This window comes from Lysinibacillus sp. FN11 (genome assembly GCF_024628845.1).
Lineage (GTDB): Bacteria > Bacillota > Bacilli > Bacillales_A > Planococcaceae > Lysinibacillus > Lysinibacillus capsici.
The window spans coordinates 1,211,100-1,268,770 of sequence record NZ_CP102383.1 but is presented as its reverse complement, the minus strand read 5'-3'; the positions used below and the strand labels follow the sequence as shown (position 1 = coordinate 1,268,770).

56 protein-coding genes and 6 pseudogenes (2 of these 62 cut by a window edge) are annotated in these 57,671 nt (G+C 38.6%); 23 read left to right on the top strand and 39 right to left on the bottom strand.

Translation table 11 applies throughout. From position 1 onward, the window contains the following. Window positions 1–562, top strand: partial view of an SEC-C domain-containing protein gene (locus tag NP781_RS06540; protein WP_221680734.1) — the 3' portion only. It extends 422 nt beyond the left edge of the window; only the last 562 of its 984 coding nucleotides appear in the window; its start codon lies off the left edge, out of view; it ends in the stop codon at window positions 560–562. Window positions 563–621: 59 nt separating this feature from the next. On the opposite strand, the gene NP781_RS06535 is transcribed toward NP781_RS06540, so the two are convergent. Continuing rightward, window positions 622–813, bottom strand: a complete 192-nt coding sequence (locus NP781_RS06535) for a zinc-finger domain-containing protein (protein ID WP_004269383.1) — start codon at window positions 811–813, stop codon at window positions 622–624. Between the two features lie 186 nt (window positions 814–999). On the opposite strand from NP781_RS06535, the gene NP781_RS06530 reads away from it, so the two are divergent. From NP781_RS06530 to NP781_RS06515, 4 genes are all read left to right on the top strand, one after another. After that, window positions 1,000–1,392: a ribonuclease HI family protein gene (locus tag NP781_RS06530; RefSeq protein ID WP_004269382.1), complete on the top strand. Its 393-nt coding sequence runs from the start codon at window positions 1,000–1,002 to the stop codon at window positions 1,390–1,392. Between the two features lie 232 nt (window positions 1,393–1,624). Further along, window positions 1,625–2,422, top strand: a complete 798-nt coding sequence (locus NP781_RS06525; RefSeq protein ID WP_257521788.1) for an amino acid ABC transporter substrate-binding protein — start codon at window positions 1,625–1,627, stop codon at window positions 2,420–2,422. A gap of 66 nt (window positions 2,423–2,488) precedes the next feature. Continuing rightward, window positions 2,489–3,145 carry an amino acid ABC transporter permease gene (locus NP781_RS06520; protein ID WP_004269380.1) on the top strand — a complete coding sequence of 219 codons (657 nt, stop codon included), beginning with the start codon at window positions 2,489–2,491 and terminating at the stop codon, window positions 3,143–3,145. An 11-nt stretch (window positions 3,146–3,156) separates the two neighbouring features. Then, window positions 3,157–3,900: an amino acid ABC transporter ATP-binding protein gene (locus NP781_RS06515; protein ID WP_257521787.1), complete on the top strand. Its 744-nt coding sequence runs from the start codon at window positions 3,157–3,159 to the stop codon at window positions 3,898–3,900. A 184-nt stretch (window positions 3,901–4,084) separates the two neighbouring features. Here NP781_RS06515 and NP781_RS06510 read toward each other — a convergent pair whose 3' ends face one another. The 3 genes from NP781_RS06510 to NP781_RS06500 all read right to left on the bottom strand — a co-directional run bounded on the left by NP781_RS06510 (window position 4,085) and on the right by NP781_RS06500 (window position 7,868). Beyond that, window positions 4,085–5,338 carry an S-layer homology domain-containing protein gene (locus tag NP781_RS06510; protein WP_257521786.1) on the bottom strand — a complete coding sequence of 418 codons (1,254 nt, stop codon included), beginning with the start codon at window positions 5,336–5,338 and terminating at the stop codon, window positions 4,085–4,087. A gap of 935 nt (window positions 5,339–6,273) precedes the next feature. Continuing rightward, window positions 6,274–7,464, bottom strand: a complete 1,191-nt coding sequence (locus tag NP781_RS06505; RefSeq protein WP_373275171.1) for an MFS transporter — start codon at window positions 7,462–7,464, stop codon at window positions 6,274–6,276. Between the two features lie 5 nt (window positions 7,465–7,469). Further along, window positions 7,470–7,868, bottom strand: a complete 399-nt coding sequence (locus NP781_RS06500) for a MarR family winged helix-turn-helix transcriptional regulator (RefSeq protein ID WP_004269373.1) — start codon at window positions 7,866–7,868, stop codon at window positions 7,470–7,472. Window positions 7,869–8,035: 167 nt separating this feature from the next. Here NP781_RS06500 and NP781_RS06495 point away from each other — a divergent pair, with 167 nt between their 5' ends. Continuing rightward, window positions 8,036–8,590 (top strand): DJ-1/PfpI family protein, encoded by a 555-nt coding sequence (locus tag NP781_RS06495; RefSeq protein WP_221680728.1) that lies wholly within the window; start codon window positions 8,036–8,038, stop codon window positions 8,588–8,590. Window positions 8,591–8,625: 35 nt separating this feature from the next. Here the strand turns inward: NP781_RS06495 and NP781_RS06490 are convergent, their stop codons facing one another. The 5 genes and pseudogenes from NP781_RS06490 to NP781_RS06470 form a co-directional block, all read right to left on the bottom strand. Further along, a complete protein-coding gene (locus tag NP781_RS06490) occupies window positions 8,626–8,952 on the bottom strand; it encodes a YqzG/YhdC family protein (RefSeq protein WP_257521785.1) in 327 nt (108 codons plus the stop codon). A gap of 55 nt (window positions 8,953–9,007) precedes the next feature. Further along, window positions 9,008–9,139, bottom strand: coding sequence for a hypothetical protein (locus NP781_RS06485; protein WP_004269370.1), 132 nt, complete (start codon window positions 9,137–9,139; stop codon window positions 9,008–9,010). A 14-nt stretch (window positions 9,140–9,153) separates the two neighbouring features. Then, the gene (locus NP781_RS06480) at window positions 9,154–9,378 is read right to left on the bottom strand and encodes a hypothetical protein (protein ID WP_004269369.1); all 225 of its coding nucleotides are present in this window, start codon (window positions 9,376–9,378) and stop codon (window positions 9,154–9,156) included. Between the two features lie 124 nt (window positions 9,379–9,502). Then, window positions 9,503–10,338 (bottom strand): annotated as a pseudogene (gene coaW, locus NP781_RS06475) (type II pantothenate kinase). 627 nt (window positions 10,339–10,965) lie between these two features. After that, window positions 10,966–11,700: an SDR family NAD(P)-dependent oxidoreductase gene (locus NP781_RS06470; RefSeq protein WP_004269367.1), complete on the bottom strand. Its 735-nt coding sequence runs from the start codon at window positions 11,698–11,700 to the stop codon at window positions 10,966–10,968. A 214-nt stretch (window positions 11,701–11,914) separates the two neighbouring features. On the opposite strand from NP781_RS06470, the gene NP781_RS06465 reads away from it, so the two are divergent. Continuing rightward, entirely contained in the window at window positions 11,915–12,736 is an 822-nt protein-coding gene (locus NP781_RS06465; protein ID WP_221680726.1) for a squalene/phytoene synthase family protein, read from the top strand. A 41-nt stretch (window positions 12,737–12,777) separates the two neighbouring features. Here the strand turns inward: NP781_RS06465 and NP781_RS06460 are convergent, their stop codons facing one another. Further along, entirely contained in the window at window positions 12,778–13,266 is a 489-nt protein-coding gene (locus tag NP781_RS06460) for a metal-dependent hydrolase (RefSeq protein WP_257521784.1), read from the bottom strand. 157 nt (window positions 13,267–13,423) lie between these two features. On the opposite strand from NP781_RS06460, the gene NP781_RS06455 reads away from it, so the two are divergent. Beyond that, window positions 13,424–14,215, top strand: coding sequence for a ferric reductase-like transmembrane domain-containing protein (locus tag NP781_RS06455; protein WP_257521783.1), 792 nt, complete (start codon window positions 13,424–13,426; stop codon window positions 14,213–14,215). After that, window positions 14,212–14,655: a ferredoxin reductase domain-containing protein gene (locus tag NP781_RS06450; protein ID WP_257521782.1), complete on the top strand. Its 444-nt coding sequence runs from the start codon at window positions 14,212–14,214 to the stop codon at window positions 14,653–14,655. Before NP781_RS06455 ends, NP781_RS06450 begins: the two co-directional genes overlap by 4 nt. Before the next feature lie 37 nt (window positions 14,656–14,692). On the opposite strand, the gene NP781_RS06445 is transcribed toward NP781_RS06450, so the two are convergent. Then, window positions 14,693–16,723 (bottom strand): methyl-accepting chemotaxis protein, encoded by a 2,031-nt coding sequence (locus NP781_RS06445; RefSeq protein ID WP_257521781.1) that lies wholly within the window; start codon window positions 16,721–16,723, stop codon window positions 14,693–14,695. Between the two features lie 194 nt (window positions 16,724–16,917). Here NP781_RS06445 and NP781_RS06440 point away from each other — a divergent pair, with 194 nt between their 5' ends. Further along, the gene (locus NP781_RS06440) at window positions 16,918–17,544 is read left to right on the top strand and encodes a nitroreductase family protein (protein ID WP_221680723.1); all 627 of its coding nucleotides are present in this window, start codon (window positions 16,918–16,920) and stop codon (window positions 17,542–17,544) included. A gap of 350 nt (window positions 17,545–17,894) precedes the next feature. After that, window positions 17,895–18,392: a hypothetical protein gene (locus NP781_RS06435; protein ID WP_221680722.1), complete on the top strand. Its 498-nt coding sequence runs from the start codon at window positions 17,895–17,897 to the stop codon at window positions 18,390–18,392. A gap of 28 nt (window positions 18,393–18,420) precedes the next feature. On the opposite strand, the gene NP781_RS06430 is transcribed toward NP781_RS06435, so the two are convergent. Next, complete coding sequence (locus NP781_RS06430; RefSeq protein ID WP_257521780.1) at window positions 18,421–19,470, bottom strand: DUF1835 domain-containing protein; 1,050 nt, start codon at window positions 19,468–19,470, stop codon at window positions 18,421–18,423. A gap of 141 nt (window positions 19,471–19,611) precedes the next feature. On the opposite strand from NP781_RS06430, the gene NP781_RS06425 reads away from it, so the two are divergent. After that, window positions 19,612–20,781, top strand: coding sequence for a pyridoxal-phosphate-dependent aminotransferase family protein (locus tag NP781_RS06425; RefSeq protein WP_257521779.1), 1,170 nt, complete (start codon window positions 19,612–19,614; stop codon window positions 20,779–20,781). Window positions 20,782–21,776: 995 nt separating this feature from the next. On the opposite strand, the gene NP781_RS06420 is transcribed toward NP781_RS06425, so the two are convergent. Together NP781_RS06420 and NP781_RS06415 are read right to left on the bottom strand one after the other, a co-directional pair. Continuing rightward, window positions 21,777–23,105, bottom strand: coding sequence for a D-serine ammonia-lyase (locus NP781_RS06420; RefSeq protein ID WP_257521778.1), 1,329 nt, complete (start codon window positions 23,103–23,105; stop codon window positions 21,777–21,779). Beyond that, window positions 23,095–23,567 (bottom strand): annotated as a pseudogene (locus NP781_RS06415) (YaiI/YqxD family protein). Before NP781_RS06415 ends, NP781_RS06420 begins: the two are co-directional and overlap by 11 nt. Window positions 23,568–23,742: 175 nt before the next feature. Here NP781_RS06415 and gdhA point away from each other — a divergent pair. The 3 genes from gdhA to NP781_RS06400 all read left to right on the top strand — a co-directional run bounded on the left by gdhA (window position 23,743) and on the right by NP781_RS06400 (window position 26,820). Beyond that, on the top strand, window positions 23,743–25,116 hold the full coding sequence (gene gdhA / locus NP781_RS06410; RefSeq protein ID WP_004269356.1) for an NADP-specific glutamate dehydrogenase: 1,374 nt from the start codon (window positions 23,743–23,745) through the stop codon (window positions 25,114–25,116). 217 nt (window positions 25,117–25,333) lie between these two features. After that, on the top strand, window positions 25,334–26,020 hold the full coding sequence (locus NP781_RS06405; RefSeq protein ID WP_257521777.1) for a phosphoribosylaminoimidazolesuccinocarboxamide synthase: 687 nt from the start codon (window positions 25,334–25,336) through the stop codon (window positions 26,018–26,020). Window positions 26,021–26,166: 146 nt separating this feature from the next. After that, window positions 26,167–26,820 (top strand): Yip1 family protein, encoded by a 654-nt coding sequence (locus NP781_RS06400; protein WP_016995151.1) that lies wholly within the window; start codon window positions 26,167–26,169, stop codon window positions 26,818–26,820. A 99-nt stretch (window positions 26,821–26,919) separates the two neighbouring features. On the opposite strand, the pseudogene NP781_RS06395 reads toward NP781_RS06400, so the two are convergent. The 6 genes and pseudogenes from NP781_RS06395 to NP781_RS06370 all read right to left on the bottom strand — a co-directional run bounded on the left by NP781_RS06395 (window position 26,920) and on the right by NP781_RS06370 (window position 35,900). Beyond that, window positions 26,920–28,121 (bottom strand): annotated as a pseudogene (locus NP781_RS06395) (NADP-dependent malic enzyme). Between the two features lie 407 nt (window positions 28,122–28,528). Beyond that, a complete protein-coding gene (locus NP781_RS06390) occupies window positions 28,529–29,266 on the bottom strand; it encodes an MBL fold metallo-hydrolase (RefSeq protein ID WP_257521776.1) in 738 nt (245 codons plus the stop codon). A 146-nt stretch (window positions 29,267–29,412) separates the two neighbouring features. Beyond that, a complete protein-coding gene (locus tag NP781_RS06385; protein WP_221680715.1) occupies window positions 29,413–29,967 on the bottom strand; it encodes a hypothetical protein in 555 nt (184 codons plus the stop codon). Then, the gene (locus tag NP781_RS06380; protein WP_257521775.1) at window positions 29,960–31,057 is read right to left on the bottom strand and encodes a hypothetical protein; all 1,098 of its coding nucleotides are present in this window, start codon (window positions 31,055–31,057) and stop codon (window positions 29,960–29,962) included. The genes NP781_RS06385 and NP781_RS06380 overlap by 8 nt, the downstream gene beginning before the upstream one ends. Before the next feature lie 412 nt (window positions 31,058–31,469). Then, a complete protein-coding gene (locus tag NP781_RS06375; RefSeq protein ID WP_009370478.1) occupies window positions 31,470–32,279 on the bottom strand; it encodes a sulfurtransferase in 810 nt (269 codons plus the stop codon). Window positions 32,280–32,289: 10 nt separating this feature from the next. Continuing rightward, window positions 32,290–35,900 (bottom strand): annotated as a pseudogene (locus NP781_RS06370) (dynamin family protein). A 243-nt stretch (window positions 35,901–36,143) separates the two neighbouring features. On the opposite strand from NP781_RS06370, the gene NP781_RS06365 reads away from it, so the two are divergent. Together NP781_RS06365 and NP781_RS06360 are read left to right on the top strand one after the other, a co-directional pair. Continuing rightward, window positions 36,144–36,566: a DUF4183 domain-containing protein gene (locus NP781_RS06365; protein WP_257521774.1), complete on the top strand. Its 423-nt coding sequence runs from the start codon at window positions 36,144–36,146 to the stop codon at window positions 36,564–36,566. A gap of 24 nt (window positions 36,567–36,590) precedes the next feature. After that, the gene (locus NP781_RS06360; protein ID WP_221680711.1) at window positions 36,591–36,911 is read left to right on the top strand and encodes a DUF4183 domain-containing protein; all 321 of its coding nucleotides are present in this window, start codon (window positions 36,591–36,593) and stop codon (window positions 36,909–36,911) included. 49 nt (window positions 36,912–36,960) lie between these two features. Here NP781_RS06360 and NP781_RS06355 read toward each other — a convergent pair whose 3' ends face one another. Genes NP781_RS06355 through pcp form a run of 4 tightly spaced genes read right to left on the bottom strand, consistent with a single transcriptional unit; the run spans window position 36,961 to window position 39,846 of the window. Beyond that, window positions 36,961–37,689, bottom strand: a complete 729-nt coding sequence (locus NP781_RS06355) for a 5-oxoprolinase subunit PxpA (RefSeq protein WP_257521773.1) — start codon at window positions 37,687–37,689, stop codon at window positions 36,961–36,963. Beyond that, window positions 37,686–38,549: a 5-oxoprolinase subunit C family protein gene (locus NP781_RS06350; protein WP_205442542.1), complete on the bottom strand. Its 864-nt coding sequence runs from the start codon at window positions 38,547–38,549 to the stop codon at window positions 37,686–37,688. Before NP781_RS06350 ends, NP781_RS06355 begins: the two co-directional genes overlap by 4 nt. Window positions 38,550–38,552: 3 nt before the next feature. Then, the gene (gene pxpB, locus NP781_RS06345) at window positions 38,553–39,248 is read right to left on the bottom strand and encodes a 5-oxoprolinase subunit PxpB (RefSeq protein WP_221680709.1); all 696 of its coding nucleotides are present in this window, start codon (window positions 39,246–39,248) and stop codon (window positions 38,553–38,555) included. Then, window positions 39,232–39,846, bottom strand: coding sequence for a pyroglutamyl-peptidase I (gene pcp, locus NP781_RS06340; RefSeq protein ID WP_257521772.1), 615 nt, complete (start codon window positions 39,844–39,846; stop codon window positions 39,232–39,234). The genes pxpB and pcp overlap by 17 nt, the downstream gene beginning before the upstream one ends. A gap of 592 nt (window positions 39,847–40,438) precedes the next feature. Between pcp and NP781_RS06335 the strand changes: the two genes are divergently transcribed. From NP781_RS06335 to NP781_RS06320, 4 genes are all read left to right on the top strand, one after another. After that, window positions 40,439–40,900 (top strand): chemotaxis protein CheX, encoded by a 462-nt coding sequence (locus NP781_RS06335; RefSeq protein ID WP_004269332.1) that lies wholly within the window; start codon window positions 40,439–40,441, stop codon window positions 40,898–40,900. Between the two features lie 282 nt (window positions 40,901–41,182). Continuing rightward, the gene (locus NP781_RS06330; protein ID WP_175400755.1) at window positions 41,183–41,353 is read left to right on the top strand and encodes a hypothetical protein; all 171 of its coding nucleotides are present in this window, start codon (window positions 41,183–41,185) and stop codon (window positions 41,351–41,353) included. 24 nt (window positions 41,354–41,377) lie between these two features. After that, on the top strand, window positions 41,378–41,869 hold the full coding sequence (locus tag NP781_RS06325; RefSeq protein ID WP_004269330.1) for a cupredoxin domain-containing protein: 492 nt from the start codon (window positions 41,378–41,380) through the stop codon (window positions 41,867–41,869). Next, window positions 41,856–43,517, top strand: coding sequence for a b(o/a)3-type cytochrome-c oxidase subunit 1 (locus NP781_RS06320; protein WP_221680707.1), 1,662 nt, complete (start codon window positions 41,856–41,858; stop codon window positions 43,515–43,517). The genes NP781_RS06325 and NP781_RS06320 overlap by 14 nt, the downstream gene beginning before the upstream one ends. A 63-nt stretch (window positions 43,518–43,580) precedes the next feature. Here NP781_RS06320 and NP781_RS06315 read toward each other — a convergent pair. Next, a pseudogene (locus NP781_RS06315) lies at window positions 43,581–43,980 on the bottom strand (carboxypeptidase M32); the annotation flags it as partial. A gap of 390 nt (window positions 43,981–44,370) precedes the next feature. Between NP781_RS06315 and NP781_RS06310 the strand changes: the two are divergent. After that, window positions 44,371–44,769, top strand: a complete 399-nt coding sequence (locus NP781_RS06310) for a multidrug DMT transporter permease (RefSeq protein ID WP_257521771.1) — start codon at window positions 44,371–44,373, stop codon at window positions 44,767–44,769. A gap of 263 nt (window positions 44,770–45,032) precedes the next feature. Further along, window positions 45,033–45,161 (top strand): annotated as a pseudogene (locus tag NP781_RS25495) (IS1595 family transposase); the annotation flags it as partial. A 268-nt stretch (window positions 45,162–45,429) separates the two neighbouring features. On the opposite strand, the gene NP781_RS06305 reads toward NP781_RS25495, so the two are convergent. The 14 genes from NP781_RS06305 to NP781_RS06240 all read right to left on the bottom strand — a co-directional run. Continuing rightward, on the bottom strand, window positions 45,430–45,696 hold the full coding sequence (locus NP781_RS06305; protein ID WP_054550783.1) for a hypothetical protein: 267 nt from the start codon (window positions 45,694–45,696) through the stop codon (window positions 45,430–45,432). 362 nt (window positions 45,697–46,058) lie between these two features. Beyond that, window positions 46,059–47,555, bottom strand: a complete 1,497-nt coding sequence (locus NP781_RS06300; RefSeq protein WP_257521770.1) for a carboxypeptidase M32 — start codon at window positions 47,553–47,555, stop codon at window positions 46,059–46,061. Between the two features lie 76 nt (window positions 47,556–47,631). Continuing rightward, entirely contained in the window at window positions 47,632–48,705 is a 1,074-nt protein-coding gene (locus tag NP781_RS06295) for a helix-turn-helix transcriptional regulator (RefSeq protein WP_257522504.1), read from the bottom strand. A gap of 288 nt (window positions 48,706–48,993) precedes the next feature. Then, window positions 48,994–49,941: a malate dehydrogenase gene (gene mdh / locus NP781_RS06290; protein ID WP_004269326.1), complete on the bottom strand. Its 948-nt coding sequence runs from the start codon at window positions 49,939–49,941 to the stop codon at window positions 48,994–48,996. After that, on the bottom strand, window positions 49,941–50,309 hold the full coding sequence (locus NP781_RS06285; RefSeq protein ID WP_257521769.1) for a BMC domain-containing protein: 369 nt from the start codon (window positions 50,307–50,309) through the stop codon (window positions 49,941–49,943). The genes mdh and NP781_RS06285 overlap by 1 nt, the downstream gene beginning before the upstream one ends. Next, window positions 50,302–50,586 carry a EutN/CcmL family microcompartment protein gene (locus tag NP781_RS06280; protein WP_004269324.1) on the bottom strand — a complete coding sequence of 95 codons (285 nt, stop codon included), beginning with the start codon at window positions 50,584–50,586 and terminating at the stop codon, window positions 50,302–50,304. The genes NP781_RS06285 and NP781_RS06280 overlap by 8 nt, the downstream gene beginning before the upstream one ends. A 36-nt stretch (window positions 50,587–50,622) precedes the next feature. After that, window positions 50,623–51,492: a phosphate propanoyltransferase gene (locus NP781_RS06275; RefSeq protein ID WP_009370493.1), complete on the bottom strand. Its 870-nt coding sequence runs from the start codon at window positions 51,490–51,492 to the stop codon at window positions 50,623–50,625. 12 nt (window positions 51,493–51,504) lie between these two features. Further along, on the bottom strand, window positions 51,505–52,092 hold the full coding sequence (locus NP781_RS06270; RefSeq protein ID WP_257521768.1) for a phosphate propanoyltransferase: 588 nt from the start codon (window positions 52,090–52,092) through the stop codon (window positions 51,505–51,507). Between the two features lie 128 nt (window positions 52,093–52,220). Then, entirely contained in the window at window positions 52,221–52,499 is a 279-nt protein-coding gene (locus tag NP781_RS06265) for a BMC domain-containing protein (RefSeq protein WP_004269321.1), read from the bottom strand. Between the two features lie 20 nt (window positions 52,500–52,519). Continuing rightward, window positions 52,520–54,010 (bottom strand): aldehyde dehydrogenase family protein, encoded by a 1,491-nt coding sequence (locus tag NP781_RS06260; RefSeq protein ID WP_202341743.1) that lies wholly within the window; start codon window positions 54,008–54,010, stop codon window positions 52,520–52,522. Window positions 54,011–54,025: 15 nt separating this feature from the next. Beyond that, complete coding sequence (eutL, locus tag NP781_RS06255) at window positions 54,026–54,676, bottom strand: ethanolamine utilization microcompartment protein EutL (protein WP_221680702.1); 651 nt, start codon at window positions 54,674–54,676, stop codon at window positions 54,026–54,028. 11 nt (window positions 54,677–54,687) lie between these two features. Beyond that, a complete protein-coding gene (eutC, locus tag NP781_RS06250; protein WP_221680701.1) occupies window positions 54,688–55,698 on the bottom strand; it encodes an ethanolamine ammonia-lyase subunit EutC in 1,011 nt (336 codons plus the stop codon). A 9-nt stretch (window positions 55,699–55,707) separates the two neighbouring features. Then, on the bottom strand, window positions 55,708–57,078 hold the full coding sequence (locus NP781_RS06245) for an ethanolamine ammonia-lyase subunit EutB (RefSeq protein WP_008176446.1): 1,371 nt from the start codon (window positions 57,076–57,078) through the stop codon (window positions 55,708–55,710). 5 nt (window positions 57,079–57,083) lie between these two features. Next, a protein-coding gene (locus tag NP781_RS06240) for an ethanolamine ammonia-lyase reactivating factor EutA (RefSeq protein ID WP_221680700.1) crosses the window boundary here: on the bottom strand, window positions 57,084–57,671 show its 3' end. The gene runs 834 nt beyond the window's last position; only the last 588 of its 1,422 coding nucleotides appear in the window; the start codon falls outside the window, past its right edge; its stop codon occupies window positions 57,084–57,086.

The window sequence follows — 57,671 nt, the reverse complement described above, 5'->3', positions numbered from 1 at the left end:
AAATGATGAGCTTTATATTCGACGTGAAAATAACAAACCGATTCCTGAAGGTATGCATGTATTTGCCTTCATTTTACCAGATGGAACGAAGAAATCGGCTCATTATTTAGCTGTGTCTACACTGATTTTCTTCCCAGAGGATCATGCGAAGGTCTTTGAAGAATTCAAGAAGCGCTTTGAGGCTTCAGAGAAGAAGGCTGGCTCCTTCTTAAAAGAAGAGCACCTAGCATTTTGGGAGTTATTAGTATCAAATGGCTATAAAGGTGAGGAATTTTCAAACTTTGAGAGCAATGTCCTGACACAAGTAAAAGACTTCCTAGAGCAAAATGAGCGTGAAACAGCACCGATGCTTGAGCTTTTAGAGGACTATTTAATTGAAGGTCAACCGACTGCCCGTAAAGAAGCGGCCATTGCAGCTGGTGCAATTCGTTATGGCCAGGAAAAGGAGCTGTTTGAGTCCCTTTCTATGACCGTAAAAGAAATCGCTGCGACATTTGATATTTCGGCTTCCTCTCTTACAAAGTATTACCAAGATCTAAGCAGCTATGCTGAAACGAAATAATCATGACAATTAAAGAAGCTACATGTATTTGCTAATACATGTAGCTTTTTCTCATATGTTTATTTACTATAAACTTTTAAAAGTTCTTCCCCTAGGAACTGTAGCTTTTCTCCAACTGAACAGGCTTCAATGCAGAAACGATGAGCCCCTGGTTTACCACGCTCTTTACGTAATTGCTTAATCACTAAGCAATCCGAACAATACGTATCATGCAGTTCATCAATATCCTTCATAACCGTCACTTTATCCATGTAGAACTCTCGCTCCTTTCACGTCCAAAATTCACTTCCTACTATTATGAAGCGTTCAATTTCAACAAGCAACTATTTTGTTTACTTCCTACGTATTTTTTTCAACACGAATTGCTCACAAGGATGCTTTAAACCATAGCCTTGTTGTACAATTATAATGAAGTCAAAACGCAAAGTAGGGATAATATGTTAGAAGTTTATATAGATGCTGCCAGTGCAGGAAATCCTGGGCCAAGTGGGATAGGAGTATTTATTAAAGGTGAAGGTCACCATATCCAAATCAGCGAGTATATTGGTGAGACAAACAACCATATTGCTGAATTTTCAGCATTGGTTCGTGGTCTTGAAGAAGCACAAAAGCTAGGCTCCCCTCTTGTCTCGGTGCGTTCAGATTCCAAAATCGTTGTGGCTTCTATGGAAAAAGAATATGTGAAAAATGAGGAATTTAAACCTTATTTAGAAAAAGCTTTAGCGCTTGCCACTAGCTTTGATTTATTCTTTATCAAATGGGTGCCCGACTCACAAAACAAAGCGGCTGATGCCTTGGCACGAAAAGCAATCCAAAGCAAAAATGCCTAGCCTCATTTCCCAGGACTGTTCTATTGGAGCAGTCCTTTTTTCTTTTCCCTATTCTTCAGTTATTTACTATCCCCCAATTTCATTATTTTATGATATTCAAAAAAATGCTAGAAAACGCCACGCATTTTCTGATTAATCCAAAACGATATTGACATTGTTAGAGGACGATGTTATCCTTTAACACATTAGTAGTTTAGCAAGTAAAAGTGATAGATTATAGGGGGAAACAAAAATGAAACGTGTAGTGACTTTATTTATGATGCTGACAGCTGTCATCGTTTTAGCAGCGTGCGGCTCTTCAAAAGAAAAGACAGCAGAAAAAGACGAAACAGCAGCAGATCAAGAAAAAATTATTATTGGAATCGACGATAAATTTGCACCAATGGGCTTCCGCGATGATAAAAATGACATCGTTGGATTCGATATTGATTTAGCTCGAGCTGCAGCAGAGCATATGGGCGTTGAAGCAGAATTCCAGCCAATCGATTGGAAAACAAAAGAGGCTGAATTATTAAGTGGACGTATTGATTTAATTTGGAACGGTTATACCATTACAGATGAACGTAAGGAAAAGGTTTTATTTACAAAGCCTTATCTTGAAAACTCTCAAGTTGTGATAACAAAGGCAGATTCAAAGATTACGAAGCTAAGTGATTTAGCTGGACAAGAAGTAGGTATTCAATCCCTTTCTTCTGCGGCCGATGCATTAAACGGTAACCCAATTCATAAAGAAGTGAAAAAAATTACAGAATTTGCGGATAATGTTTTAGCATTATCAGACTTAAAAACAGGCCGTGTTGATGCTGTGGTAATTGATGCTGTAGTTGCAGAATATTACATGACGCAAGAGCCTGACACATTCAAATTATTAGAGGAATCACTCGCACCTGAGCAATACGGTATTGGTGTGAAACCAGGAAATGAAGCCTTATTAGAAAAACTACAAGCCGCGTTAGACAAAATGAATGAAGATGGTACTGCGGCTGACATTTCAACAAAATGGTTTGGTGAAGACAAAGTATTAAAATAATGACAGGATACATCAACTGTAAGAGTTTCCTTAGTGGAACTCTTACTCTTTTGGAGGGACATCGTTATGGCGGATTACTGGCAAACTATGATATTACCGATGCTAGAAGGGGCAAAAATGACAGTTTTACTGTTTTTCATCGCCATTCTGGTATCGATTCCATTCGGCTTTTTACTAACACTCGCCGTAAAAAGTCGGATAAAACCACTCGCTTGGCTTGCACATACGTATATTTATATCATGCGTGGTACACCACTATTACTACAATTATTATTGATTTGCTTCGGTTTACCTATGCTGCCAGTAATCGGTGAATATTTAGTATTGGATCGTTTTGTGGCCGCTTGTCTTGGCTTTATTTTAAATTATGCTGCCTACTTTGCAGAAATATTCCGTGGTGGTCTTCTTGCCATCGATAAAGGACAATATGAGGCAGCCCAGGTACTCGGCTTATCCAAATGGCAAACGACGACACGTGTTATTTTGCCACAAATGTTTCGTGTCGCCTTACCCGCATTATCAAATGAATCCGTTACACTAATTAAGGATACAGCCCTACTTTATGCAGTTGCTGTTCCCGAATTACTACATTTTGCGCAAACGGCTGTCAATCGGGACTTCACAATTACACCGTTCTTTATTGCTGGTGCAATTTACTTAGTCATGACCCTTGTCTTGACGGTGTTCTTTAAATGGCTAGAAAAACGCTTTAAATTCGAATAGAGGTGACACATATGGCATTAATGGAAGTAACAAATTTGAAGAAATCTTTCGATCAGGTGGAGGTTCTGAAACAAATTACATTTTCAGTAGAGAAGAATGATGTCATTGCAGTTATCGGTCCCTCTGGATCTGGGAAAAGTACAATGCTTCGAAGCTTAATACATTTAGAAGAAATCGATGGTGGCAGTATTGTAGTAGATGGCGATTATTTAGTGCAAGATGGTCGATATACAAAGCCACAAGACATCAAAGCAATCACAGCTAAAATGGGGATGGTCTTTCAACACTTTAACCTGTTCCCCCATTTAACCGTTCAGCAAAACCTTGAAATGGCACCGAGCTTATTAAAAACAGAATCGACAGAAGCCATTACAAAACGCTGTCAAGATTTACTACAAAAAATTGGTCTTGCCGACAAGGCCAAGGCTTATCCAGCCAATCTTTCTGGTGGTCAAAAACAGCGGGTAGCAATTGCACGTGCCCTTATGATGAATCCTCAAATTTTATTATTTGATGAGCCTACCTCTGCCTTAGATCCTGAGCTGACAGGCGAAGTATTAAAGGTTATGAAAAGCCTAGCAGAGGATCAGATGACGATGATTGTGGTAACACACGAAATGGGCTTTGCACGAGAGGTAGCAAATAAAGTCGTCTTTATGGATGGTGGTCAAATTATCGAATCTGATCATCCAGACAACTTCTTTACAAACCCTCAAAACGACCGTACAAAGGCGTTTTTACAAAAGAATCTTTAGTAGAGCGGCTTTTTGTTGCTCTACTTTTTATTTTTCTTACTTGTGTGTGCTTCGAAATAAAATTTTTTATAGACTCGTTAAGTTTTTTTAATCTCTATATTTCCCCACTGCTATGTATAGACCTATAAAAAGATACGATTGCAATCGTACCTTTTTTTATTAGTTTCAATGGAATTATCAACTCCTATTTCGGTACTTCATAAATGAACATACTTCCATCATCTGTTCTTCCTCTTAGTTTTTCATCAGATTTAACCTTTACTCCATTTAAAGCCCAAAAGCGATAGGTTTCACCCTTCATAAATTCATTTTTTGATGAACCTGTTGGGGATGTTATATGAAACTGTGCAACTTTACTTTTATCTACAACTAAGTTTGAAGCAAAGTGCATGTCAGAACCATTGCTAACACTTAGAAGACTTACGTCTCTACTTGGCTTGAATGTGTATTCATAGTAGATAGCGTAAACTCCTTTATTCAGAAAAGCTATATTGTTGCTTTCATTAAAAAACATATCTTTAAAAATACCTTTTGGTTTAGAGCCAGTTGTATCCACAAAAACAGCATGTTCAATTGTCGCAATACCAGTGTTATTTAAATACGTATGTGGTTTACCCAGAACATCTTCATATCCACCGTATTCTGATTTCTTAAAGTTGGAAATAGTTAAGATGTTCGTTCCTGTGCTAGCAACTTCACGAAGTTCTTTTAGCCCTGTGAAATCAGATGGCGCTTTTTTCATAGCATCCATGAAGCGGATAAGGATAGTTGCTACCTCGGCACGTGTTGTATTGCCATTTGGCTTGAATGTGAAATCTTCATAGCCTGATAGCAAGCCAGTACCAAGTGCCACCCCGATATACGGTAAATCCTTCTTGTTTACACCGCCACCATAAAACTCTGGAATCGGAATAATTGTAAGGCTTGAATTCGCCATTTCCTCGATTGCTTTTCCATAATCATCATTCGCATGGGCTAAACCATTTGCTAACCAACGAGACATTTCGCCACGAGTCATTGCTTTGTTTGGTTCAAATCTGTTATTCGAGAAATCACTAGCTTTAATGAATCCAACAGCTAGTCCCTCTTGAATAGCGTCATTTGCCCAATGCGATGCACCAACATCTGAAAATTTAGATGGTGTACGGTCGTTGCCATCGAATACGCGTGATAGGAACGTCGCAAACTCTGCACGAGTTACTTGAGCAGATGGTTTATATGTGCCATCGCTGTAACCTGCAACAAGACCTTTCTCTGCTACTTGCTTAATAGATTCATATGCCCAATGCGATTTAGGGACATCTTTAAATGTCGTTTTCGTTGCCGCTTCTGCAACCGAATAAGTAGCAGGAATAGCGTAAACAGGCGTCGCCACAGCTAGAGCTAAAGTCGCAAGTAATAATTTGTTTGAATTCTTTCTAAAAGTACCACGTTTCATATTTTTTACCTCCAAATGAATTAGATTCTTTTATACTCTAATTTTACCATTTTTAGAGGATCTATCAAATTCCCGAAGGTCATTAGTTAGTCCCCCCATTCCTGAAAAAGATTTTAATAAAATGAAAAACCCGCTTCAAAAAACCATCAATGAGCCATAACACAAAAGTTACGACAAATAGTGATTTTTGAAGCGGGTTCTTCCCATTAGTTAAATTACTATTATGTTTCATAGTTTTTTAAAATTGAACAATCTTGATTAGAAAAATCATAATAATTTTGGAGTTATAGATGAGTGTAAGTAACGTAATCCGAGAGGATATTGAAAGCTTTGAAATTAAGCTATTAAAAGAGAATTGTTATATTGACTATGTTATTAGATTTCAATGAGGGTTCCTATTTCATTTAACTAATAAGCATTTTTGAATACACATCTTAAATAACTGAACTTTATTACTTGTGGTTTCTATCCATGACAATTAAATTTACATTATTTGAAAAAAACCGATTATCCATGTTATAATTCTTAGTGAAGATGTATATAAGTAAATAAGACCATTGGTGCTGGAACACCAATGGTCCTAGTAACAAGATGAATCGCTTCAAAGGCGATTTGCAAAGTGATGAAAGTAAACCATCTCACATGCTGGCGAGGCAGGGGCGGTTTACTTTTTTTGTGTAAAAGTAAATGACAATGCAAGTACAGAAACAATAAGTGTTGAAAGACTTATCGCAACCATTATTGCTTCAAAAATAGTCAAAGGCATCAACTCCTTTCTCTTCCATAAGTTGAATGAGATAGGTTAATATTGTGCCAACCGCCCATGAAACCTCTATCTAGTTACTCTCTTATTATACCATATTTTGGTCTAAAACGGCCACGCTACATGATTGCCTATAATCATAAAAACAGTTGGGACAGGCCCAACTGTTTTACTATATATTCACTATTTTTTTCGGTTTCATCTTTGCAAGTCGTAATAGATAAATAATAAAGACAACCCCTAGTAAGCCTGCACCTGACAAGTAGACTGAAGCATAGCCTGCCTGCACGGCTACCATTCCTAAAATATAGGAACCTAGTGCGATTCCAAGGTCAAACATCGTAAAATAGGTTGCTGTAGCATAGCCACTTCGCTGGATGGCTGTGGATTGAACGGCTAATGCTTGCAAGCTTGTCGTCACAGCACCATAGCCGAAGCCTACAAAAATAGCAGCACTCAAAAATAATACGGGCCCCTCTACAAAAGCGAGCATAACGAGCCCGATGGCGAAGGAGATAATGCCGGGAATAATAACAAATTGTGGTCCCTTCGTATCATAAAGTTTACCTGTGTACGGACGCGTAATTAACATGGATGCAGCAAACACCGCATAAAAAAGACTGGCCACAGCCATTAAATCCTTTTGCTGTGCATAGACCGATAAAAAGGATAAAACACTGGCATACGAAAAGGCTACTAAACTAGCAATCGCAGCAACAGGTAACGCTTTTCGCTCAAACAAATCATCAAATTTAAAGGTTAGTTTTCCTTCATGTGCAGGTTTCGGTAGATCATCAGTATTGACCGTTAACGCTAGAATTCCTCCTGCTAGAATACAGATACTCATAACGATGAATAATACGTTAAAGGTACTATATTGTATTAATAATAGTCCGATAAATGGACCAATAACGACAGCTAGATTTGTAGACATCGTGAAATAGCCAAGGCCTGCTCCTTTTCGTTTAGCTGGAACGATATCAGCCGCTAAAGATCCTGCAGCTGTTGTAATAATACTAAAGAAAATCCCTTGTATAAAACGTAGACCAAGTAAAAGGCCGAATGGATGTATAAATAAATATAAGACGGTACATATAAAATAGCCCCCGATTGAGAGGACTAACAGTTTTTTCTTACCAAATACATCCAACAGTTTTCCTGAAAACGGGCGTACAATGATAGCTGACAATAAAAAGCCAGACAATAGAAGCCCTGCCTCCTTATCTGTCTGATGTAGCTCCCCTATTGCATAAAGCGGCAAAGTCGTTACAAGTCCATAAAATACAAAAAAAACTGAGATATTCGTTAAAAATAGACTAATGAAACGCTTCGTCCATATTTGTGTATTCTCTTCTTGCTGCATGTCCATCAACCTTTCATTTTTTCCAATAGCTTTAGAAATTGCTCTTGTTCCTCAGCAGTTAAAGATCCTACCATTTCCTCCTCAAACGCTCGAATAGTTGCTGTAATGGCTGGTAGGCGCTCCTCTGCTTGTGTGGATAAAGTCACTATCTTTTCTCGTTTATCCTCACCATCTAATCGTTGTACCCAGCCCAATGCCTCAAGCCTTGTAATCGCTCTTGTGATACTTGGCGCTTCCACATTTAAATATTTCCAAATTTGCGTCAATGTCATCGGTCCATTTTTATGTAAGCAATATAAAATGGTCCACTGAGAACTATATAAATGATGCTGCTTCAGCACTTCATTTAAGCAATTAGTTAAATAGCGATTTTTTTGGAATAAAGCATGGAAAATTGGATTCATCACTATCTACCTCCTAAAATTATTTACCTAGCTAAATAAATACTATACGCTTCATTTTTTTCTTTGTAAAGGAAGTAATTTGGAAAGATGGCTCGATCAGCAGCAGGAAATTTTTTGCATGTGTCGAATAAAAGTTAATAAACTTTCAATGTAAAGGAGAGGGAATCATGGGGAAAAAGGTTTTAATACTTGCAGGAGATGCCGTAGAGGCTTTAGAGATTTTTTATCCTTATTATCGTTGTCTTGAGGCAGGCTATGATGTCACAATTGCAGCACCATCAGCTAAGAAATTACAAACTGTACTACACGATTTTGTAGATGGCGTCGATACATACATCGAGCGACCTGCCTATGGCTTAGAGGCACATGCTTCTTTTGCTGATGTTGATCCAACCCATTTTGATGGATTGATTATTCCTGGTGGTCGTGCGCCAGAATATATTCGTTTAAATGAGCATGTGCCACCACTCGTGTCCCATTTTTTCGAAATGAATAAACCGATTGCAGCCGTTTGCCACGCAGCACAAATTTTCGCAACGATTCCTGAAGTGCTAAAAGGACGTGAGCTGACAGCCTATATTGCTTGCAAGCCAGAGGTGCAAGTGGCTGGCGCTACTTATATTGATGCCAATCTTCATACAGATGGCAATTTAGTAAGTGGACATGCATGGCCTGATTTACCAGGCTTGATGCGTGCGTTTATTCAAAAGCTTGAAGGTTAAATGAATGAGGATGCCTTTTCTGGGCATCCTTTTTTTCATGATGTGCTTTCTTGTAATTCAATTTTTTCTACCTTTTGTGTTGAACTTTGATAACTAATTCTTACATAGACACCAAATTCCTTATCAGGTTGCTTGAGCCAAAGCTTAAACTTTTCAATTGTTGACGCCCCATGTACTTCTTTACCCTCATGCAAATAATCGATAATTTTGGCTGATGGATATTTTGCCTTTACCTCTTTGATGGCCAGTTGTCCCCATTTGGCATAGGCTGGTGTTTCTTGTTGTGCATTTGCGACCATTGCTGTTTGTATGAACACAGTAAGACAAGCAAAAACAATCCCAAGTAAATATAACTTCCTCACTTGAATCACTCCTTTAAAAAAATAAGCGCTCCAAAAATTTTGGAGCAGCTTGTCTTTATTGCTTTGGCTGTTGAGGGTTATTATGAATGACTTGGTTAAACTCTGCTGAGTACTCCTCACGATCATTCTTTTTATGAGTATCTTCCTTCTTTTTCTTTTTAAAGCTTGTTTTTCTCTTTTTTGCCATGATTTGTACCTCCGTTATTTCGTTTTATTGGACTGCTGGTTTTTATCATGATTCGTTTTATTGTTTTTATTTTTAGCTTTCGCATCAAATTCTGCTGCGAATTCTTCGTTTAGGTTGTCATTCGGATTATTATTATTGCTATTACTTCGATCAAGATCTTTGCTTTTGTAGGTACCAAAAGGATTATGCGTTCGCATATTCATGGTTTTACTGTTATTCCGATTATTACGTTTGCCCACGTAACATCACCTCCTGCACATAATTTGTTCAAATAGAGGCGTTACTATGTAGATCAGTTTCTTCGCTAATTGTAAAAAATGAACATGACTAATGTACATTAGTCATGTTCATTCTTATTCGTCCCTAGACAATTGTATATTCTGTAATGTTTAGCAATGCTCCAACAGCACCTGAAAAACCATGATCGTTAATAAAAACAGGTGTATGCTTCTTAGTGCGTGTATAATTTGCAATCACACGGGCAAGATGAGCATTATTGCTGAGAGTTGATCCAATATAGACAATATGCTGAGCCTTTTTTCTTCCGCATATTGAATGCTAAGTGTTGTAATAACTTCGCCTACTAGACCCTGAACCGTCGCTATAATATCCTCTGCTGGATGTTTCATGGACCGTGTAATGCCTACTTTTCCAAAATTACTTGCAGTTAAATGACCATCAATAGGTGTATCCATTCCCTGATAAATGTCCTTAACTAATAAATCAATACTCTCACGATGGCCATTGTCAGCCATTTCTCGTATTTCATTGTAATCTGTAATCCCTGTTGTAAGCGCTGACAATCCAATTAACGTCCCACCACCAACGCCTGTCCCGCCAACGCGAATATGGGTATTGCCCTCCATGTAATGAATGGAAGTACCTGTCCCAATATTGGTAATCATGCTGCGCTCAAAAAAGTAGCCTTCTTTATTTAATAAAAATCGGACACCCTTTAATGTTGCTTCAAATTCCACTATATAATGAATCGATTTCATTGTTTTAATGACATCAAGTAATTGCTCTGTACGTCCCCCCGTAACACCAATATCCTCAATATCTGGATGATCAATAATCCATTTTTTTACAGACTGTAAATCATTAGACGGAAAGGTTGTTAAAACAAGTTCATTGTGTTGATCTAAATAAGCAACCTTTGTCAATGTGCCGCCTGCATCAATACCTATAGCCTTTGGCATACAATTCTCCTTTGTTTTTATTACGCAACTTTGTCATGTAATGATTGCAGTTTACGCGATGATTAAGGCAACTATTAAAGTACATGCCCTCTTTGGTTCGAAGGATTTTGCAAGGAGTTTTTTTGTGTGCCAAAATCCTGACCAATTAATTTGTTCGTACAAAAGCAAAACGCTTAGTACAATCCCCCAAATTGTGTAATGACATTTTCGCCCTTTCTAAACTTTAACGCTGTTGAAATGATTGTGCAATAACTTCGTAAACTTTCATGAAAAAATCATGGAAAATATCAAATTTTTTCTAATGGATAGCTGAATTTTATATTGCAATTCGAAAGCTTTATCATCATTCTACTAAAAAATAAAGCTTTGTTAAAGCATAATGCTGTTTTTGAAATTTAACGAATATTCAAAAGCGGAACACGAAGATTTATATAGACAGATTCCAGAAGAACGCTCATTAGTGCTTAAATGAGGAGTATAACCATGCAAGGCGTTTAGGTAGAAAAACGTGGCTTTTAAAAAATGGAAGCATCCGAATCTCAGGTTCCACTATTTAGCCTTGAAAAATGCAAAAAAAGTGAAAATGCACTGCTTGAACAGGCACTTTCACTTTCCTAAAACGATTAATTAGCGTGCTGAATAGCCACCATCAATGACAAGCTCAGCACCTGTAATGTAAGAAGCTTCATCAGATGCTAAAAATAAAATAGCATTCGCTACTTCTTCTGGTTGACCAAGGCGTCCCATTGGTGTCGCTCTTACTAACATATCCATTGCTTCTTTTGCTTCTGATAATTTAGCAGTCATTGGTGTTTCAATGACACCAGGGAATACTGTATTAACACGAACATTGAAAGCACCAAGCTCTGATGCCGCTGCACGAGCAATCGCTCGTAATGATCCCTTAGAAGCTGTATATGCATTAAAGCCTGCACCAATAATCGCTGTGTAAGAGGATGTATTAACGATAGAGCCTTTTCCAGCTTCTTTCATATAGTTAGAGGCATGTTTAATGCCCAAGAAAGGTCCAAAAGCATTGATATTATGCATGATTGACCAATCCGCTTGTGTAATTTGATCTGGTCCCTTTTCTGATGAAATACCAGCATTGTTAATTAAAATATCAATGCGACCATATTTCTCCACAATGGCTTTCGTCACTTCTGCCCAGTTTTCGTCAGATGAAACATCCAATTTCATCCCCTCTACATGGTCAAGCTCAGAAATTTTTGCTAGGTTATCTTCATTAATATCAGCTGCAATTACCGTAGCACCCTCTTGGGCAAACAATTTCGCCATTGCTGCACCCATACCAGATGCGCCACCAGTAATCATCGCAATTTTGTTATCTAAACGTCCCATTTTTCTAAACTTCCTCTCTTTTGTAATGTGGTTTAACTTATACTTTCGTCCACAATGAAAGTATAGGTTTAAATAGTTTACTATTAAACTATATCACTTTTAGGAAACGTTTTCAAAGAATATCTCTCTAAATATGAACAATCTGTTTTATCTTTCCCTATTTTTACGATACGATATACTATAGATGTGGAACCATTTGAACGGAGGAATACAAGTGAACGAGCAAAAAAGACTTTACAAAGAAGCGATGCAGGTTTTGAAAGATACAAGCCGCACGTTTTATATACCTATTACATTTTTAAAAAATGATTTAAAGATATCAGTGGCTGCAGCCTATTTAGCAATGCGTGCCATTGATGAAATTGAAGACCATGAAGAACTTTCTAATGATGTCAAATTTGATTTACTGTCAGCAATGAGTGAATTACTTAAGGACAATTTCAATAACGAAGCCTATCAGTCATTACTCGCACCTTATGCAGAGCAATTACCTGAAGTCTCCCTTCGTTTAGCAGATTGGCTGACATTTTGTCCTGAGGAATCCAGAAAAATTGTACAGGCTTCCACAAGTGAAATGGCTTTTGGGATGGCAAAATGGGCAAAGGCGAATTGGCAGGTCCGCACACGTGAGGATTTAGACGATTATACATACTACGTGGCTGGGCTTGTAGGGACGATGCTGTCTGAGCTTTGGGCATGGGGTGCAGGCGTTCAAACAGATCGCGAGCTAGCAATAGGCTACGGCCGTGGATTGCAGGCTGTCAACATCTTACGTAATCAGCATGAGGATTTAGATGAACGTGGTGTAAGTTTCGTACCAGAGGGATGGACACGTGAGGATTTATTTGCGTATGCAGAGGAAAATTTAACCAAAGCAGATTTATATATGAAGGATATCAATAAACGTACTATTCTGCTGTTCTGTCGCCTACCACTTGCCTTAGCTCACAAAACACTAAAGGCAATGCAAGAAGGACGAGAAAAAATGACTCGTGCCGAGGTAGAGCAAACTGTTGAAGAGGTACAGGCAGACTAACATGAAAAGCCCCAGTAAACGATTACTGGGGCTTTTCTTATTTATATCGCATCAATAAATCTTACAATTAATTCATAGCTGAAATAGATAGATAGCATCGATAACAACATCAGTACGACACCTTCTATCTTGCTACCCGTTTTCGTTGTAAGTGGAAAACGAATTGAGACAGTCGCAGGGAAAAATAGTTTAACCCCTTTTTTTGTACACATATCAAGTATGATATGACTAGCCATTCCGATAATTATTCCAATAGATATCGCTCGATAAGGAATCAACATATGTAATAACACCATCATACTTATTAAAAATAACAAACTATGTGTAAAGGAACGATGTCCAAATACTGTATTCACTAGCTTCGCGATGAGGGGAAATGTTCGACCTATTTTACTACCTCTATGACAAATATCTGGAAGTAACGCACCAATAACCCCCGCACCAACTAAGACAAGTGGGTTATCATTTGAAAACTGTGCAAAGGCAAGACTTGCTGTAATGCCCCCAACGATATGGGTATTCCCTTGCATAAATTACTTCCACTCCTTTTCTCTTATTTTCCCTTCTTAATGTAACATAATTCGACGCAAAAGGGAACATACATTCCGAACGTACGCTCGAAACTTTTTTCCTCTCTGATTGTATAGCTAGTTAAATTATGGATAAACATAGTGATGGAGGTTAAATATGAGAGCATATAAAGGGATACTTTTTATTTTCAGTATTTTGTGTGGTAGTGCTTTGCTTTGGTATTTTAGCAAACCTATGGCACCTATCCATCCGTTGAACACACTAAGTCATGTCATTGGAGGCTTAGCCATAACTTGTTTATTTCTTGTATTCTTATTAGCTACAAGAATAAAAATGTTGGAGCGTTGGTTTAGTGGTCTTGAGCATGTCTATTTTTATCATAAATTACTAGCAATCCTTTCACTTGTATTGATTCTTATTCACGGGCAATTACAAAAAATGATTCCTGATGAAGAGCTAACACAACAAACGCCACTCAACGAATTCGCAAAAGATCTTGGCGAGCTGGCTCAATACGGCTTTATCTTTCTAATCATTCTTGCCTTTATTGCAAAATTTCTGAAGTACGAGCATTGGCGCTGGCTTCATCGATTATTACTTGTGCCCTATACATTGGGTATTTACCATGCTTATTTTTCTAGCCACTATGATTTATTACAGCCCTCAGCTTTAGGGGTTTTTACAGCATTAACAACTACGATTGGATTTATGTCAGCTCTTTATATGCTGACAATGTATCAGGATATGTTCTTTCCCTATAAAGGTCAGATTTCATCCATTCAAAGGCTGACCCCTGAGATATTGGAAATTAAGTTGAAGCTTACAAAACAGCTGGATTATCGACCAGGACAATTTCTTTTTCTGAAAGTCTTTCAAGAGGGTATTGAAAAAGCACCACATCCCTTCTCTATTTCTGGGGGTGTGGACAACAAATCAATCTTACGATGAAAGCTATTGGAGACTATACTAAAGAGGTCTACAACCTTATTCAAGTCCATACAGAGGTTGCTGTAGATGGCCCCTATGGTCATTTTGACTTCGGCAACGGGAATGCACAGCAGCTATGGATTGCAGGTGGTATGGGCATCACCCCATTTCTTGCCTATTTACACACGAAGCCTGATAAGAAAATTGACTTATATTATTCTTTTCACGGGCAAGACAATGTCATCTACAAAGATTTTTTAGAGGATTATGCACAAGCAAACGACCATTTTACTGTCACGTTTATAGATACAACACAGCGAAATAGACTCTCTGTTGATGAGTTATCCATCTCTCCACAAACTAGTATTTATATATGTGGACCAGAAAAAATGATCAAGCATTTCAAATCGGCTGCACCTAAGAAAAATGTACAGTGGGAAGCTTTTTCATTTAGATCTTAAAAAGGTGTACACCTAAATCTAGATGTACACCTTACCATTAAATCGTGAATTTAGTTGCTTCTTCTTGCAAATTTTGAGCAAGTTGTGCTAACTGCTCAGAGGCTATGGACATCTCATTCATCGTTGATGCCTGCTCCTCCGTGATGGCTGATACATTTAATGTATGATCATTTGTTGCAAGTGCCTGTTTGCTAATTGCCTGTACTTTTTTGGTTACTGCCTGCAACTTTTCAAAAGCATCAGATGTCGTTTTGCTTGTCTTTTGCATGGTGTTTTGGAGACCTTCAATTGCACTGGCAATTGTATCGAAGGTCATGCCTGCTTGTTGAACAGAACCAATGCCTTGATGGGCTATTTTTCGACTTTGCTCCATCATCTCTACCGCGTCATTCATTTGTTCCTGAATCGTCTGCACAACCTTTGCAATATCTAACGAAGCACGGCTAGTTTGTTCGGCAAGTGCTTTGACCTCTCCTGCAACTACCGCAAAGCCTTTCCCTGCTTCCCCTGCTCGTGCTGCCTCAATGGCAGCATTAAGTGATAGTAAATTGGTTTGGTCGGTAATAGCTGAAATGAGCTGACTCATCTGCTCTATTTGAAGCGAATGCTCCTTCAAGCCATTCACCAGATTGGCACTACTGTCAACCTGTGCATGTAGGTGGACAATATCATTCACGAAACCATGTATTTTTTGTGATCCGCCAGTAGCAAGTTCAGAGGTTTTTTGCGATTGTTGGACTGCTTCATGTAAATCGTCCATGGCGGTCTTCATATCCCCACCTAGTTGTGTTGTTACACCCTCTAACTCCCCACTCACCTGTTGTTGCGAACTCGTATTTTCTGCCACCTCTTGCATAGAAATCGCAACTTCTGTAACAGTTTTATTGACCTCCTGCACACTTGCCGTTAATTCCTCTGCAGTAGAAGCAACTGTCTCGGTTTCAGCTACAATGCGCTGCATCATTGAACCTAATGCTTCCACAGAGTCATTATAATACTGCGCCATTTCACCAAATTCGTCCTTCGTATGAACGGCCATTTGTTGCGTTAAATCACCCGTAGCAAGATAGCCTAAATGCGTATTCATCGTTTTCACTTCCCCACGGATGTAACGAGCAAGGAAATAAATACTAATTGCGATAAGTAAAATTAGAACGACACTGATCACGATTTGCTGTTGGAGCATGGCCTGTATTTCGCCGTAAAGCTCAGTTGTCGGAACCAGTAAAACTAATTTCCACGGCATATCTTGTATTTGCATAAATTGTAAGGTAAAATCACTACCCTCACTGCTTGTATGTATTAACTTTTTTTGATCAGAAATCTGCTCCACAGGCATGTTCAACAACTGCTGGATCGTTTCTTTATTCACTTTATTTACATCAGGGTGCGTTAAAATTTTTCCACTATCATCAATTAAAAATGCATAACCACTCTCACGAATTTTCACGTCAGAAACAATGGATTGAATTGAATCTAATACATAATCTCCTGTAATAACGCCAATGGGCGTAGAATCTTTGACAATTTGTGTACCAAATGAGATAAACATTTCCCCCAGAGCTTCATCAAAATAAGGTGCTGTATGAACTACCTTATTAGATTGGATACTATTGCGATACCATTCTTGCTCGTGAAAATGATAGGCAGGATCTTCATAAGCATCCGTGGAGACAATTTTTTCTTCTTCCTTATAGACATACGGCCCAAAAATTTGTCCATTTGCCATATCCTTCTCTAGCCATAATCCCATACCATACGTTTCCTTATTGAAAGGCAATAGCTGCTGTACGTAGCGAATAAATTGCTCTCTGGTCATCATACTGTCAGCCGATTCTATTGTTGTCTTTGCACTATTTATGAGCTGAATGTGTGCATGCAATTTTCCCTCAACGGAACCTGCAACATCATCCGCTAGTATAGACATTTCATTTTCAATAGAGCTTTCAAGTTCATTGGATACGTTCAAATAGTTAAGGAAGGTCATACCACCTAAAAAAACAGTGATGACAGGAATAAGCATTGCAATTTTTGCCATAATATTCAAATTTCCTAACAGCTTTTTCATTCACCTTCACTCCATATCTATTATTATTGCTCTATTCCATCTCTAGTATAAATGGATTATGCCTACAAAAATATGTTTTTTTTGTAACTTTTAAATCCTAGATTCAAGACTCTTTAATTCGAGCAATTTACTTGGAAAATGAATTCATTTATCGTATAGTAAAAAACGCATCATACCATGAAGGAGACAAAATAATGACAGTGACAAAAAGTTCTTTAACTAAAGTTATGCACGAGCGTAAATCTGTTCGTAAATACGATGAAAACTTTAAAATCCCGCAACAACAATTAGAAGAATTACTTGTAGAAGCAACGTCTGCTCCATCGTCTAGTAACCTACAGCCTTGGCGCTTTTTAGTAATTCAGGATGAAGCGGTCAAAAAAGAGCTACGTGCTATTGCCAATAACCAAGAACAAGTAGAAACTTCCTCAGCAATTATTGCCGTTTTAGGTGATACAAAAATGTACGAAAATGCCGAGGCTGTCTATACAAAGAACTTCGATCTTGGCTATATCAATGAGGCAACAAAAGAGTTAATGATTAACAACTCGATCAATCTATATTCTCAACTTCCCCAAGAAGTGTTAAAAAATATCGTTACATTTGATGCTGGTCTAATTTCCATGCAAATCATGCTACTAGCTAAAGACATGGGCTATGATACAGTGCCAATGGGTGGATTTAATAAAGAAGCCTTTGCTCAACGCTTTGAATTAGCTGACCATATCGTCCCAGTTATTTTAATTGCGATTGGTAAGGCAGCCGCACCTGCTTACAATTCTTCCCGCATTGAACTTGAGCACATCGCCAAATTCATTTAATACACGTGAAAATAGTCATCTTACAATGTAGTTAAGATGGCTATTTTTATTTTTTGTGGCATTTCTTGTGCATCTACCATCATAGGATAGTAATGTTTTTCTATGTACTTTTTGAAATGAATAAAACGGAAAATGATTCTCAAAAACTAGCATAATAATGTTTCCAAGGATATTTTTTGCATTTTTATCATAAGGCACTCAAAAAATCATCATTAAAGTCTTAAATAACCAACTACATTCTAGTACATTTGTGCGATTTCTACTAAATATTACATCTAAATTGTTGTAGCTTAAACACTTGAGGATTGTTATGATTAGGAGGTATTTTCATATGAAGGGAGGTTTTTCTGATGAATTATGACTATAATGATTCTTATTATTACTCAGATTTAGATGCAGCCATGGGTGGTTTATTTTTTATCTTTATACTAGCCGGCCTTGCTATTGGTTTAATTGCCTACATTATTAGTGCACTTATTTATTTTATGACATCTAAAACAAATGGTTTTGGAGATGTAGCCTATATTGCTTGGATTCCCATTATTAATGTATATAGTCTCTTCCTGCTGACAGCTGGTGGGGATACTCGAGAAACAATACGTGCAACAGCTTTAAAAAATACGCTTATTTATGCGGGCTTGATCATTGTTTCGTTTATTCCATTTATCGGTATTCTGACTTCTTTAGGAGCGGCAGGCTTTACACTCTATTTCACGTATCGCCTATTCTACCGCTGGTGTGGTGAAACAGGTAAGGCTGTATTATACACAATCTTAATGGTAATAACAGGTGGATTGTTCTTTGCCATCTACGGCTTAATGCGCATGAACAGACCTTTCGTTGCTTAATTGTTTTAAAACCTCTTTATGCCACAGGCTAAAGAGGTTTTTTCCGTAATTTCACAGAGTAATGGTGCATTGATTTAGGAATTCCCTTTAACTCAAAGACCCCACTATATACTAAATAGCGAATTCTATATTCTAAAAAGAAGATATTTGGGGGAGCATCCATGCTTGTTAATAGCTCAGAGATAAATACACCTGTTTGTATAAAATCAGTATCCCCCTGCTCCTTATGACGTTGTCCAATCGTTGACATAATCAAATTATCATAATAACTCTCTTGGACTGCTTGAATTTGTTGATGTAGCCATAGACGACAAACATCCTTTGTCTGTGCTAAACTTTCCCACTGCTGCTGAAAAAATAGACGCTCCTTCGCGGACAATCGCTTTACATCATACATTTCCATGTTCCATTGGTGGTTTATAGCCCGTTGTTCACCTGTGTTGATAAAAACAACTTCATTGGTTTTATCACGTAATAAATAAAGAAGAAATCTAAGGCCACACTGTTCTTCTGCATTGGACCCACACCAAATGTAAATCGGCAGGTTGCTTGGAATATCCTGTATCTCTCTGATTGTGTTCATTAATTTATTCTGATTTACAAAATCATCCATTCCATCATTAATATTTTCTCTTAGCCACTCATCACGGAATGCCTGTCCTCTTTTTTCATCGAGTTTCCACAATGGTCCAATCGACAAATCCTCTGGAAACCCGATCACATATTTCGGTGGAACAAGTGCCGCTCGTAATGAGCCTGCTGCAGATTCCGAGCAAACAATATGTACCACTTGTGCTGAAGTAGTAGTTATGACCTGTTGAATATAATCATTAATAATTTCTACCAAATGATAGAGCTCTTCCTGCCCCATAAAGAGAGACCACCCCTGCTGAGGTATGCTTTGTTCATGATGAAATGCTGTAACAGATTCAGATGGCTCAAGCTCATACCCCTGCCATTCCCCCTTCTTCATCACATCTGCTACTGTGATATACTCTAACGCTTGAATTCTATACACTAGCACCTGGTTTGTGTCGTAGAAGAAATAGATAAATGGATAATGCATGGATGTTTCCATTAGCACTGCCTCCTTTTTAAAAATTGTACCACAATGACAATCTCTTCCATCATTTTTCAAAAAAGTAGTTAGCTAGCACCATAAATATGCTATTATTATAGTTAGAAAATTTTGAATTTATAGCAAAGGGGATTGATGAATATGCATGAAAATATTTTAAGACATCCGGGGCCAACACCCATTCCAAAAAAGGTACAGCTTGCGATGAATCAGAATATTTTTAGTCATCGTAGTCAGGAATTTGTAGAATTATACCGAGAAACAATTGAATTAGTAAAGCCTGTTTTCGGTACGACACAGGACATCTTACTATTACCTTCAGGTGGGACAGCTGCGCTTGAGGCTGCGGCTGTTAATACGGTATCTGCTGGTGAAGAGGTTGTTGTCATCACAGTTGGAGCTTTTGGCGACTATTTCGTTTCGATCTGTGAGCAATATGGCTTCCATGTACATAAGCTTGAAAAAGAATGGGGACAAGCTTGCACAGCCGAAGAACTACGAGCATTTTTACAGCCATTACAAAGTATTAAAGCCGTTTTTGTTACGTACAATGAAACATCCACAGGTATTTTAAACCCAGTTGCCGAACTAGCAAAAGTCATCCATGAAGAAACAAATGCCCTTGTGATCGTTGATGGTGTAAGCTGTATTGGTGGCGCTCCTGCTGAAATGGATGCTTGGGGCATTGATATTCTCGTGACAGGCTCTCAAAAAGCGATGATGCTCCCACCTGGACTCTCTCTTGTTAGCGTAAGCGAAAGAGCTTGGGGAGTCATTGAAGAAAATCAAACACCTGCTTATTATTTAAATCTTCAAAGCTATCGTAGCTGGGCGGAAAAGGGCATGACACCTAATACCCCTGCTATCACACTGATTTACGGACTGCATGAGGTGTGTAAGTTAATTGAACAGGAAGGTGGCTTTACGCAAACAGTTGCCCGCCATAACCTTATGAAAAACATGGTGCGAAATGCAATGCAAGCATTACACATTGAGCTATTAACTGAAGATCAATACGCTTCTCCAACTATTACAGCAATTAAAACACCTCTAGGAATTGATCTTGGTGAATTTTTGGCGCACCTTAAGCAACACTATCATTTAGATTTCGCAGGCGGACTAGGTCATCTGCAGGGTAAAATTTTTAGATTCGGCCATATGGGCTATTGTTTCCCAAGTGACATTTTACAAGCCGTTTCCCTACTTGAGGCTGCCTTACAAGACTTCTCCTATGATTTCGATCCAGGAGCAGGCGTACTTGCAGCACAAGAAGTATACTTAGCCGCACAACGTAAAGCACTACAACGTTAAACAGCAAAAACAGGTGGAGAAAAATGATCCCCACCTGTTTTTTAATTTGATTTTGTTTCTACTAAACTTGAAGTTGCGTTGCGCGTTTGTGGACGCTAATCTGAGCGGGATGCCTCACTTTTTGAGCGCTTAAGACCCCTGTTTGAGCGGGTCCTTACATTTTGTGAGCGCTTTGGACTCCTATTTGAGCGGGTCTACACATTTTGTGAGCGCTTTGGACTCCTACTTGAGCGGGTCCACATATTTTGCGAGCGCTTTGGGCTCCTACTTGAGCGGATCCACACATTTTGTGAGCACTTCGGACTCCTACTTGAGCAGGTCTACACATTTTGTGAGCACTTCGGACTCCTACTTGAGCAGGTCTACACATTTTGTGAGCGCTTTGGACTCCTATTTAAGCGGGTCCTTACATTTTGTGAGCGCTTTGGACTCCTATTTAAGCGGGTCCTTACATTTTGTGAGCGCTTTAGACCTTATTGGAGCGGGTCCACATATTTTGCGAGCGCTTTGGGCTCCTACTTGAGCGGATCCACACATTTTGTGAGCACTTCGGACCTTATTGGAGCGGGTCTACACATTTTGTGAGCACTTCTGACCCCTACTTGAGCGGGTCCATACATTTTGCGAGCGCTTTGGACTCCTATTTAAGCAGGTCCTTACATTTTGTGAGCGCTTTGGACTCCTATTTAAGCAGGTCCTTACATTTTGTGAGCGCTTTAGACTCCTATTGGAGCGGGTCCATACATTTTGTGAGCGCTTTGGACTCCTATTTGAGCGGGTCTACACATTTTGCGAGCACTTTGGACCTAGTTGAGCGGGTCTACACATTTTGTGAGCACTTTGGACCCCTACTTGAGCGGGTCTACACATTTTGTGAGCGCTTTGGACTCCTATTTAAGCGGGGCATCTCACTATTCGAATGCTTTACTGCATGCTCGAGCGGGATATAACTAATAGAGGTCGAGCTTCCACCCAAACATAGCTTCACATCGTCTTTAATTAAATTCCTTGGCCTTTGCTAAATAAGCAGCTCGCATTGTAGGTGGGACCATACTACCGCCAGTTGCCCATACGAGATGTGTGGCTTGTGGTAGCTGGTTTACTAATGCATTCTTTTCTAGATAGGATTGACCTTGTTGCAATAAACGAATGGCTCCATACATTCCTGCGTGTGCAGATGGCTCTAAAAATAAACCTTCACTTTCCATCGCTAATCCTAGAGATGTAAACAGCTCTTCATCTGATACAGTATAGCAACCACTTATATACGTCTCCATCACTTTTCCTACAAATTTGGAGGCGCGACCAACGGCTAACCCATCCGCTTCTGTTCGATTGTCAAGGCCAATATCTTCTACACTAATTGCGTCATGTAAGCCTGTCATCAGTCCGATCGTCATACAAGGAGAAGCGACAGGTTCTGCAAAGAAAATATGCACATGCTCTCCGTAAATTTCTTTTAATCCATAGGCAACACCACCTGGTCCTCCACCTACGCCACATGGTAAATAGACGAACAATGGATGTGCTTCATCCACTGTAATATTCGTCCTTTCGAGCTGTTCCTTTAAACGCTTGGCAGCTACGGCATAGCCAGCAAATAAATCCTTTGAATTTTCATCATCAATAAAATGACACTTTGGATCTTGCTCAGCTTCCTGTCGCCCCTGCTCAACAGCTACACTGTAATCAGCTTCATATTCAATGACTGTAGCACCCTTTTCCCGCAGTAAGGCTTTTTTCCATTCCTTGGCATCACTCGACATATGTACAACGACATTAAAGCCGAGCTTCTTGCCCATAATGCCGATACTTAATCCTAAATTCCCCGTAGAGCCTACTGCAATCGTATATTGTTGGAAGAACGACTGAAATTCCTCTGTTGCTAAAATCGCATAATCATCCACTTCTTTAAGTCTTCCACTTGCCAAAGCTAGCCTTTCCGCATGTTTTAATACCTCATAAATTCCTCCACGTGCTTTGATCGAGCCAGAGATCGGTAATGCATGATCACATTTTAAAAGCAATTGGCCGGGAATCGCCACACCATATGCTTGTTCAATAGCACTTTTCATTGAAGGAATTTCCTTGATCGTTGATTCAATTAAACCATCACTTTCTAGAAGCTCTGGAAATGCTACTTTTAAATAAGAAGAAAAACGTTGTAATGTTGCTTCCGCATCATCCACTTCAGCCATAGTAAAGAGCATTGTTCCAGGATTTGTCATCCAATTTGTATTTTCCCACAATACAGTAGCCTTTTTTGCTAGTTCGTTTAACTGCGGATATTGTTCGAATAGTTCGTGTTTATGTTCATTTTTCACCTGTAGATTCCTCCAGTTTATAGGCTAAAATTGCTCGTTCACAAATTTGTCGAAATTTCATTTCAAACGAAATATTGTTTTCTTGTGTTCTTTTTTTAGGTCCCTTTGTTCGTCCACCTGCCCTTCTAATTTTTTGACCAACATGACGCATATCGAGCAAACGTTCGATGTTTTCATTAGACATTTCTCGTCCATTTTGATCAATCGGATACCCCCTCGTGCTAAAACCATGGCTGCTAATCCGTAATCCTGTGTAATAACAATATCGTGTTTTGAAAGCGCGTTCACTAGCGTAAAATCAACCGAATCTGGACCTTTGGGTACAATAATTGTTATTACATTATCACGTTCAACACGATGTGATGTATCGCAAAACAAGATAGTTTCTATCTCAAACTCAGATGATATAGATAGCGCCAAATCCACTACTGGACAGGCATCAGCGTCTATAAGAACCTTCACAATAAGGCATCATTCCTTTCTCATAATCAGATGAATCACTTAGAACTAAATTATTTCAATATAATTTTAAAACAACCTCTCTTGCTCAATTTTTCACAAACTTTAAAAGTATTTTATTGAATAGTTTGAAAAATAGATATACGATACACCTATCAACTAAATGGGGGTTTTATTTATGACAATTACAACTGTTAGCAATGAACAATTAGCAAAAGAATACGTAGATGGCGTATTTGAGCAACTTAAACAACAGAATAGTCATCAAGCGGAATTTTTACAAGCAGCTGAAGAAATTTTCATCTCATTAGTACCTGTATTCGCGCAACATCCTGAATATATTAAGGCCAATATTTTATCTCGTATTGTGGAGCCAGATCGTATTATTTCTTTCCGTGTAGCATGGCAAGATGATAACAATCAAGTACAAGTGAATCGTGGCTATCGTGTACAATACAGCAATGTCATGGGCCCATATAAAGGCGGTCTTCGCTTCCACCCTTCTGTCAACGAATCCATCATTAAGTTCCTAGGCTTTGAGCAAATCTTTAAAAATGCTTTAACAGGGCAACCTATTGGTGGTGGTAAAGGTGGTTCAAACTTTGATCCGAAAGGAAAATCAGATTCAGAAATTATGCGTTTCTGCCAAGCATTCATGACTGAATTATACCGTCATATTGGTCCAGATGTCGATGTTCCTGCTGGTGATATTGGCGTAGGTGCTCGTGAAGTAGGTTATTTATGGGGCCAATATAAGCGTTTAACAAAAGCAAATGAATCAGGTGTATTAACTGGTAAGACTCCTGGCTACGGTGGCTCTTTAGCACGTAAGGAAGCAACTGGTTACGGTACTGTTTACTTTGTGAACGAAATGCTAAAGGATGCAAATGACTCATTCGAAGGAAAAACAGTGGTTGTTTCTGGATCTGGTAATGTATCTACGTATGCCATTGAAAAAGCGCAACAGTATGGTGCCAAAGTGGTTGCTTGCTCAGACTCTTCAGGCTATATCTATGACCCAGAGGGCTTAGATTTAGATGCCATCAAAGAAATTAAAGAAGTAAAAGGTGACCGTATCTCAACTTACGTTAATTACCGACCAAATGCTACTTTTACAGAAGGTTGTACAGGAATTTGGACGATTCCTTGTGATATTGCCCTACCGTGTGCTACGCAAAATGAAATTAACGGTGAATCAGCTCGTACATTAATTTCGAATGGCGTGAAAGCAATCGGTGAAGGTGCTAATATGCCATCAGACCTTGAAGCAATCAATGAATTCCTAGAGGCAGGCGTATTATTTGGTCCAGCAAAAGCAGCGAATGCTGGGGGAGTTGCGGTATCTGCTCTTGAAATGGCACAAGATTCTAGCCGCGTATTTTGGTCATTTGAAGAAGTAGATGCGAAACTTCATCAAATTATGAAAAATATTTATACAGACAGCAAAGCAGCAGCAGAAAAATATGGCTTCCCAGGTAACCTAGTAGTTGGTGCAAACATTGCTGGCTTTATCAAAGTAGCAGATGGAATGCTTACTGAAGGTGTCTATTAATAACATTCTATTTTCAATGTTTCCTAGGATTTGATTTCGGAATATTCTTAATTTCAACCAAGGTGATAACGAACATTCGTTATCACCTTATTTTTTATTTATAATCCAGTTATAAAACATTAAAATAAACGTTTTAAACGAACATTTTTATCATTAAACATTTAAAACATTCGTGTTATAATTTTAGAGTACTATGAAAAATATTGGAGGGTTTTTTGTGGAATTATTGTATACAGGTAAAACAAAAAATGTGTTTAAATTAGAAGATGGTCATTATTTATTAAAATTTAAAGACGATGTTACAGGAGAAAACGGTGTGTTTGATCCAGGTGCAAATACTGTCGGTTTAACCATTGATGGGGCTGGCTTGGCTGGTTTACGTTTAACTTCTTATTTTTATTCAAAATTAAACGAACAAGGTGTTCCTACGCATTTCGTTGATGCAAACTTTGAAGATGCAACAATGACTGTAAAACCGGCGACTGTTTTCGGTAATGGCTTAGAAGTGATTTGCCGCTTCAAGGCAGTTGGTTCATTCCTACGCCGTTATGGTGCCTATGTAAAAGAAGGACAAGATTTAGACTCCTTTGTAGAAGTAACAATCAAAGATGATGATCGTTTAGATCCTCCAATTTCTGAAGATGCTTTAGCGATGTTAAACCTGTTAACTCATGAAGAATACGCCATTTTAAAACAACGTACAATTGAAATTTCCAAATTTGTAGCGGCAGAGCTTGCTAAAAAAGGCTTAACGCTTTATGACATTAAATTAGAATTCGGCCGCGATGCGAAAACGAATGAAATTTTATTAATCGATGAAATTTCAGGCGGTAATATGCGTGCTTACAAAGGTGAGCAATATATTGAGCCGTTAGAACTTGAGAAAATTATGTTAGCTGAATAATAGAAACAACCTTTAAAAGAGTCGACAATTACGACTCTTTTTTTATGTGTGGGCTAATTTTTATTTTCCATGAAACTTTTCTTTACTTCTCTCGTATATTAACTATATGTAACAAGCAATTATTCTATTATTTTGGAGGTAGTTTGATGGAAAACTTGAATGAGACATCGAAAGAAGAAAGGTCAAAACTAAATCCATTTTTATCAGTTTGGATGCATCCAAAGCAAACGACTCGTTATATGATTAATGAAAAATCTATCGGCTTTGCAATTTTGGTTTTGTCTATTGGTTATATTGGCTCTCTTATGTCTGGATTAATTGATTCAGAATTTCTTCCTGATTTTTCTCCATGGCTTTTAGTCCTATTATGTGTCATTTTTGCTCCGATCGCAGGTGTGATTGGCACAGCTATTTCTGCACTCATCTCTTGGCTATTCGGGAAATTATTTAAAGGTACTGGGACTTACTCGGACTTATTTAAGGGGTTAAGCTTAACAGCAATCCCATATATCGTGCTGGTTCCACTGTATATTATTTGGTTAATGACTTCACCCGATTCATTATTGGATCCTAATTTTATGGGTTCATTACCGTGGATTTTTTGGCCGACTATTTTAGTAAGCATCATTGTGACGATTTGGTCATTTGTTATTTCTGTAGGTGTAGTCGCTGAAGCACACCAAATTTCGAACTGGATGGCTTTCTTCACCATCTTTATTCCAGCCATTATTATCTTCATCGTATTATTTGTTCTTTTCTTTGTCATACTCATCGGAATTATTGGTGTTGGCATGGTCTAAAAACTTGAGATAAGGCCTTTGTTAACTTGATACAGCATAATAATAAAAGCAGATAGAGAAAAAGCCTGAAACTTTTCTCTATCTGCTTTTTTAATTTTATTAGACAGAAAGTGCTGTACTTTGCTGGAATAGCTCAGATACGCCAGATTCAACAGCTGCCCCACTTACTGCGCGTGAGACGATAGCCACTACGCGTTCGTCCAAAGACTTAGGAACAATATATTCTTCCTTTAGTTCCTTATCACTCACAAGGGAGGCAATTGCTTCTACAGCAGCTAGCTTCATTGACTCATTAATATCCGTAGCACGCACATCTAAAGCTCCACGGAAAATACCAGGGAATGCGAGAACATTATTAATCTGATTTGGATAATCAGAACGTCCCGTTCCCATCACACGTACCCCCATGCTTTGGCATTTTCATACGTAATTTCAGGATTTGGATTAGCTAAGGCAAAGACAACTGGATTTTCATTCATGGACGCAATATGTGCCTCCGTTAATAGATTGGCTACAGAAACACCAATAAAGACATCTGCACCTGTTAGTGCATCCTCTAGTGTACCATGTTGCTTCTTAGGATTTGTCAAATGGGCAACCGCTTCTTTAATCGGATTCATTCCCTCTACACGACCCTCATAAATAATACCCTTTGTGTCGCACATATAAATATTCTTATAGCCCATTTGCACAAGTATACGTAAGATCGCAATGCCTGCAGCACCAGCACCATTAATCACAACCTTCATCGTTGCTACATCCTTTTTCACAATACGATTGGCATTAATCATCGCTGCTCCTACAACAATCGCTGTTCCATGCTGATCATCATGAAAAACTGGAATATCACATTCTTGACGTAGGCGATCTTCAATTTCAAAGCATCTTGGTGCTGAAATATCCTCTAAGTTTACCGCACCAAATGTCGGGGCAAGCGCCTTCACAATGCTGACGATTTCATCCGTATTTTTTGTATCTAAGCATATTGGAAAAGCATCAACATTGGCAAAACGCTTTAGTAAAATCGCCTTCCCTTCCATTACAGGTAATGCCGCTTTCGGTCCGATATCTCCTAACCCTAAAACCGCTGTCCCATCAGATACAACAGCTACCATATTCCCCTTCATTGTATAGTCGTACACAAGCGAAGGATTTTTCTCAATTTCCACACATGGCGCTGCTACCCCTGGTGAATAAGCTAAGCTAAGATCATAGGAATCTTGTACAGGTACCTTTGAGCTCACCTCTAATTTCCCGCTATAGTGTGCATGCATTTCTAAAGCCTTTTTCATTACGTCCATTCCATCCCATCCTTTTCCCTTTGATTTTTTATTATATTTCAGAATCATAATACTTTGTGAAAATATAGTCAACGAATTTTCTGTCAATTTATTTTTAACTTCAATAGTTCAATGTTTAATGACTTTCATTACATTTTTCTGTCAAATTAAACTTTTCACAATCAATTATTTTAAGATAATTAATGCAATTGTTAACACATTATAAAGTGTACACATAGAGCCATTTAGCCTGTTCAACTTTTCACATAGTATTTTTCTTATGTAAATGAGAATTTTTTCACAAACTTTTGTAAGCGCATCCATTGCCCTGATTGACTTCGTCACAATTTATTCACATTTTTTCACAAAGTTTTTTATTATACAGATCAAAGTATTTGTGAAATTCTTAACAAGCCAAAAAAAGAGCCCTATATATAGGACTCTTCGGTAAAATGATTAATAAAGGCCGTAATGATATGCTTGGAAGACCATTGCTCTCCCGAAACTTTTGTAATCGGATAATCACGAGGAAAAATTGTTTTGGTGATTTCTTCAACAGAATAACCTTGCATAAATAATTGTTTCACTTTTCCTTGCATGTCTTCCAAATAAGTAATTTTTTCTTGTATTTTCGTTCGACCATCCTCTATAAAGCCTGCATGACAGCAATAGACGACATTGAAATCATAGTTTACTATTTTCCTCAAAGACGCCAGGGTATGGACAATATTTTCTTCATCAAGCACAACCTTCGTCTTTGGCTGGATAAACAAATCTCCTGTAAACATAGCGCCTGTTTCTCGATTGTAAAAAGAAAGATGATCCGCTGTATGTCCAGGTGTTTCAATGACATCCCATGTTGCTGCGTTCGTTTGTAATGTTTGACCAAATGGTTGGGCAACAAACGCTGGTCGTTCCCCCCACAATGCCTGACGATAGAGTGGATATTCTCCATCCTCAGCACAAAGATTGACTGAATCACGATGAATATAAATAGGTACATTCTTATGATGTTGAATCCACGCTGCATTTCCAGCATGATCCTCATGTGAATGTGTTAATGCCAATTGCTCTATCGGTATATCCTTAAAAAAGGTTTGAAATTCCTGCGACAGTGAGTAGGAACCTGTATCAATCAGTAACCCATCCACAAAAAAGCTGTACACACTCATACCAACCCCTGAACTGCAACTTTCCCATGCGCACATTGTACACCGCGATGCTGCTGAATCTCGATACTTTTCTCCCGTTTAAACATCCTGCTCCCCCTTTGCCCCTTGTACAAAAAGTGTAGCATAAAATGAATGGTGAGTCATTTTTGTAAGTAGGTAACAACAAAGGATTTGCTTTTTACATGTTTACGAAGTGCTAACACATGAAGAAATAACCGTAAATTTACAGCCAATAAAAGCAATGCGCCCAGGAACAATAATCCCATCTGCCAATCACTTGTAACATTCATCAATAGTGTCCAACTAATAATGACGGCAAAGGATATCGCTATATATTTTTTCATCACTCTTGTAGTTGTACCCTGTACATCGTGTTTTTGTTCAATGCATAATAAAATTTTTCCAAATTCCATTATAATCAGCAATTCAATTCCTTGAATTAAAACCGTACTCCAATAAAAGAGAAGATGGAAAGAAAAGATGGTACTCATCAAGGTTATCATCAGAGCGCAGGCCATATATGTTTTGATAGGTGCCTTTTCTTTATAGAACGAAAGACTTTTTAAATAGGCCCCATAAACAAGGATATCTTGTACAAGATTAGCGTATTTAAAAACATTTAAATAGATCAATTGAAAAAAGAGCGCCACTGCTAACCATTGTAAAAGTTTTACCTGTTGTGTAGATTCACTCATTGTTTTCACGCACCTTTTTCACCAAATTTGTCGTAAAATACGCTTGTGAATATAATCTTTTAGTTAAATAACCATCCGGGCCACTAAAACCTATGGATGTATTGATATCTAAGGGGGCTTCCTTCAATTGAATAGTTATCTCCAAGCGTTGACCTTTCGTCACTGAAAAAGGAAAATCACTTGCTGTGTAACGCTGATCATTTAATCTCCATTCTTTCAATAGTATCTTACCCTCTAATGCAGCGGGAACATAAAATGCATCAAAAATAGCATCCTGTTGAAGGATAAATGAAATGATTTGTTCCGAATCATGTTGTGACTGACTATAGCTATTATTCATGATCTGTTTTTCATCAATGAAGACTTCCCTCGTAAAATGAATTGGGGCAGGCAATTTCATCCCGTCATTTAGTAAAAGATAAACAGTCTCACTTGCCATCACTTTTTTCATCGTGTTTAAATCAAGCTGAAAAAAAGCTAATCGAACATTTTGATAGAGTAAATCTTGCGAAGTATCGAATGGATAATAAAAACCATTTACTAAATTCTCTTGCTCCATTTGATCGTATACTATTGGTAATTGCACATCTTCTGCCTGCAAATATTTAACATATCGATGGTCATACTTGTTTGTAATATAGCGTATCTCTAAAGCATTCTGTGAGCTATCCGTAACTTCAATTACAGTAGGCACCACAACTGGTTTTCTTAATTGATGTTGTAAAAAAATCGTACTGTTACCGATCAGTAGAATCGAAACTATGGCAACACCAATTGTCTTTTTCTGATTAAGCTTTTTTCTAGAGATGAATAGTATGATGAATAGGCATAAAATAGCCAAAATCCAATACATCGGCGGAGGTAAATTATCTAATTGTGACATTAACGCACTAGCCCGAGCATTATCTAAGTGCTGTTCCCCCTTCATTAATGCCACAAATCCACCCGCCGCAAGTGTTACAGCAATCTTGGGCACCCAGCTCTTAGTTTTGTACTGCTCTTTTTTTGCTTGTTCAATGCCTTGTTGACTACGCTGATGTAACGATTCTGGAATGTCTATTAGATCCATCTGCTTTTTTAGATCGTTCACCCTTCCCCCTCCTGTTCCAGTGCCTGCTTAAATTTATAAAATGGTTTTGGTCGTCCCTAATTTCCGCTGCAATACTTAAGCCACCTGAGGCAATGTATAATCATGATAGAATCTCAATAAAGCTTCATTATCATATCCTCCAACACCCACCTCTCAGGAAGTTCTTCAGGGATTAAATTCTATCCACTACTTTCAAAGGGCTATCCTTCATTTTTTCATTCTTATCCACCACTTTGAGCAGGTTATCCGCTACATGAAATTTTATCAGTCACTTTTAACGTTCTATCCTCCACTTTTTCTTCCTTATCCGCCAATCTGAAGAGGTTATCCGCTACATTAAATTCTAACCTCTACTTTACGCTATATCCACCGCACTATATAAAAAAACGCCCACCGAAGTGAGCGTTTCTTTTTATTCGTTTGTGCCTTTTTCCACGTCATATTCTGTAATCCAATCACTGAAGCTACCTACATATAATTGGATGTTGTCATAGCCTTCATCTGCTAACACAGCATAAAGAGGAGAGGCGGTTACGCCGCTGCCACAGTAAACAACAACCTGCTCATCAGGTGAAACTTTTTGACGTAATGCATCATTTGCCTTTAGTTGACCATTTGACTTCAATTGCTCCCAGTCAAAGTTTTTCGCAGTTGGGATATGACCTGCTACTTTATCCAATGGCTCTACTTCTCCTCGGTACCTTGCAGCAGCACGCGCATCGAGTAAAGTGGCTTTCACCTCTCCATCCACAATGGCTTTTACGGCTTGGCGTGGTGCATAAAGCTCATCTTTCCAATCAAACTCAATGATGGTTGGGGGATATTTAATAATATCCTTGGTAAAAGGAATTTTCGCCTCTAGCGCTGGGGCACCTCCGTTTACAATCACTACATTTGGGAAACCAGCATAGGTTAGCATCCACCAGGCGCGTGGGGCAAATGGAGCTGCTCCTTGGTCATAAACTACAATCTGATCTTCATAGCGTAATCCTAGTTCTTGAAAAACGGATGCCAATTTTTCTTTGCTTGGCATCGGATGACGACCGTCTTTACTGTCCATATCCGATAACTGCTGTTCTAAATCAATATAGATAGCACCAGTAGCATGACCTTCCTCGAATGCCTTTTTGCCAGCCTCTTTGTCCTGAAGATCGTAACGAGCATCGATAAAACGGACACCATCAAATTGAATTTCATCCACTGATTTGAATACTTTTCCCATTGGAATCACCTCATGCGTATTGTAATTGTGCGTAAATCGCTTTCCAAGAAGCTAAACGACTCTCTTCTTGTAAGGCTAATCTTTCTGTGTCAATTTGTTCAAGCGCTTGATGATAAATATAGTAACGTAATTTTTCGGCTTCCTCTGCAATAAACGTAATCGCCCATGTCATGAGGGAAACTTTCTGTGCATCTAAATAATCTTGTGCATCGGGTTTTGTTACAGCTTCTAGTGCCTCACTTAGCTTCACTTTTTCGTTCTTTTCAAAGAAAGCTTTTTGATTGCGGAAATGAGATTTTACGCTAGCATATTTGGAAATATCCGCAAACGGTCCTTCAAAATCCAATAAATTTGGCTCAGAAGATTCAAAGGCTAGGAATGAGAAGCTTCGATTTAACTCTTTCAATTCGCGTACTTCATCTTTAAAACGTTGTTGCATCTTTTTGCTAATGAACTGCGATAAACGGAAGTTTGTTACACGCATTTCTTGAGTAAAATCAAAACGCAAGCTTTGCATCACTTCTTTTAATGCATGCTCCAATGCTTGTTGTGCTGGCATTGCAGCAAAGGTAGAAGGATTGTAGCCTTCCTTAAAGAACTCAGGGTAACGATAATAAACACGTTGAAGAACATAATAAAGTAGCTCATCAAGCTCCTGTTTTGTTTCACTCTCTAACATGCTCGTATTCAGTACACTGTACTTCGATTGAATATGTTGTTCAAGTGTTGTTAATTCCTCTAGTCGCTCATCTTTACGTTTTAAGTTTTCCTCTGTTTGGGCAATTAAATCCGCCAAACGTTGCTCCGTTTTATCAACTTCCTCTGCAAGAGCTTGAACGGCTAATGCACTCAACTCATCATTTAAGAATGTATGGAAGTCTTTTTCAAATGGTGGCATACCTGATGTTAAATCGGCACCTTCTACCTTTTCTTCCAACGCTAAAAGACTAGATACCCCATATAGTCTCGGGAAGCGAATGCCAAAGCGTTGTAACTCTGAGCGTACATAGCCTTTTACATCTTCCTGTTCTTCATCCGTTGTTGCCAAATCAATTGCATTGACAATAAAGAACATTTTATCTAGCTCAAATGCATCCTTCACACGACCAAGTTGTATTAAAAACTCTCGGTCAGCTTTGGCAAAGGCATGATTATAGTACGTAATAAATAGGATGGCATCAGCATTACGAATATATTCAAATGCTACGCCTGTATGGCGGGCATTAATAGAGTCCGCTCCTGGCGTGTCAACAAGTGTCACGCCCATACGTGTTAATGGACTATCATAATAGAAGTCGATATTGTCAACAAAGCAAGATTTATTTTCTTGTGCTACAAATTTTTCAAACTCTTCACGGTCTACGCGAAGGATAGAACCAAACTCAGACTTAAAGGTTGGATAGCCTTCTTTATAGGCACGAATAAATGATTTATGAACATTTAAACGTTCGTCCGTTAACTGAACTGCAAGCCCTTCATCAGCACGATTATAGGCTTCCTCCAATGTCGATACAGACAAACCAATCGCCGCATAGGAGCCTTGAATATCCTCTAGCATTTGTTCAGCAGTTTTAAGCTGTACATCCGCTGTTTCATGTGGATGTTCCGGTGTAACTGGACGAATTTTATTGATGGCCGCAGTTGTTGGGTTTGGTGATACAGGCAACACCTTGGCTCCCATTAAAGCGTTCGAGAAGGAAGATTTCCCAGCACTGAATGCGCCAAACAATGCAATGGTAAAATCTTTTTTCTGTAGTCGTTCTACTTTATTTTCAAGGTATTGGGCTACTTCGGCAAAGCCTTGCACCTCTTTGACTGCATTAGCAGTATGAAGTGCACGGTTAATCACACCATCGATTGGTAGAGTCGTTGCACTAGTAGCTTGCTGAGCTTCCTCTTGTTGGATGATTTGCTCTTTTGGCTGCAACATAGACTCGTCAAATAAACGAATTTCTGCTAAATCTTGTTTAAATGATTGTTCCCAATTAGTAAGCTGTTGATTGGCAACTGTACGAATTTCATTGCTCGCTTGATGCATAGTACTTGCACTATATTGCTGATAGCCTTCAATTTCAAGGACCGCATTAATGGCATCTACTTTGTCCTGCATACCCGCCATTTTTAATTTTGATGGTGCGGCAGTTTCTGTTGCAACAGCTTCAAGAGTTGTCGCTTGCGCATTTTTCCAGCTATCTGTCTCCTGAATGAAGTAGCGCTTTGTTGCTTCTGCGATACGGTTAGCGAAGTTTAACACAGCATCACCTGTTAAAATAGCGCCTGTTTGAACTTGCTGCTCAATCAATGAAAAAGGTAAGTCAAATACATAGGCATCAATGGCTGCGGCACGTTCCTCATTTAATGCACCAACGTCCTTCAATGCCTTTTTCATAAGACCTTTTAAATGCCCCGTGATTTGTGCATGGACCACATTTTGATAGGCACTATACGCATCTTCTTTGCGTCGGTTTCGCTCTTCCTCTGTTTTTTTCTTTGCAGTAAAGAGCCCCCAACTTTAAAACCTTCCTGCATGCTTTCTAAATAAAGGCGTAAGCGATCGCGTAAATCAGCTGGCATAATTGCAGCATTAGCGAGCAGCTCCTTACGTTGCTCCTCAAACGTTTCGTTCCAAGCTTCTACTGAGAATAATTCAACCTGACGATTTAATTTATTGTATTGCTCTAAAATATCCTGATGGTGTGCCCAGTCATCCGCACTTAAAATTTCTTCATCAATTGCCAAACGATCCTGTCTTTCTTCCATTAAATAATTGTCATGCTCGCTTTGCAATAAACGCAATGTATTCGTAGCTGTTTGTACAAGCTGCTCCTGCCAATCATTCATACTGTCCATCACAATTTTCTTAACTGCCTCAAAATCATTATGTGGATGCTCAGGCTCTCTTAATGAAGTAAAGAAAACACCTTTCGGTACAACACCCCATGCTGCAAAGGATTGATGAACAGTTGCTTTAAATTCTTCGAAGCTCAATTCATTATCTTTATGCTTATCAATCATGTTGACAATTAAATAAACATTTGGATTATATTTCATTAATTGCTTTGTGAATTGGAAATTTAATTCCGACTGCACATGGTTGTAGTCCATTGTATAAAATACGATATCGGCAATATGTAATGCTGATTCCGTTGACATGCGGTGCGCATCATCTGTGGAGTCTACCCCTGGCGTATCCATTACAGTGACACCTAGTGGTAGTGTAGAGGCACTGTGTCCAATCTCAATTTGTGACACTAAATCCCCATTTTTACTTAGCTCTTTTACTGTTTTAAAATCATAGCCAGCCTCAAATTTTACAGGCTTTTCATTGTGCATATAAACAATCGCATAGTCTTCCTCTGATTTATGAACTTTTACGATGTTTGCACTTGTTGGAATAGGACTAGATGCCAGCAGATTTTCACCAGACAGCGCATTAATCATACTGGACTTCCCTGCAGAGAAATGGCCTGCAAAGCCAATCACATACTCTTTTTGCTGAATTTTTCGAGCAAAAAGTGATGTTTTATCCATGCGCTCTGTATCACCATTATGCTGATAAATTATGTATTGCAAAGAGGCTTGCTTTAATAGCCCCTCCAATTGTTGTTCAAAATCTTTCATGAAACCAGTAACCCCTTTTTCATTAATTATTCATAATTAGTATTCTACCTTATTCAACTAGCAAAGTATAACACTAATTTAAAGCATATATGCCAACGTTTCCATCCTTAGAAAAACATGTTTATACAAAAAATCTATGCCAAATGATAGATGGTCAACTAGTTCTTTTTATTTTTTCTTCATATTTTATAGTAAGCATATTCGGGGCAAAGTTATTTTTTTATGAAGGGAGTGTGATGCCATATGATAAATCCTAAGTCTCATCAAATCATTGAAAAATATTGTTCATGTAACTGTGAGGAGCGATTTATCTGGCCCCGTATAAAAGCAACAAACGGAATACCCATTAATCCTCCTGAAATAGTCCCTGAATGTATGATTATCCCAACAATCCACCGATATTTTTATATCGTTACAGCTGATCTTGATCTATCTAATGGGGCAACTCTTCCAGCCGATCTCTTTTGGAATGATGAAGCAAATTCCGTTACTGAGTTTACAATTTTTTCACCCAATGGTTACGTTAACCTTTATATTAATGCAGTGATGCAGGAAGGCGGCATTTATACGGTAACCCCAGCCTCCCTGACAATCGTACCCTATAATGCCACATTGTATAGAGGAACACCCATCATTATTGAATCGCTAGGCTTTACAACAAAATAAAGGAAATGAAAGGAGGTGAATCGGGTGGCACTTTCCATTATTAATATTCACGTCAATGTAACAGGTACTTCTACAAGATTTTTTAACGTCTTAGCTGCACCCCTTGCCATTGCAGATGGCACAACAGTCGCTGCAACAACGTTTTTAAATGATAGCGGTACAGCAGCAACAGCATTCCCGGAAGTCGCAAATGGTTACTATAACTTATATATCAATGGTGTTCTACAGGAGGGTGGTGCCTATACAGTTTCTACAACTGAAATAACGTTCAATACTGTCACAGGTACTCTTTCTGCTGGTACGCCAATTGTGCTAGAAGCTGTGGAGCTAGTGACAACAATCTAAATAAAATGGATGCCTTGTTTAGGGCATCCATTTTTACGTTTTATTGTAATTACTTTTTGAGACCTGCAATTTTTTTCGCATAGTCTAGTGCATGTGAACCATCTCCATGTATACATAAGGTTTGGACTGCAACTTTAATTTTTTTGGACTGGACTGACAACACTTCATTAGCAGTCAAAATACCTTTTACATGCACTAGCATTTCTTCTTCCGATTGTATTAAGGCATTTGGTTCCTGTCTGTTCACTAAAGTGCCGTCATTGTTATAGCGTCGATCCGAAAAAACCTCCTCATATACTTGAAGCCCTTTGTCTCTAGCAATCTCTACGATGAGGCTACCAGATAAGGCATATAAAATAAGCTGTGGATTAAGATCATACACTGCATTGACTACAGCCAACGCTTTTTCATGGTCATTCGCGCATTGATTATAAAGTGCGCCATGTGGTTTAACATGATGAAGCGTACCATTTTCAATCTCCACAAATGCTTGTAAGGCACCAATTTGATAAACCATCATATCGTAAATTTCACCTGAGCTACATTCCATGTTACGGCGACCAAACCCCTCTCGATCTGGATAGCCTGGATGCGCACCAATGTGAACGTTTTTACGAATGGCGCTACGTACGATTTGATGCATGATTGTATGATGTCCCGCATGATAGCCGCATGCAATGTTGATGGACGTTACATAGTCTAATAGTTCTTCATCCTTACCCGTTATAAAAGCATCATGGCTTTCACCTAGATCACAATTGATATCAATTGACATCATGTTTCCTCCAGTACAAAGTGAATTGTGTTAAACATACGCATTTGCGCTACTTTATGTAAATCTTCTTCATGAACTGTTGCAATAATAGGATAGCCTCCTACTGTTTGAGCATCAGCCATTAGGATAATGGGATCACCACTTTGAGGCACTTGGATTGTTCCGAACTGTGTAGCTTCTGACAGAATATCCTTCATTTCCTGAAGTTGTAAGGCAGGTCCTTTGATGTAGTAGCCCATACGATTGCCGCCAATAAATTGAAAAGGATTTTGTAAAAATTGTTGCTGACTTTTTTCTGTAAATAAATGAAAATGAGGTCCTTTAAACAGTCGAGCAGTTATGGAACTGTCAAAACGCGGACGATAGGGTGCATATAGCCCTCTATTATTTTTTAGAGATGGTGATACTTGCCCATATAAAATACTTCCTTTTGTAATGCATGTTCCCAAATTCCCAAGCGGAAGGTAGGATTGGCTACCAAGCTCATCGTTTGTACGAAAACCTCCTAATGGAGTTAAGTAAACAATAGAGCCTTGATGGACACTCTTGATAGATAATCTATCTCCCCTTGTTAAATGGAATGTTTTCCACATTTCGATTGGTACTTGATTAACCAAGCATGTACCATGTCCTCCTGTTAATACATAAACACAATCAGCCAGCGCCTCAAATTCAAAACCACCTACAAACATTTCAAAAGACGTTTCATCATGATGGTGATGTAAGATTCTTTGAGCTGCATTAAACGATCGGTGATCCATTGGTCCAGATAACGGAATACCAAATGCCCGATAGCCGAACCTTCCTTTATCTTGTAAGCTTCCAAAAACCCCTTGTTTTGTTACAAGCAGAAGTGGCTTCAATTGCTACACTCCTTTGCTTTTCATTTCCCAAAATTGCTGTTGGGTTATTTCATAAAACTGAACTTCATCACCAAGTTCAAATAAAAATGGCTCTTTGCCATGAACATCAAATAAATCAAACGGTGTTTTCCCTATAATATTCCAGCCTCCAGGTGAATCAACAGGATAGATTCCCGTTTGTCCACCCCCAATCCCAACTGAACTCGCTGATACAGATGCCCTTGGTTTCTGTAAGCGTGGCACAAATAATTTAGAATCAAGCTCACCTAAGTATGGAAACCCTGGTAAAAAGCCGATTAAATACACATAATAGCTTTTGGACATATGCAATGTTTTAATGTCCTCAAAAGGTAATCCTGTGAAATTCATTACGCGCTTGCGATCTAAGGCAAATTCCTCATCATAGCAGACGGGTATTTTTAAAAGTCGATTCGTTCCTTCGTCAATGGTTGTGGAGGCTTGCATCTCAAGCCACTGCATCCTTAAACGTTCAACATCTATTTTTTGTTTAATATAAGCTGTCACAGTGTGGTAGCTTGCAACACTTTCGACTAGGTTATGCTGTAGCTGCTGTTTCAGAAATCGATTGAACGCTTGGACCGCGTGAAAGTTTGAGTGGGAAATTACCTCTTTGAATGCAAAACGAATAGTATGTTGACTAATCCACATGGAATGCGGAAAATCAATGATTGGTTGCACGTGCCGTCTCCTCAATACAAAGCTGTACCGCAGCTATCAAATCTCCGATACTCCAGCCTGGAATTTTGCCATGTTGGATTGCCAGCTCAAATGATGCTGGAATATGAATAAAGCCAGCACGAACCCCTTCATGTTGCTGCGCATAAGCAAGCCCCTCATACATAATGTTATTACATAAGTATGTACCCGCTGTATTGGAGATTTCCGCTGGATATCCTTCTGCCTGCAAACGATTTACCATACTGCGAATCGGTAAGTTTGTTAGATAAGCATCTGCCCCCTCCTCATGGATGCGCTCATCAACTGGTGTATAGCCATTATTATCAGGCTCTCCGTCTTTCACATTAATAGCAATGCGCTCGGGTGTCACTTTAAAACGTCCTCCAGCTAATCCTAATGAAATAATGATTTGTGGTTTCACTTCTTCTATATGTTGTTTTAATTGCTCCGCTGATTGCTGAAAATCTACAGATAGAATTCGTCCGACGATATCATAGCTATCTATCTTCTTTCCATTTAATGCTTTCACAATTTGCATCGTTGGATTTATTTTATAATCAAGAAATGGCTCAAACCCTGTTACTAATATTTTTGTCATATTTGTCACCTAATTTCTTTAAATAATCTTAAAGGTTTGCTTCATTTTACAATAGATTTCTGAAAAAACAAATATTTCCCTTGAACAAAAACATGTAAAAAAAGAGCCGATTCTTTTCCCTCCTATATACTATGGAGAAACTTTTGTAACTTGGTTGATTGCAGAGGAGACCGTGTCACTCATAGGCGATGAGTGTTACAGATAAGATCCTGGAGGGTAAGTGAAAATGGACACTTGCTAAAGCCCTTTTCTGCACATCTATTTTCTTTCTTAACATCATGAAAAAGAGTATGAAGCACAGCAGCTTCATACTCTTTTGTTTAGCTCTTATTTCAAATGTGCAGTTGCCTGGTTCATGACGTATTTTCCAACTCCAATATAGATCACGACAGCTGCTCCAATCAATACGAATGTCATTGCGAACCGCTCCTTCTTCGTTATTTTTCGTTAAGTTTTCAGACGTTTACATTGAATTTGAAAATCATTCTCATTAATATATTATAAATTTCATGTGAATTCGTCAAGACATACTTTCATCTTACCCTTTTTACATGGTAAGATGTAGAAAAGTCGGAAAAAGGATGCGGTAATGATGAGTAATTCGAAGTACTTTCAAACTATTTTAAACGGGACAATTCACGCTTTAAAAACCATTCTTCCTATGGATATAGAAGTAAAGTCGCCTAGTATTATTTCTGAACCCTTTCAACAACAACAAATGGGCGTATTAATTGGCTTAATCGGAGATTTAAAGGGACGCGTCATCATTGACTCCTCTCCCGAAGTGTTCAGCGGGATCGGTAGTACCATGTTCGGTATGCCGCTTGAAGGAGAAATGCTAGAATCCTTTACAGGGGAATTTGGTAACATGATTGCAGGAAATTTATGTACAGCTGTTGGGCAAGAAAGCTTAGAAATTGATATCACTCCGCCAACGGTGATGGTGGGCAATACAAAATTATATGGCTTTGAAAAGGCCTTTGCACTCCCAGTTTCGGTCCCAAGCGTCGGTGCCCTAACAGTTCTATTAACAATTGAAGAAGAAGCGGAATAGAGCTTAATAGGTTTTAAGTCTGTTCCAAATAAGACATTGTATGCAAGACTTTCAGCATTTATTTGTAAGACTTACCGTTTGCCCAAAAGAAATAAGAAGGACAGTTCTCCTTCCTTAAAATCTATTATTTTTATTAAAAAAAGTTAATTATAATCATTAAACAAGCCATCTCAATGACTTTTGAGATGGCTTGTTTTTTCTCTCTTAAATTCTTCACACTTTTTTCACATAATTCCCCTAGAAGTGTGATTTTTTTCACATCAAAATGTAGGAGATTTTTATATGATGACAGTAAGAAACACAACAATAAAAAGCGTAGGAGGAGCAAAAATGGCAAATAAAAAGAAGTCAGATGAAAATTTAAAAGGTTCACTCTATGCAGTTTTTGGAGTAGGTATTATCATCATTTTACTTTGGGTGTACTGCTTCGATTTGTTCATTGGACGGTTTTAATCTACGAAGAAGGGACAGAAACATATGCACATACATAAGTATGAGAAATACTGGCTTGTTTTTGGAGTTACCACTTTAGTGGCATTCCTGATCATTCTCGGTATCGGAGCATTTCATCAAGGCTCTCATCCAAACAATGGTAAAAAAACACTAGATTACGAGAAAGTGAAAGAGACAGCACCTTTTGATAATCCAGGTGTCCATAAGGTAGAAGGTAAGGATTGGGATTACGAAGTGGTGGTAGTTGCTTCTGCATTCAATTATAATCCTCCACAAATTGAGGTTCCACTTGGTGCAAAAGTGAAATTTATCGCAACAAGCGAGGATGTTATGCATGGTTTTGAGGTTGCAGGTACGAATATCAATATGATGCTTGAGCCTGGCTATATTTCGGAATATGTGACAGAAGTCAATAAGGTTGGCGAGTTTTTAATCGTATGTAATGAGTATTGTGGTACTGGACATACGATGATGCACTCTATGCTAAAGGTGGTGGATTCAAATGAGTCACACTAATTCAATGACAAAAGTGGATCGTCGAGATGCAAAGCTAGCAATGGCACATATTTACGTGGCATTTATCGCATTGTTATTAGGTGGTCTTGCAGGTTTATTACAGGTTTTTGTACGTTCTGGTCAATTTACTTTACCAGCAGGCATTGGTTATTATCAAGTATTAACAGTTCATGGTGTATTACTCGGTCTTATATTAACTACATTCTTTATTTACGGCTTCCAAATTGCAAGTGTAAGTCGAACATCTGGTACATTCACTGATACTCAGAGAAGACTTGGCTGGATTGGTTTCTGGTTAATGACTATCGGTACAGCTGCTGCCGCAACGATGGTGTTATTGAATAAAGCAACTGTTCTTTATACCTTCTATGCACCATTAAAGGCACATTGGATTTTCTATTTAGGTCTTACATTAGTCGTTGTTGGTTCTTGGGTTGGCGGCGCAGGTCAAATTTTACGTTATGTCCAGTGGCGCAAAGAAAATAAAGCGAGTGGACAACGTAGCCCGTTACTATCATTTATGGTAGTTGTTAATAATTTAATGTGGTTCGTGGCAACGCTTGGTGTTGCAGCTTCTGTTTTAATTCAATTATTACCATGGTCCTTAGGTTTAATTGAACGTGTCGATGTGGCATTATCACGTACCCTTTTCTGGTATTTTGGTCATGCACTTGTATACTTCTGGTTATTACCTGCCTATATGGTGTGGTACGTGATTATTCCAAAAGTAATTGGTGGAAAAATTTTCTCCGATTCTTTAGCAAGACTTTCGTTTATGCTATTCTTACTCTTCTCTATTCCTGTTGGGATTCACCATCAGTTAACAGAGCCTGGTATTGATGGTACATGGAAGTTCATTCAAGTTGTTTTAACATTTGCTGTAATCGTGCCTTCTCTAATGACTGCCTTCTCGATGTTTGCAATGTTCGAGTTACGTGGACGTGAATTAGGTGGCAAAGGACTATTTGGTTGGTTTAAAAAATTACCTTGGAAGGATGCTCGTTTCTTCGTACCATTTATCGGTATGGTGTCATTTATTCCAGGGGGTGCAGGCGGTATTGTCAATGCCTCTTATCAAATGAATCAATTAATTCATAATACCATTTGGGTTACAGGGCATTTCCATTTAACGATTGCAACAGCTGTTGTTTTAACTTACTTCGGTGCGGCATTCTGGTTAATTCCACATTTAACAGGTCGTACACTTTCGAAGTCTTTAAATAATCTTAGTAATTTCGCTGGTATCTTATGGGGTACTGGTATGACGATTATGTCTTCAGCAATGCATATTGCTGGTCTGTTTGGCGCACCTCGTCGCTCAGATTACTCAGAATATGGTGGCGCTCAGCAGGCTTACGATTGGATTCCTTATCAAATCGCGCAAGCTGTGGGTGGAACAATCCTCTTTATCGCCATCCTAGTGATCATTTATATCGTCGTGAAACTTGCTTGGTTCGCACCTAAAGGTGACGAAGAATTCCCTGTAGGTGACGTACATGAGCTTAGCGGTCCAACTCCAGCTATTTTAGAAAACTTTAAAATATGGCTTGTTATTTTAGTAGCCTTAATTTTATTCGCTTACACAGTACCAATTATCGATATTATTTCGAACTCACCAGCCGGCTCTAAAGGCTATCAATTGTGGTAAGCATCCAAACGCATCTTCCTATAAAAAAGCGATTTCTCTGTAACGAGAAATCGTTTTTTCACTTTATAATTGATAGAGTTTCGTATATTTTTCTTGTAAGTAGTCTGCCAGATACTTGGCATTTAAGCCTTCCCCTGTCGCTTCTTTCAGCAATTCAAACGGCTTTTTCAATGCTCCATATTGATGAACTTTATCAGTTAGCCACTCTAGAATTGGCAGTAGCTCTCCCTTTTCTAGTAGCTCGTCAAAGTTTGGAATATCCTTATCCATCGCATGCTTCCACTGTGCTGCATAAATCATCCCCAATGCATAGGATGGGAAATAGCCAAACATGCCGCCTGACCAATGCATATCTTGTAGCACACTTTGAGACCTGGGGTAGATCCTTCGCCTGTAAATCGCCATTGAAGGGGTGACGTTCAATTTCATAGCGAATCATGATATGTAATGGATATGTTAGTTCAGGTGAATGCTCTAAATTAGGGAACGCCAAAATTTGTTGAAGCTAGCTCTTGCTTAAAGGTAAAAAGTGGAGTTTCATCGAATATAATAAATTACCTAACCAGATGTTATATAAAGGTTAATTTCATGATTGTTGTGTTGGGTGAGGAAATACACTTATGGATAAAAGACCTGTTGTAAATGAACATTAGATGTCACACCCCCCTCCCAAAAAGTCCAAAACTTTCATCGATGTCCTAAAGGGAGGCAATTTTATGTTTCTAGGCTAGCCTGTTAAATTACTTAGGACTGTACTCATGGTTTATTGCTGTTTAAAGCTAACACATGCCTTGTTTAGAATTCTCTGATTGCTGTTTATAAAATTCCAAAATTAGATGAAAAGAGGAAAAAAATGAAAACAAAATGGCTTTTGAGTAGTAGTGCCGTGTTGATGGGTTTGTTTGGGTTGGCAGGAACCTTTTTTCCCGAAGAAATTTCAAAAATACTAGGGATTGACCCTTCACCCATTATTTTGATTCTTCTGCAAATCATCGGAGGACTATATTTAGGGTTCGCAATGTTAAACTGGTTTACACGTTCTGCCCTGATTGGCGGCATCTATAACAAACCTGTCATATTGGGAAATCTGATATATTGCATCGTTGTCTTTTTTGCCCTATTCCGGCAGTTGGCGGAGAAGTTTCATTTCATATTCGCTATTTTGACAGTAGTTTATCTTGGGTTTGCTGTTTGGTTTACATTGGTTCTGCGCTCGAATCCTTTTGACAATCAATCAAAAATGTCTGTCTAACTTTATAAATAAGGAATTTATATTGGGGTTCTCTTTTTTAAGTACGCTATGCTGTACTAGTCTTTTGAGCAACTCTAAGTATATTAAAACGACAAAAATTCCTACTTTTATATTGAAAGAAGGAATTTTTCTTTTTATTCCATTATGAGAATTTAAGTTAAAGATTACACTGTATTTAGCGGTCTATTTTTTTAAATAATGATAAATCTTTTCAAGCAATGGGTTATGAATTTAATAACAAGTTAAAGATTTTTGAATTTATTATGAACCTACTACATTCACGTTTAAAATATTGAATAGATCGTTTTAAAGGCGTTGATTCTAAATAACTCGATAATTACTTAGTGCGTTTTTTATTTATAGATAGTCATAGCAATGAAAGCACAAAAAAATGACAGAAACACATTGTAGTTTATGTCTGTTCAATGACTATTGAAGAATACCCAAATGCTTCTTGTTGATGTAGATTTGATTAGTAATAAAGTTTGATTAAATTAACGATATCAACCTTGATATGAGAACAAAACTAAAGAGCAAGTTTTGAAAAAATGATTGTTCAAAGCTTGCTCTTATTGAATGGCATCGATTAAATTTTTAAAGTTCGATAATTTTTGAAACTCTTGTTTTACAAAGCACCTCGTTAACTCAATTAGTAATACATTATTTAACCAACGTTTGAAGACTTATTAACACGGGGGCATACACAATTAGTGGAATAAGCAAAATTACTGCACCAATTTTTTTATTCCCCTTTTGTAATAATAAAAGAGTAGTCAAGAAAAATAATGGATAAATAATAAAAGTAATTATTAATACACCATCAACTACTTGATACAATTTTCCTGTAAATGCACTTATGAATGGGATTGAAATCCATTCTAATACGCAAAATGCAATAACCAATATCCACAACCATTTAAGTGTCACCACTAATCACCCCTAAATTATTGATTGGTCATAAAAGTAAAAACTATATACGGTTCATCATACATAAGCTACACAAATAAATATTTACACAACAATCTGGCCAGATTGTTTAACACAAGGGTTCAATTTAAAAATGACGCTTTATAATGTTGAACACTATATAAAAAATATTGATGTAACATGAAATGAAGCTTACTTTAATCTTGACTTGTAATTTTAGTAGCCTTATTTATATTCGCTTACACCATTCCAATCTTCGAAATTATTACAAATTCACCAGCGGGCTCAAAGGCTTTAAGCTTTGGTAAGAATATTTTCAAAGCAACAAGCGATTTCTCATTTTAGAGAAATCGCTTGTTTTTCTATAGCTGATATAGCTTTGTATATTTTTCTTGTAAATAATCTGCTAGGTACTTAGCATTTAAGCCTTCCCCTGTAGCCTCTTGTAATAGCGCGAACGGCTTTTTCAGCGCACCGTATTGATGTACTTTCTCTGTTAGCCACTCTCGAATTGGCAGTAACTCACCTTTTTCTAGTAATTCATCAAAATTAGGAATATCCTTGTCCATCGCATGCTTCCACTGCGCTGCATAGATCATTCCTAATGCATAGGATGGGAAATAGCCAAACATGCCGCCTGACCAATGCATGTCTTGTAGCACACCTTGTGCATCTGTCTCAGGACGAATACCTAAATATTCCTCATATTTATCATTCCATACCTGTGGTAGATCCTTCGCCTGTAAATCCCCATTGAACAAGTCACGTTCAATTTCATAGCGAATCATGATATGTAATGGATATGTTAGTTCATCTGCTTCAATGCGAATCAATGATGGTTCTACCATATTGATGGCACGTAAAAAATCTGCTAACGCCACATCACCAAATTGAGCTGGTGAGAAGTGCTGAAGACGCTCATAGTTATGCTCCCAGAACTTTTCATTTCTGCCGACAAAGTTTTCATAAAATAATGATTGTGATTCATGAATCCCCATCGATGTACCAGTCGCTAATGGCAGTCCTGCAAGCTTCTCATCAATATTTTGTTCATACATCGCATGACCACACTCATGAATCGTGCCAAAAATGGCCGAACGGAAATCACTTTCATCATATTTAGTCGTAATTCGCGCATCACCATAGTTTAAGCCGATCATAAATGGATGGACGCTTTCATCTAAGCGACCAGCATCGAAGTCATAGCCGAGCTGAGCAAGCAATTCTAACGATAATTCACGCTGTGCCTCACGCGGGAAATGCTTAAATAACATGCTAGTATCAGGTTTATTCGATGAATGAGCAATTTTTTGAACAAGCGTCACAATAGTCTCACGTAATTCACCAAATACTTGATCTATGACATCTGTTGTCATATCTGGCTCATATAAATCTAGTAATGTATTGTATGGAGATCCATTTTTAATGCCCCAATATTGAATGAATTTTTTCTGCCATTGTATGATTTCTTCTAGGTATGGTAGGAATAGAGCAAAATTATTCGTCGCCTTCGCTTCTTCCCAAGCCGTTTCTGCCTTCGATTGAAGAATGACGAATTCTTTGTATTCATTCGCAGGGATTTTTTTATTTTGATCGTAATTCTTTCTTACTTCTTCTACTAAACGTAGTGTTACATAGTCAAGATCAGCTTTTTGTGCCTCTAATGCTGCTAAAAGCTCTCCTAGTTCTTCACTAGTCTGCATATCAAATAAGGAGGCTGATAATGTACCAATTACCTCAGAACGTTGTGCTAACCCCTTTTTCGGTGCACCCGTCCGCATATCCCAATAAATCACATTGAGCGCTTCCTCATAATGCTGCATTTTCTTCACATAGTCTATAAATTGTTGAACAGTCATGCATTCATCCTCCTTTTCACGTTATAAGTTTATCATATTTTCGAAAATTTTGTATATTGCGGACTTTCTAGGATAATTATTCAGAATATTCATTTTTTAACTTCTCTATTATTTTGATGTATTGTCTATCCCCTAATCCATAGTGTGGAAAGAGGAAAAACAATTGCTTTAACAGGTCATTTTGAGATAGATTGAGGTGTTTTTTTATATACGTAGTGATCTCATTCTCTTCATTTAAATAGCTGAAAAATAATTGAATGCCCTGATACATGACAGGTATAAGCGTTGTCTTGGGTAGACGATGGTGCATCAATACTTCTTGATAGACCTCCCCATACGGACCAAGTTCTATCTCTGTTTCTTCCACATCATAGGTCATCTCCTTGACCATATAATAATAGACTTTGCCTTGATACCTTTGTTGCTCTAGGAAAGCGAGGACGGTCAATAAATTCATCTGACAAAACATATCATCTCCAAACCATAAAACAATACATTCATAGTCATTTGTTAACAATGGCTTCAATGGATTCAATGTCACCTGCTCATATTGCTGTAAAGACACCTCATGCCCTATAGCACGCAGTTTATTAAATTCTTCACTGAAAATCGGACTAATCGTGGGATTCGCACACATCGCTTCATTGAAAGGAACATAATCACTGTTGCCCATTAATTGTTGTTTTGCGAACTCCTCATACATCATTTGACCATTTAATACATTCAAGAGCTCTTGATCGTATTGCGCATTAATCTTCTCTTGTAATGCTTCAATTTTTAATTTCTGAGAAATATCCATCGTCAACCATCCTCCATCATCCTGTAATCTCAACTTTACAAAGGTTTGTAAAGGTTGAGGAGACTTTCTGTAATCATTCGGACTTATACCAAAGTACCTTTTAAAAGCTCTAGAAAAGGATTCCTGTGATGAAAAGCCGTAGTGAAAGGCGATGTCGATTATTTTCTTTTGGGGATTTTTTAATGCAAAAGTAGAAAGATAAATTTTACGTAGTGATCTATATTTTTTAATCGTCATCCCGGTCGTCTGATGGAATTTAAAAGAACAGTAATAAGGAGAATAGCCCATATCCTTTCCTAATTGCTCTAATGAAAATCCTTCTGATAGGTGACGCTCAATCCAATCTATCATCTCTGTACAATGTTGTTCATCCACATCCCTCCTAATTAAATTATAGTAGAAGCGATAATGATTTTTATGATATAAGTTGTGAATGAAAAAAACTGCAGCAAACTTTAAAGTCTGCTACAGCTTCTGCTCTCATAAATAGAGGAGAGCTTTCTATATAATTGGGGATTTATACTAGCCTTCAAGTCATGTTCGGTTTCCAATCAAACATTTTTTTGAGCTATCATGAAGTTATATTGGAAAGAAAGTTGGGGATCCTTTCGATCCATTGAAAAATAGAGTCTGTTTACTCTATTCAATGTTTTGGCAAATAGCAATTACCTGTTTCACAGCCTCTGCAGAGTGCTGAAGGGCTGCTTGTTCTTCATTTGTTAGGTGCAATTCGATGACAGATTCGATGCCATTGCCACCTAAAATAGTTGGTACCCCTAAAAAGAGATCGTGGTACCCATATTCTCCTTCTAATAGGGCAATAGAAGGGATAATTTTTCGTTGATCTTTGATAATAATTTCAACCATTTGGGCACACGCTGCTGCTGGTGCATAGTAGGCACTACCATTACCTAGTAAGCCAACAATTTCACCACCGCCTTTACGCGTACGCTCCACGATTTGCTGTAGTCGTTCCTGAGGAATTAGTTTCTCTAATGGAATACCGCCTGCATAGGAATAACGGATTAATGGTACCATTTCATCGCCATGTCCTCCTAGGACGAAGCCTGATACATCCTCTGGTGCAATGTGAAGCTCCTGCGCCACAAACGTGTTGAAGCGAGCTGTATCTAACACACCAGATTGACCAATGATACGATTTTTGGCAAAGCCTGTTTCCTTATGACATACATACGTCATGGCATCAACAGGATTACTCAACACAACAACAATACTATTTGGAGCATAGTGTTTAATTTGTCTTGAAACCTGTTGAATGATTTTAGCATTTGTTGTGACTAAGTCATCACGACTCATCCCTGGTTTACGTGGAATACCTGCTGTAATGACAACAATATCCGCGCCAGCGATATCTTCATATTGACTCGTGCCTTTAATGGACACATTGAATTTTTCGATGGGGCCTGTTTGTAGTAAATCCAAAGCTTTCCCTTTTGTTGGGTTCTCGGCTTCTGGAATATCAACAAGCACTACATCACCTAATTCTTTCTGTGCTAAAAATAAACTCAGTGTGGAGCCAGTGTGACCTGCTCCAATAACAGCGATTTTATTTTTACGAAATGCCATTATGCCTCACCTCGATTATCTGTCGACGATGTTGTTTCTGTTGTTTTTTTAGCACGCGTTGCTGCTGGTGCAGAAACAGTCTTTTTCTTTGGTGCTTCTGGTCCTTTAATCATTTTAAAGACATCTTCATCAGGTCTCGGAATGACGTGAGCGCCTAATAATTCACCAACACGCATAGCGGCTGCTTTTCCAGCCTCTACTGCGGCTTGTACAGAACCTACGTCACCCTTCACGACAATCGTCACGATACCACCATCTACAAATTCTTGTTTGACGATTGTGACATCTGACGCTTTAATCATCGCATCAGCAGCTTCATAAGAACCAACTAATCCTTTTGTTTCAATCATTCCAATTGCGCTACTCATTGTCCTCACCTCTCATTACTTCCGTAGAATCAATAATACCAATGACAACTGCATCAATCGGTAACGGATTATCTTTCATAATATAGCGAGATGACCCACCACTTGTAATCAGGACATCATCACCAATACCCGCTCCTATACGATCAGCTGCAACCATTTCTGTGCGAATCGGCTGTTGATTGGAATCAATAGGTTGAATGATTAGTAGCTTTAAACCATTCAGTCCCTCCTCCTTGCGTGTTGCCCATACACTGCCTATCACTCTTCCCATTTGCATGAACTTCACCCTCTTTATGCGACACAGACTGTCTTACTACTCTGAACGAATCGTTAATGTTTTATTTAACTCTCGCAGCTTATCATAAGCCAATGCTGTCACAATGGTTTTCTTTGGAACGACAATTTCTTGTGCATCGATATCGAGCACTTCTATTTGTGAAAGTAGCTTTTTGTCATAATGATAGACGGACGGTTGCTCTACTTTCTGTACGACTGGCGACTGCTCTTTCACAGTGATCATAGGTTCACTTACTTGATGATGCACGATTTCTGCAAGTGTTCCTTGTTGAATTAACCCTGCATTTGCTTCATCTGTATCAATATGCATTTCTAAGCGATAACGCTCTGAAACACGGATAACCACATTCGATAAAATAATTGGGCGAATACCTTCTACCTTAATTTGGACAGATTGCCCATCTACGACTTGGAATCTCGCACTATCCGCTGGGGACATATGAATATGTGCCTGTGCAATAATGAGTCCTTCATTTAACACAACACTTCCCTTTGGACCAATTAATGTAACAGGACTGGAACCTTGTATATCACCAGAAATTCTTAATGGTGGCTTCAGACCTAATTTCATAGCATCTGTCCAGCTTACTTCCACTTGGGATAAGGAACGAGCGGGACCAAGAATACGCACTCGCTCAATTGACCCTTTTGGACCTGCAATTACTACAGTTTCTTCCGCAGCAAATTGCCCTGGCTGTGAAAGCTCAAATTTTGGTGTGAGCTGATAATTTTCACCAAAGAGCTGTTCCACTTCTGCTTGTGCAAGATGGACATGACGAGCAGATACACCAATCGGAATTTTACCGTCATGTGGAGGGGAAGATTGATTTTTTAAGACTTGTTGCAAAACTTCTTCCACAATTTTTTGCACTAAATTTTCTTGCATCTTGCCTCCTCCTTACGATGATACTTTTATTAATTTACCCTGTGCCTGCTGTTCAATAAAACCAGCATTTGCTTCATCCGTATCAATGTGCATTTCCAGACTAAAATCATTGGAAACACGTACAACGACACCTCGGAAAGTGACAGGTCGATCACTTACAACTTCCACTGAAACTAATTCATTATTTCGTACTTCCAATTCTTTGGCATCTTCCTCAGTCATATGAATATGCGCCTGTGCAATGATGACTCGCTGGATCTCTATTTCTTTGTCTTGAGAAAGTATTTTAATGCCCGCAGAATTGTCAATATCACCTGATTGACGTAAAGGTGGTGTCACTCCTAGCTTCATGGCATCAGTGCGGCTTACCTCTACTTGGGTTGCTGGTCTTACAGGTCCAAGGACACGGACATTATGAATAACACCTTTGGGTCCCTCAATAGAGACGCGCTCTTTTGCAGCAAATTGCCCTGGCTGTGATAAGTCGAAATCTTTCGTTAGGGTTGCATTTGGACCAAAAAGTGCTTGTAAATCCGCTTCACTTAGATGGATATGACGCGCCGAAATGGCCACTGGAAAAGTTTTTGTTGCTGTTGTCATGTTAGCCACCTCTTTATTTTGTTGATGATTTTATCTGAACAAGGTGAGAGCTGTTCTAAAGATAGATCCAGCTCTCCTCTATAAATGGTAGTTATTTTTCCATCTATAGCGTTTAAACGAAACTGAAATTATGCTTCTGCTTTTGGTAAAATCATTTCTAATTCGTGGTGTGGACGTGGAATTACATGGACAGATAATAGCTCTCCTACACGTTGTGCTGCTGCTGCCCCTGCATCTGTTGCTGCTTTTACTGCACCTACATCACCACGTACAAGAACTGTTACGATCCCGCCACCTACATGTACTTTGCCTACTAAATTAACGCTTGCTGCCTTTACCATTGCATCTGCTGCTTCAATTGCTCCTACTAAACCTTTTGTTTCTACCATTCCTAATGCTGTACTCATTTGTCATTCCTCCAAATAATTTATTTTTTTTGTAATGTGATTTGTTTTAATACTTGATCGACAATTTGTTGAACCATCGTTGTATCAAGAGTAGGTTCTTGTGAAACTACCGACTCAACAACGGACTGTACTTCGAATTCTGGTTTTGGCACTTCGACATCTTTAATGCCATACGCCATACGTTTGATATTTAATAAATGTCTTGCTGTAATGTTGTCTGACGTAATATTGCCGCCAAATGTCCCACAGCCTAATGTAAAGGATGGCGCCAAGCCTGTTGTGCCACCTACTGCACCAATTGAGGATAATGTATTAACCACAATTCGTGATACTGGTAATTCGACAGAAAATTGCTCTGCTAATGCTGCATTTTCAGTGTGAATAGAGCATGTATGTCCGCGTCCTCCAATATTTAGCAGGTCAATCATCACCTGCTTGGCTTCTGTACTGTTTTCAACAACATAAAGCGCAAAGATTGGTGATAGTTTTTCAAGAGAAAACGGAATATTTTTACCAATCATTGTTTCGAAGCCCACAAGAACTTTTGTATCGTCTGGTACCGTGATACCAACAGAATCAGCTAGGCAAGTAGCTGATTTACCAACAATCTGAGGATTTACTTTCCCAGGAACTGGCGAGATCAATTTTTCCATTTTAGCTTTTTCTTCGGCATTTAATAGATAGGCACCATTTTTCTTTAATTCTGTTTGCACTTGCTCGGCAATCACCTTATCCACAATAATAGCTTGCTCTGTTGCACAGATTGTGCCATTATCGAACGATTTACTTTGCACCAATTGGCGTACAGACTTTTGAATATTAGCCGATTTTTCAATGTAAGCTGGTACATTTCCTGGCCCAACCCCATAGGCAGGTTTGCCAGAGCTATAGGCTGCCTTGACCAATGCACCACCACCCGTAGCTAAAATTAAATGGATGTTTGGATGCTTCATTAGCTGCTGTGTTGCTTCCATGGAGGACATTGTTAAACATTGTAGTAATCCTTCTGGCGCACCTGCTTTTTCAGCAGCTACTCGACAAATATCTAAAGCCTCTTTTGTACATTTCACTGCATATGGGTGTGGACTAAGCACTAAACCATTTCTCGTTTTTAAAGAAATAAGTGTCTTAAAGATCGCTGTAGAGGTTGGATTTGTTGTTGGTACGATACCAGCAATGACACCGAAAGGACTTGCAATTTCGGCTACTTTTTTCATCCGATCATAGCCCACAATACCAACTGTTTTTAATTCTTTAATATCTTCATAGACATCTCGTGAAGCTACTTCATTTTTCATCTTTTTATGGTTAGGAATACCCATTCCTGTTTCTTGCACAGCCATTTTTGCTAAACGCTCTGCTTCCTTAAAGGCAGCATCCGCGACAGCCTTTACAATGTTGTCTACTTGTTGCTGAGAAAATTGCATATAGGCAGCCTGTGCTGTATTAGCATGTTTAACGGCATCTCTCATTTCCTGAATCGCTAATAAGTCTTTGTCTAATGTGGCCATAAAGCCGCCTCCCTTCTAGATCACTGGGTTTCTAGCTATATTTTCAATAGCTTCTCTGAATGCATGTGCCGCAGCCTCGCAAGAAGATTGACTGCCAGTTAATAAGCCGCCCCCAAAATTGGTTTCAGATGGAGGACCAAAGAAAACCTTTAGCTCAACATCTGCAGCCTTTAATGCTGCATCTAATCCTACAACTGCTTCAAGCGGCGGTGCGATTAAATAAGCAAGTGGGGTGCCAACCTTTACATCTGCAAGCTCAGCAAGATACGTCCCACAGCTTGCCACAGTATGGGCAAACAAGGCATGATTGTCATTATTATTAATGGCTTCAAAATACGTATCAAATTCAATTTTTTGTTGAATGGCATCAAGACCACTACGAATTTCATCAGGTGAGCTTCCAGCAATAATGCCAATCACTTCACCTGACAATGGACCAGACGAATGTGCCGCTCCCGCATAAAAGCTTTTTGCATAGACAACATCGACATCTGCCTTTTTCGTCGCCTCATCGAAGGCTACATAGCCCACATCGTCGATTGTCAGTGTGACAAGTCCAATGCTATGATGATGTGGCTTTAAATCTAACTGCTCTGCTAGTTCACTATTGACTCTTGGAATGGTTTGCATCGCCAAGATTTGAGCCATAATTTTTTGAGGATACATATTTCAGCCTCCTAACCTTCTTTTGCGACAAGCTCTACGCCACTTGCCTGATAATGCAGGATTTTTTCTACGACTGTGCCAAGATAAGCTCCCGCTTCTAATGGTGGGATACCACCCTTATGGATATTTGAAATTACCATGCGTTCAGCTTCCACTGTCCCAATTCTTGGCTTGTAGCATAAATATGCACTCATCGATTCTGCCGATACGAGCCCTGGACGCTCACCAATTAGATAAACAATTACCTCTGCCTGTAGCAGCTCACCAATCTCATCCATTAAGGCAACACGCCCTTTATCGATATAGAACGTAGTACCGATGTCAATTTTTAAATTGCTAAGACTTTGCTGAAGGGCTAAGTAAACATCTTGAACATTCTCCTCAATCGCACTTGCACTCAAGCCATTCGAGATAATAATCTGTACCTTTGGCTGTGGTTTACATTTTTGCTGAATCAATGCCTTTGATTCTTCTGATAAACGACGCCCTAAGTCAGGTCTTGTAATGTATTCCTCTTTATCTGTGACTTTCGTTGTGACCTGAAAGACATCAAGCTTTTGTAAAAGTTCTTCTGTCACTTCGCCATATACAGCATCTACTGCAGCAGCATGATCGAGTCGGAATTTTAACCAGGTTTTCGTTTTCGGTCTTGTTCCCGCTCTCCCTACACCAATACGAGCTGGTGTATGTTTCTTAGCAGCCTGCACACTTTCACTTAACGATCCTGCCTCAAACTGAAAGGGCTTGATCGGCACAGCGTCATTTACTGGTTGGTCGAAAGTAGCAGAAGCAACCGTTGTTACTTGCTGTGGAGCTCCATGCTGATACAGCTGAATTAATGGCTCCTGTGATGTTGCGATAGCTTCTGTTGTTTCTGAAGAACGATTTTCTACTGTATCATAAAATTTAATAAGTGGTTGCTCTGTTGGAGTAGCTGCTATTTCAGGTGTTTGGCTACCTGTACTTTTCTCCATCTTCTCCATGACAAGCTGTGTAATCATAGAAACTAATTGATCATTCACTTGACTCACCTACCTTTCAAAAATGGATAAATCGCCAGCTCTTGCTGACAGTCGACCATTTTCATAAATGCCCATTTTCTCTAACCAGGCTAAATACTCTGGTGCTGGTTTTTTACCAAATGTTTGGAGTAATGTAGCCACATCATGGAAGCTCATCGATTGATAGTTGAGCATCACGTCATCGCCCATTGGCGCAGCAATAATAAAGTTAACGCCAGCAGCTGTCAGCAATACACTTAAATCTTCCACATCATTTTGGTCAGCTTTAATATGGTTGGTATAGCAAATATCTACCCCCATAGGAATACCATGCATCTTGCCCATGAAGTGATCCTCGAGACCTGCTCGAATGACTTGTTTATTGTTGTATAAATACTCTGGGCCAATAAAGCCAACTACGGTGTTCACAATATAAGGATTAAAATGTCTTGCAAATCCATAATTGCGCGATTCCAGAGTTACTTGGTCAATGCCCATATGTGCCTCTGCCGATAGCTCTGACCCTTGACCTGTTTCAAAGTAGAATAAATTTGGACCAGTACCTGTTCCTTGCTTTTTAATGAGCTCCTCTGCTTCTCTTATTAAATCAGCAGAAATACCGAACGAACGGTTAGCAATTTCTGTCCCTGCGATACTTTGGAAAATCATATCTGCTGGGGCGCCTTGTTTAATCGCCTTCATCTGTGTTGTAATATGAGCTAATACACAGTTTTGCGTAGGAATCGACCAATCATTGATGAATTCCTTTGTAGCCGTAAGTACTTTTTTGACACTTTCAACTGAATCATCTACAGGATTAATGCCGATAACAGCATCCCCAATACCATAGGACAGTCCTTCTTTTAGAGAAGCGATAATGCCATCAATATTATCTGTCGGATGATTTGGCTGTAGACGAGATGACAGCGTCCCTTTTTGGCCAATCGTAATATTACACGTTGAAAGTATTTCAACTTTATTGGCTGCATGTACAAGATCTAAATTGGACATTAGTTTTGTAACAGCGGCAATAATCTCGGAATTCATCCCTTTACTTAAACGCTTTAATTCACGATCACCCGTGTCATTTGATAGAATGTATTCACGCAGCTGCTCGATGCTCCAGTTTTTGATTTCTCCATATATTTGCTCATTAATATCGCCCTCAATAATGCGTGAAACCTCATCATTTTCTTGTGGCACTAATGGATTTTCGCGGATATCTTTAACTAAAAGCTCACTTAATACAGCCTTTGCTGCGATTCGTTGTTGAACCGTCTCAGCGGCAATACCTGCTAGCTGATCACCTGATTTTTCTTCATTGGCCTTAGCCATAACATCTTTTAATGATTTAAAATTATATTTTTCTCCACCAAATATCACCGATAAGTTCACATTCATCCTCCTTACTTTGAATGGAAGGCAAGGGTCTTCACCACAACAGGAACAACGCCAGATGGCAGAACCTCTCCAATGTCGATGTAATCGCCCGTTTCCACTTTAATTTGATCGATACAAATAATTGGTACTGTCGCATTTATGGCTTGTATGGTCTGTCCAATAATCTTTGCATAATCTGATTGAATGACTATGATAATTGGTATGTCCTTAGAGCATCTTGTTGCCAAATGTAGCAAAATGGCCTGACACAATGCATGTACATCCTGAAAGCTTAAATATGGCAATTCACTAAAATAGAGTGCAAATGGCGAACGATTGTCCTGTATAGAAAATAAATCATTTGCTCTCTCTACTGCTGTCCTTACCGTCGAGTTAAAGTCTGTTGAAGGATCTAGATGACAATTGAAGACAGGTACATTTTTTAGTGGTAACACTTGTGCATCCACCTGAATGGTTGCCCCACTGATTTCAGTGGTTTGCGTACCAGCACCAGTCACTGTTGCACGTGCTGTTTCCTCTGGTCGTAACCATAAAAATGATTGTAGCTGTTCATGCTGTTGTAGCATTTTCGCTAATTTTTCACCAATATCATC

What these genes read in the sequence shown, in the direction of transcription:
- NP781_RS06510 (WP_257521786.1), bottom strand. Translation starts at nt 5,338, where the DNA reads ATGAAACGTGGTACTTTTAGAAAGAATTCAAACAAATTATTACTTGCG.
- NP781_RS06515 (WP_257521787.1), top strand. Translation starts at nt 3,157, where the DNA reads ATGGCATTAATGGAAGTAACAAATTTGAAGAAATCTTTCGATCAGGTG.
- NP781_RS06245 (WP_008176446.1), bottom strand. Translation starts at nt 57,078, where the DNA reads ATGAATGTGAACTTATCGGTGATATTTGGTGGAGAAAAATATAATTTT.
- NP781_RS06520 (WP_004269380.1), top strand. Translation starts at nt 2,489, where the DNA reads ATGGCGGATTACTGGCAAACTATGATATTACCGATGCTAGAAGGGGCA.
- NP781_RS06375 (WP_009370478.1), bottom strand. Translation starts at nt 32,279, where the DNA reads ATGGGAAAAGTATTCAAATCAGTGGATGAAATTCAATTTGATGGTGTC.
- NP781_RS06275 (WP_009370493.1), bottom strand. Translation starts at nt 51,492, where the DNA reads ATGCAAGAAAATTTAGTGCAAAAAATTGTGGAAGAAGTTTTGCAACAA.
- NP781_RS06330 (WP_175400755.1), top strand. Translation starts at nt 41,183, where the DNA reads ATGATGACAGTAAGAAACACAACAATAAAAAGCGTAGGAGGAGCAAAA.
- NP781_RS06435 (WP_221680722.1), top strand. Translation starts at nt 17,895, where the DNA reads ATGAATTATGACTATAATGATTCTTATTATTACTCAGATTTAGATGCA.
- NP781_RS06495 (WP_221680728.1), top strand. Translation starts at nt 8,036, where the DNA reads ATGGGGAAAAAGGTTTTAATACTTGCAGGAGATGCCGTAGAGGCTTTA.
- NP781_RS06260 (WP_202341743.1), bottom strand. Translation starts at nt 54,010, where the DNA reads ATGGCCACATTAGACAAAGACTTATTAGCGATTCAGGAAATGAGAGAT.
- NP781_RS06450 (WP_257521782.1), top strand. Translation starts at nt 14,212, where the DNA reads ATGAAAGCTATTGGAGACTATACTAAAGAGGTCTACAACCTTATTCAA.
- NP781_RS06310 (WP_257521771.1), top strand. Translation starts at nt 44,371, where the DNA reads ATGAAAACAAAATGGCTTTTGAGTAGTAGTGCCGTGTTGATGGGTTTG.
- NP781_RS06460 (WP_257521784.1), bottom strand. Translation starts at nt 13,266, where the DNA reads ATGCAAGGGAATACCCATATCGTTGGGGGCATTACAGCAAGTCTTGCC.
- NP781_RS06285 (WP_257521769.1), bottom strand. Translation starts at nt 50,309, where the DNA reads ATGAGTAGCGCAATTGGAATGATTGAAACAAAAGGATTAGTTGGTTCT.
- NP781_RS06325 (WP_004269330.1), top strand. Translation starts at nt 41,378, where the DNA reads ATGCACATACATAAGTATGAGAAATACTGGCTTGTTTTTGGAGTTACC.
- NP781_RS06385 (WP_221680715.1), bottom strand. Translation starts at nt 29,967, where the DNA reads ATGAGTGAATCTACACAACAGGTAAAACTTTTACAATGGTTAGCAGTG.
- NP781_RS06505 (WP_373275171.1), bottom strand. Translation starts at nt 7,464, where the DNA reads ATGCAGCAAGAAGAGAATACACAAATATGGACGAAGCGTTTCATTAGT.
- NP781_RS06300 (WP_257521770.1), bottom strand. Translation starts at nt 47,555, where the DNA reads ATGACTGTTCAACAATTTATAGACTATGTGAAGAAAATGCAGCATTAT.
- pcp (WP_257521772.1), bottom strand. Translation starts at nt 39,846, where the DNA reads ATGACAAAAATATTAGTAACAGGGTTTGAGCCATTTCTTGATTATAAA.
- NP781_RS06265 (WP_004269321.1), bottom strand. Translation starts at nt 52,499, where the DNA reads ATGAGTACAGCATTAGGAATGGTAGAAACAAAAGGTTTAGTAGGAGCA.
- NP781_RS06355 (WP_257521773.1), bottom strand. Translation starts at nt 37,689, where the DNA reads ATGATGTCAATTGATATCAATTGTGATCTAGGTGAAAGCCATGATGCT.
- NP781_RS06425 (WP_257521779.1), top strand. Translation starts at nt 19,612, where the DNA reads ATGCATGAAAATATTTTAAGACATCCGGGGCCAACACCCATTCCAAAA.
- mdh (WP_004269326.1), bottom strand. Translation starts at nt 49,941, where the DNA reads ATGGCATTTCGTAAAAATAAAATCGCTGTTATTGGAGCAGGTCACACT.
- NP781_RS06530 (WP_004269382.1), top strand. Translation starts at nt 1,000, where the DNA reads ATGTTAGAAGTTTATATAGATGCTGCCAGTGCAGGAAATCCTGGGCCA.
- NP781_RS06445 (WP_257521781.1), bottom strand. Translation starts at nt 16,723, where the DNA reads ATGAAAAAGCTGTTAGGAAATTTGAATATTATGGCAAAAATTGCAATG.
- NP781_RS06335 (WP_004269332.1), top strand. Translation starts at nt 40,439, where the DNA reads ATGAGTAATTCGAAGTACTTTCAAACTATTTTAAACGGGACAATTCAC.
- NP781_RS06430 (WP_257521780.1), bottom strand. Translation starts at nt 19,470, where the DNA reads ATGGAAACATCCATGCATTATCCATTTATCTATTTCTTCTACGACACA.
- NP781_RS06270 (WP_257521768.1), bottom strand. Translation starts at nt 52,092, where the DNA reads ATGACAACAGCAACAAAAACTTTTCCAGTGGCCATTTCGGCGCGTCAT.
- NP781_RS06280 (WP_004269324.1), bottom strand. Translation starts at nt 50,586, where the DNA reads ATGCAAATGGGAAGAGTGATAGGCAGTGTATGGGCAACACGCAAGGAG.
- NP781_RS06365 (WP_257521774.1), top strand. Translation starts at nt 36,144, where the DNA reads ATGATAAATCCTAAGTCTCATCAAATCATTGAAAAATATTGTTCATGT.
- NP781_RS06320 (WP_221680707.1), top strand. Translation starts at nt 41,856, where the DNA reads ATGAGTCACACTAATTCAATGACAAAAGTGGATCGTCGAGATGCAAAG.
- NP781_RS06295 (WP_257522504.1), bottom strand. Translation starts at nt 48,705, where the DNA reads ATGATAGATTGGATTGAGCGTCACCTATCAGAAGGATTTTCATTAGAG.
- NP781_RS06485 (WP_004269370.1), bottom strand. Translation starts at nt 9,139, where the DNA reads ATGGCAAAAAAGAGAAAAACAAGCTTTAAAAAGAAAAAGAAGGAAGAT.
- NP781_RS06400 (WP_016995151.1), top strand. Translation starts at nt 26,167, where the DNA reads ATGGAAAACTTGAATGAGACATCGAAAGAAGAAAGGTCAAAACTAAAT.
- NP781_RS06500 (WP_004269373.1), bottom strand. Translation starts at nt 7,868, where the DNA reads ATGAATCCAATTTTCCATGCTTTATTCCAAAAAAATCGCTATTTAACT.
- NP781_RS06535 (WP_004269383.1), bottom strand. Translation starts at nt 813, where the DNA reads ATGGATAAAGTGACGGTTATGAAGGATATTGATGAACTGCATGATACG.
- NP781_RS06440 (WP_221680723.1), top strand. Translation starts at nt 16,918, where the DNA reads ATGACAGTGACAAAAAGTTCTTTAACTAAAGTTATGCACGAGCGTAAA.
- NP781_RS06525 (WP_257521788.1), top strand. Translation starts at nt 1,625, where the DNA reads ATGAAACGTGTAGTGACTTTATTTATGATGCTGACAGCTGTCATCGTT.
- gdhA (WP_004269356.1), top strand. Translation starts at nt 23,743, where the DNA reads ATGACAATTACAACTGTTAGCAATGAACAATTAGCAAAAGAATACGTA.
- NP781_RS06455 (WP_257521783.1), top strand. Translation starts at nt 13,424, where the DNA reads ATGAGAGCATATAAAGGGATACTTTTTATTTTCAGTATTTTGTGTGGT.
- eutL (WP_221680702.1), bottom strand. Translation starts at nt 54,676, where the DNA reads ATGTATCCTCAAAAAATTATGGCTCAAATCTTGGCGATGCAAACCATT.
- NP781_RS06470 (WP_004269367.1), bottom strand. Translation starts at nt 11,700, where the DNA reads ATGGGACGTTTAGATAACAAAATTGCGATGATTACTGGTGGCGCATCT.